Origin of the sequence: Histidinibacterium lentulum, assembly GCF_003789055.1 — a bacterium.
GTDB classification, from domain to species: Bacteria; Pseudomonadota; Alphaproteobacteria; order Rhodobacterales; family Rhodobacteraceae; genus Oceanicola; species Oceanicola lentulus.
Genome location: NZ_ML119087.1, coordinates 1 through 53754, shown reverse-complemented (window position 1 = coordinate 53754; position 53754 = coordinate 1). Strand labels below are relative to the sequence as shown.

At 66.9% G+C, this 53754-nt stretch carries 54 protein-coding genes, 1 tRNA gene and 2 pseudogenes (1 of these 57 only partly in view); 18 read left to right on the top strand and 39 right to left on the bottom strand.

The features are described 5' to 3' along the window. Positions 1-240 carry the beginning of a YiaD family glycine zipper/OmpA-like lipoprotein gene (locus EAT49_RS14245; RefSeq protein WP_123642969.1) on the bottom strand. Its footprint begins 420 nt before the window's first position, so only the first 240 of its 660 coding nucleotides appear in the window; its start codon is at positions 238-240; its stop codon lies beyond the left edge, outside the window. Positions 241-475: 235 nt separating this feature from the next. Further along, positions 476-1321, bottom strand: a complete 846-nt coding sequence (locus EAT49_RS14240; protein WP_123642968.1) for a methylated-DNA--[protein]-cysteine S-methyltransferase — start codon at positions 1319-1321, stop codon at positions 476-478. Between the two features lie 137 nt (positions 1322-1458). On the opposite strand from EAT49_RS14240, the gene nth reads away from it, so the two are divergent. The 3 genes from nth to EAT49_RS14225 all read left to right on the top strand — a co-directional run bounded on the left by nth (position 1459) and on the right by EAT49_RS14225 (position 4760). After that, a complete protein-coding gene (gene nth / locus EAT49_RS14235) occupies positions 1459-2106 on the top strand; it encodes an endonuclease III (protein ID WP_123642967.1) in 648 nt (215 codons plus the stop codon). Next, positions 2103-3092 (top strand): adenosine kinase, encoded by a 990-nt coding sequence (locus EAT49_RS14230; RefSeq protein ID WP_123642966.1) that lies wholly within the window; start codon positions 2103-2105, stop codon positions 3090-3092. The genes nth and EAT49_RS14230 overlap by 4 nt, the downstream gene beginning before the upstream one ends. A 300-nt stretch (positions 3093-3392) precedes the next feature. Then, positions 3393-4760, top strand: a complete 1368-nt coding sequence (locus tag EAT49_RS14225) for a metallophosphoesterase (protein WP_123642965.1) — start codon at positions 3393-3395, stop codon at positions 4758-4760. A 1-nt stretch (position 4761) separates the two neighbouring features. On the opposite strand, the gene EAT49_RS14220 is transcribed toward EAT49_RS14225, so the two are convergent. Both EAT49_RS14220 and EAT49_RS14215 read right to left on the bottom strand, forming a co-directional pair. Further along, entirely contained in the window at positions 4762-5499 is a 738-nt protein-coding gene (locus tag EAT49_RS14220) for a hypothetical protein (protein ID WP_123642964.1), read from the bottom strand. A 106-nt stretch (positions 5500-5605) separates the two neighbouring features. Next, a complete protein-coding gene (locus EAT49_RS14215; RefSeq protein ID WP_123642963.1) occupies positions 5606-6421 on the bottom strand; it encodes a sulfotransferase family protein in 816 nt (271 codons plus the stop codon). Positions 6422-6587: 166 nt separating this feature from the next. Here EAT49_RS14215 and EAT49_RS14210 point away from each other — a divergent pair, with 166 nt between their 5' ends. The 3 genes from EAT49_RS14210 (at position 6588) to EAT49_RS14200 (ending at position 10107) form a co-directional block, all read left to right on the top strand. Then, complete coding sequence (locus EAT49_RS14210) at positions 6588-8165, top strand: DUF5928 domain-containing protein (protein ID WP_123643100.1); 1578 nt, start codon at positions 6588-6590, stop codon at positions 8163-8165. A 10-nt stretch (positions 8166-8175) separates the two neighbouring features. Further along, positions 8176-8541 carry an HIT domain-containing protein gene (locus EAT49_RS14205; protein WP_123642962.1) on the top strand — a complete coding sequence of 122 codons (366 nt, stop codon included), beginning with the start codon at positions 8176-8178 and terminating at the stop codon, positions 8539-8541. Between the two features lie 195 nt (positions 8542-8736). Further along, positions 8737-10107 carry a glutamate--cysteine ligase gene (locus tag EAT49_RS14200; RefSeq protein ID WP_123642961.1) on the top strand — a complete coding sequence of 457 codons (1371 nt, stop codon included), beginning with the start codon at positions 8737-8739 and terminating at the stop codon, positions 10105-10107. 153 nt (positions 10108-10260) lie between these two features. Here EAT49_RS14200 and EAT49_RS14195 read toward each other — a convergent pair whose 3' ends face one another. Then, the gene (locus EAT49_RS14195; protein WP_123642960.1) at positions 10261-11262 is read right to left on the bottom strand and encodes a hypothetical protein; all 1002 of its coding nucleotides are present in this window, start codon (positions 11260-11262) and stop codon (positions 10261-10263) included. Between the two features lie 31 nt (positions 11263-11293). After that, positions 11294-11764, bottom strand: a complete 471-nt coding sequence (gene greA, locus EAT49_RS14190) for a transcription elongation factor GreA (RefSeq protein WP_123642959.1) — start codon at positions 11762-11764, stop codon at positions 11294-11296. A gap of 273 nt (positions 11765-12037) precedes the next feature. Between greA and EAT49_RS14185 the strand changes: the two genes are divergently transcribed. The 3 genes from EAT49_RS14185 (at position 12038) to EAT49_RS14175 (ending at position 16196) form a co-directional block, all read left to right on the top strand. Continuing rightward, positions 12038-13687 (top strand): electron transfer flavoprotein-ubiquinone oxidoreductase, encoded by a 1650-nt coding sequence (locus tag EAT49_RS14185; protein WP_123642958.1) that lies wholly within the window; start codon positions 12038-12040, stop codon positions 13685-13687. Between the two features lie 141 nt (positions 13688-13828). Continuing rightward, positions 13829-15325, top strand: a complete 1497-nt coding sequence (locus EAT49_RS14180; RefSeq protein WP_123642957.1) for a tetratricopeptide repeat protein — start codon at positions 13829-13831, stop codon at positions 15323-15325. Continuing rightward, complete coding sequence (locus tag EAT49_RS14175) at positions 15300-16196, top strand: 4-(cytidine 5'-diphospho)-2-C-methyl-D-erythritol kinase (RefSeq protein ID WP_123642956.1); 897 nt, start codon at positions 15300-15302, stop codon at positions 16194-16196. Before EAT49_RS14180 ends, EAT49_RS14175 begins: the two co-directional genes overlap by 26 nt. 3 nt (positions 16197-16199) lie before the next feature. Here the strand turns inward: EAT49_RS14175 and EAT49_RS14170 are convergent, their stop codons facing one another. Beyond that, positions 16200-17198, bottom strand: a complete 999-nt coding sequence (locus EAT49_RS14170) for a polyprenyl synthetase family protein (protein WP_123642955.1) — start codon at positions 17196-17198, stop codon at positions 16200-16202. 66 nt (positions 17199-17264) lie between these two features. Here EAT49_RS14170 and EAT49_RS14165 point away from each other — a divergent pair, with 66 nt between their 5' ends. The 3 genes from EAT49_RS14165 (at position 17265) to EAT49_RS14155 (ending at position 18506) form a co-directional block, all read left to right on the top strand. After that, the gene (locus EAT49_RS14165) at positions 17265-17480 is read left to right on the top strand and encodes a putative signal transducing protein (RefSeq protein ID WP_123642954.1); all 216 of its coding nucleotides are present in this window, start codon (positions 17265-17267) and stop codon (positions 17478-17480) included. Further along, positions 17458-18225, top strand: a complete 768-nt coding sequence (locus tag EAT49_RS14160) for a tRNA1(Val) (adenine(37)-N6)-methyltransferase (protein ID WP_123642953.1) — start codon at positions 17458-17460, stop codon at positions 18223-18225. The genes EAT49_RS14165 and EAT49_RS14160 overlap by 23 nt, the downstream gene beginning before the upstream one ends. A 113-nt stretch (positions 18226-18338) precedes the next feature. Further along, positions 18339-18506, top strand: coding sequence for a YdcH family protein (locus EAT49_RS14155; RefSeq protein WP_123642952.1), 168 nt, complete (start codon positions 18339-18341; stop codon positions 18504-18506). A 165-nt stretch (positions 18507-18671) separates the two neighbouring features. Here the strand turns inward: EAT49_RS14155 and phbB are convergent, their stop codons facing one another. The 4 genes from phbB to EAT49_RS14135 form a co-directional block, all read right to left on the bottom strand. Further along, complete coding sequence (phbB, locus tag EAT49_RS14150) at positions 18672-19397, bottom strand: acetoacetyl-CoA reductase (protein ID WP_123642951.1); 726 nt, start codon at positions 19395-19397, stop codon at positions 18672-18674. 19 nt (positions 19398-19416) lie between these two features. Further along, positions 19417-20247 carry a patatin-like phospholipase family protein gene (locus EAT49_RS14145; protein ID WP_123642950.1) on the bottom strand — a complete coding sequence of 277 codons (831 nt, stop codon included), beginning with the start codon at positions 20245-20247 and terminating at the stop codon, positions 19417-19419. 33 nt (positions 20248-20280) lie between these two features. Continuing rightward, complete coding sequence (locus EAT49_RS14140) at positions 20281-21453, bottom strand: acetyl-CoA C-acetyltransferase (protein WP_123642949.1); 1173 nt, start codon at positions 21451-21453, stop codon at positions 20281-20283. A gap of 164 nt (positions 21454-21617) precedes the next feature. After that, positions 21618-22409, bottom strand: coding sequence for an EAL domain-containing protein (locus EAT49_RS14135; RefSeq protein WP_123642948.1), 792 nt, complete (start codon positions 22407-22409; stop codon positions 21618-21620). 91 nt (positions 22410-22500) lie between these two features. Between EAT49_RS14135 and EAT49_RS14130 the strand changes: the two genes are divergently transcribed. Beyond that, positions 22501-23079, top strand: a complete 579-nt coding sequence (locus EAT49_RS14130; RefSeq protein WP_123642947.1) for a DNA-3-methyladenine glycosylase I — start codon at positions 22501-22503, stop codon at positions 23077-23079. A gap of 67 nt (positions 23080-23146) precedes the next feature. Here EAT49_RS14130 and EAT49_RS14125 read toward each other — a convergent pair whose 3' ends face one another. From EAT49_RS14125 to EAT49_RS14080, 11 genes are all read right to left on the bottom strand, one after another. Further along, positions 23147-23587 (bottom strand): molybdenum cofactor biosynthesis protein MoaE, encoded by a 441-nt coding sequence (locus EAT49_RS14125; protein ID WP_123642946.1) that lies wholly within the window; start codon positions 23585-23587, stop codon positions 23147-23149. Positions 23588-23593: 6 nt separating this feature from the next. Further along, the gene (moaD, locus tag EAT49_RS14120; RefSeq protein WP_185020765.1) at positions 23594-23842 is read right to left on the bottom strand and encodes a molybdopterin converting factor subunit 1; all 249 of its coding nucleotides are present in this window, start codon (positions 23840-23842) and stop codon (positions 23594-23596) included. Then, positions 23839-24462, bottom strand: a complete 624-nt coding sequence (pgsA, locus tag EAT49_RS14115) for a CDP-diacylglycerol--glycerol-3-phosphate 3-phosphatidyltransferase (RefSeq protein WP_123642945.1) — start codon at positions 24460-24462, stop codon at positions 23839-23841. Before pgsA ends, moaD begins: the two co-directional genes overlap by 4 nt. Positions 24463-24656: 194 nt before the next feature. Then, on the bottom strand, positions 24657-26540 hold the full coding sequence (gene uvrC, locus EAT49_RS14110; RefSeq protein ID WP_123642944.1) for an excinuclease ABC subunit UvrC: 1884 nt from the start codon (positions 26538-26540) through the stop codon (positions 24657-24659). 298 nt (positions 26541-26838) lie between these two features. After that, a complete protein-coding gene (locus EAT49_RS14105; protein ID WP_123642943.1) occupies positions 26839-27630 on the bottom strand; it encodes an SDR family oxidoreductase in 792 nt (263 codons plus the stop codon). Then, the gene (locus tag EAT49_RS14100) at positions 27627-28595 is read right to left on the bottom strand and encodes a calcium/sodium antiporter (protein WP_123643098.1); all 969 of its coding nucleotides are present in this window, start codon (positions 28593-28595) and stop codon (positions 27627-27629) included. Before EAT49_RS14100 ends, EAT49_RS14105 begins: the two co-directional genes overlap by 4 nt. Next, the gene (locus tag EAT49_RS21250; protein WP_185020764.1) at positions 28595-28756 is read right to left on the bottom strand and encodes a hypothetical protein; all 162 of its coding nucleotides are present in this window, start codon (positions 28754-28756) and stop codon (positions 28595-28597) included. The genes EAT49_RS14100 and EAT49_RS21250 overlap by 1 nt, the downstream gene beginning before the upstream one ends. Next, complete coding sequence (locus tag EAT49_RS14095) at positions 28753-29547, bottom strand: S49 family peptidase (RefSeq protein ID WP_123642942.1); 795 nt, start codon at positions 29545-29547, stop codon at positions 28753-28755. Before EAT49_RS14095 ends, EAT49_RS21250 begins: the two co-directional genes overlap by 4 nt. 73 nt (positions 29548-29620) lie before the next feature. Next, on the bottom strand, positions 29621-30382 hold the full coding sequence (locus EAT49_RS14090; RefSeq protein WP_123642941.1) for an ABC transporter permease: 762 nt from the start codon (positions 30380-30382) through the stop codon (positions 29621-29623). Then, entirely contained in the window at positions 30379-31329 is a 951-nt protein-coding gene (locus EAT49_RS14085; protein WP_123642940.1) for an ABC transporter ATP-binding protein, read from the bottom strand. Before EAT49_RS14085 ends, EAT49_RS14090 begins: the two co-directional genes overlap by 4 nt. A 67-nt stretch (positions 31330-31396) precedes the next feature. Further along, entirely contained in the window at positions 31397-32164 is a 768-nt protein-coding gene (locus tag EAT49_RS14080; RefSeq protein WP_123642939.1) for an SDR family oxidoreductase, read from the bottom strand. 509 nt (positions 32165-32673) lie between these two features. On the opposite strand from EAT49_RS14080, the gene EAT49_RS14075 reads away from it, so the two are divergent. Beyond that, a tRNA-Met gene (locus tag EAT49_RS14075) sits at positions 32674-32750 on the top strand. 250 nt (positions 32751-33000) lie between these two features. Next, positions 33001-33258, top strand: a complete 258-nt coding sequence (locus EAT49_RS14070) for a hypothetical protein (protein ID WP_123642938.1) — start codon at positions 33001-33003, stop codon at positions 33256-33258. Here the strand turns inward: EAT49_RS14070 and EAT49_RS14065 are convergent. From EAT49_RS14065 to EAT49_RS14000, 14 genes are all read right to left on the bottom strand, one after another. Next, positions 33210-34493, bottom strand: a complete 1284-nt coding sequence (locus EAT49_RS14065; protein WP_123642937.1) for a competence protein CoiA family protein — start codon at positions 34491-34493, stop codon at positions 33210-33212. The genes EAT49_RS14070 and EAT49_RS14065 overlap by 49 nt on opposite strands. A gap of 52 nt (positions 34494-34545) precedes the next feature. Continuing rightward, positions 34546-34890, bottom strand: a complete 345-nt coding sequence (locus tag EAT49_RS14060) for a DUF2190 family protein (protein ID WP_123642936.1) — start codon at positions 34888-34890, stop codon at positions 34546-34548. Position 34891: 1 nt separating this feature from the next. Continuing rightward, positions 34892-35107, bottom strand: a complete 216-nt coding sequence (locus EAT49_RS14055; protein ID WP_425459530.1) for a phage head-tail joining protein — start codon at positions 35105-35107, stop codon at positions 34892-34894. Beyond that, positions 35104-36912 (bottom strand): prohead protease/major capsid protein fusion protein, encoded by a 1809-nt coding sequence (locus EAT49_RS14050; protein WP_123642935.1) that lies wholly within the window; start codon positions 36910-36912, stop codon positions 35104-35106. Before EAT49_RS14050 ends, EAT49_RS14055 begins: the two co-directional genes overlap by 4 nt. Beyond that, positions 36905-38317, bottom strand: coding sequence for a phage portal protein (locus EAT49_RS14045; protein WP_123642934.1), 1413 nt, complete (start codon positions 38315-38317; stop codon positions 36905-36907). Before EAT49_RS14045 ends, EAT49_RS14050 begins: the two co-directional genes overlap by 8 nt. Positions 38318-38418: 101 nt before the next feature. After that, positions 38419-39861 (bottom strand): Eco57I restriction-modification methylase domain-containing protein, encoded by a 1443-nt coding sequence (locus tag EAT49_RS14040; RefSeq protein ID WP_123642933.1) that lies wholly within the window; start codon positions 39859-39861, stop codon positions 38419-38421. Next, positions 39770-40789: an HNH endonuclease gene (locus EAT49_RS14035; RefSeq protein ID WP_123642932.1), complete on the bottom strand. Its 1020-nt coding sequence runs from the start codon at positions 40787-40789 to the stop codon at positions 39770-39772. Before EAT49_RS14035 ends, EAT49_RS14040 begins: the two co-directional genes overlap by 92 nt. Further along, a complete protein-coding gene (locus tag EAT49_RS14030; protein ID WP_221181466.1) occupies positions 40789-41820 on the bottom strand; it encodes a DNA cytosine methyltransferase in 1032 nt (343 codons plus the stop codon). Before EAT49_RS14030 ends, EAT49_RS14035 begins: the two co-directional genes overlap by 1 nt. A gap of 172 nt (positions 41821-41992) precedes the next feature. After that, positions 41993-43801 (bottom strand): phage terminase large subunit family protein, encoded by a 1809-nt coding sequence (locus tag EAT49_RS14025; RefSeq protein ID WP_246003860.1) that lies wholly within the window; start codon positions 43799-43801, stop codon positions 41993-41995. Continuing rightward, positions 43791-44300: a hypothetical protein gene (locus EAT49_RS14020; RefSeq protein WP_123642930.1), complete on the bottom strand. Its 510-nt coding sequence runs from the start codon at positions 44298-44300 to the stop codon at positions 43791-43793. The genes EAT49_RS14025 and EAT49_RS14020 overlap by 11 nt, the downstream gene beginning before the upstream one ends. A gap of 360 nt (positions 44301-44660) precedes the next feature. After that, positions 44661-47327: a PriCT-2 domain-containing protein gene (locus tag EAT49_RS14015; RefSeq protein ID WP_123642929.1), complete on the bottom strand. Its 2667-nt coding sequence runs from the start codon at positions 47325-47327 to the stop codon at positions 44661-44663. Between the two features lie 3 nt (positions 47328-47330). Beyond that, complete coding sequence (locus EAT49_RS14010; protein WP_123642928.1) at positions 47331-47660, bottom strand: hypothetical protein; 330 nt, start codon at positions 47658-47660, stop codon at positions 47331-47333. Further along, positions 47657-47902 carry a hypothetical protein gene (locus EAT49_RS14005; RefSeq protein ID WP_246003859.1) on the bottom strand — a complete coding sequence of 82 codons (246 nt, stop codon included), beginning with the start codon at positions 47900-47902 and terminating at the stop codon, positions 47657-47659. The genes EAT49_RS14010 and EAT49_RS14005 overlap by 4 nt, the downstream gene beginning before the upstream one ends. An 11-nt stretch (positions 47903-47913) precedes the next feature. After that, positions 47914-48564 (bottom strand): hypothetical protein, encoded by a 651-nt coding sequence (locus tag EAT49_RS14000; protein ID WP_123642927.1) that lies wholly within the window; start codon positions 48562-48564, stop codon positions 47914-47916. A 187-nt stretch (positions 48565-48751) separates the two neighbouring features. Between EAT49_RS14000 and EAT49_RS13995 the strand changes: the two genes are divergently transcribed. After that, the gene (locus tag EAT49_RS13995) at positions 48752-49855 is read left to right on the top strand and encodes a site-specific integrase (RefSeq protein ID WP_123642926.1); all 1104 of its coding nucleotides are present in this window, start codon (positions 48752-48754) and stop codon (positions 49853-49855) included. A gap of 97 nt (positions 49856-49952) precedes the next feature. Here EAT49_RS13995 and EAT49_RS13990 read toward each other — a convergent pair whose 3' ends face one another. After that, complete coding sequence (locus tag EAT49_RS13990; RefSeq protein ID WP_185020763.1) at positions 49953-50696, bottom strand: hypothetical protein; 744 nt, start codon at positions 50694-50696, stop codon at positions 49953-49955. Between the two features lie 124 nt (positions 50697-50820). Continuing rightward, positions 50821-51609 carry a recombinase zinc ribbon domain-containing protein gene (locus EAT49_RS13985; RefSeq protein WP_123642925.1) on the bottom strand — a complete coding sequence of 263 codons (789 nt, stop codon included), beginning with the start codon at positions 51607-51609 and terminating at the stop codon, positions 50821-50823. A gap of 38 nt (positions 51610-51647) precedes the next feature. Here EAT49_RS13985 and EAT49_RS13980 point away from each other — a divergent pair. Continuing rightward, positions 51648-51764: pseudogene (locus tag EAT49_RS13980) on the top strand (transposase); the annotation flags it as partial. Positions 51765-52000: 236 nt separating this feature from the next. Here the strand turns inward: EAT49_RS13980 and EAT49_RS13975 are convergent. After that, a complete protein-coding gene (locus EAT49_RS13975) occupies positions 52001-53017 on the bottom strand; it encodes an IS110 family RNA-guided transposase (RefSeq protein WP_123642924.1) in 1017 nt (338 codons plus the stop codon). A 65-nt stretch (positions 53018-53082) separates the two neighbouring features. Between EAT49_RS13975 and EAT49_RS13970 the strand changes: the two are divergent. Continuing rightward, positions 53083-53630 (top strand): annotated as a pseudogene (locus EAT49_RS13970) (IS3 family transposase); the annotation flags it as partial. Positions 53631-53754: the final 124 nt, after the last annotated feature.

Below are 53754 nucleotides of genomic sequence, written 5' to 3'. Positions count from 1 at the left end.
CGAATAGCCCACGGCGGCACCTGCGGCACCGCCGAGCAGGGCGCCGGTCACGGCGGCTTCGCGGCGGGTGCGCGGATCGTCGCCCGCGGTGGCGGCCCCGACGATGGCGCCCAGCGCCGCGCCGACCACGGCACCGTCCCGGGTCTGGTTGCGGTCGGGACCGGTCGGATCGGGCGGGGTGCAGCCGGCGAGCGCGAGAGCCGCGGCGGCGGTCACGATGAAAGGGGTCTTGTGGGTCATGCTGTCTCGTTCCTGGTTATCCGCTCAAGGGCCCTTTTCGGCCCCCCTGACGATTAGCCTTATGCCAGTGTGGTCGTGTTAGCCAATATCATGGACCGGCCAGCGCACCAACATGCCGGGATGGCGACGGGTCCGCGCGGCGCGGGAGGGAAAAAGGCAGGTCCGACGCGGGCCCGCCCGTCTGTCAGACCCGCGGATCGGTGGCCCTCGGGCGCTGATCAGCCCGACAGGTCGGTCAGGCCGGCTCGGGCTCCGTCGCCTCGGCGCGGGCGGATTCCCAAGCGAGGATCGCGCGCTTGACGGGCAGGCCCCAGTGATATCCGCCGAGGTCGCCGGATTTGCGCAGGGCACGGTGGCAGGGGATCAAGAGGCTGATGGGGTTGCGCCCCACCGCGGAGCCCACGGCCCGCACCGCCCGCGGCGCGCCCGCGACCCGTGCAAGGTCGCCATAGGTGGTGACATGTCCCGAGGGGACGCGCAGAAGTGCCTCCCAGACCTTGATCTGCAGGGGCCGCCCGACGAGGAGGAGCGGCACCTCCCCGGTTCCGCCGAAAGCCGACTCGACCCAGGCCCGCAGGGCCGCAGGGTCCTCGACATAATCCGCCTCCGGCCAGCGCGACCTCAGATCCGCCATGGCGGGCTCGGGCCCCGTCTCCGCCGCGAAGGCGAGACCGCAGAGGCCGAGTTCGGTGCCCATGGCGAGGGCGGGGCCGAAGGGGCTGGGGAACCAGCCCCAGCGGATCGCCCGCCCCGCCCCGCCGCGGGCGAACTCGCCCGGGCTCATCGCCTCCCACCGCAGGAAAAGGTCGTGCAGACGGCCAGGACCCGACAGTCCCACCGCCTCGGCGGTCTCGAGCGTCGTATGCCGTTCCGCCAGCAGGCGACGCGCATGGCCGAGCGCGAGATACTGCTGGTAGCGCTTGGGGCTGACGCCGACCCATTGCGAGAAGACGCGCTGGAAATGCGCCGGGCTCATGCGCATTTCCGCCGCGAGCTCGTCCAGCGACAGAGGCCGGGGGGCGGCGTCGATCAGCTCGATCGCGCGGGCGACGACGCCGTAATGATAGCTGTCCTGTTCCATGCCGCTGAGGATAGGCCCCTGCCCGCCCGCGCGCGACCCGATCCTTGCGCATAGGGGCGTCAACCGGAAGAAAATCCTCCCGATGGGGGCGCGCCTCGGCTTGCCGTGGGCGTAGGCCCCCGCCATACCGACCCGCGATGGTCAAGCAGCTGCCCTATCCCGCGATCCGGGAGATTTTCTCCCGGCTCCATGCGATCGAGCCCGAACCCAAGGGGGAGCTCGATCATGTCAACGCCTTCACGCTGGTGGTCGCGGTGGCCCTGTCGGCCCAGGCGACGGATGCGGGCGTGAACAAGGCAACGAAGCGCCTCTTCGAGATCGCCGACACGCCCGAGAAGATGCTCGCCCTCGGCGAGGAGGGCGTCATCGAGCATATCCGCACCATCGGGCTTTACCGCAACAAGGCGAAGAACGTCATCCGGCTGAGTCGCATCCTTGTCGAGGAGTACGGCGGCGAGGTGCCGAATTCCCGCGCGGCACTGATGTCGCTGCCGGGTGTGGGGCGCAAGACGGCCAACGTGGTGCTCAACATGTGGTGGAGGCAGCCGGCGCAGGCGGTGGACACCCATATCTTTCGCGTGGGCAACCGCACCGGCATCGCGCCAGGGCGCGACGTGGACGCGGTGGAGCGGGCCATCGAGGACCATGTGCCCGCGGATTTCCAGCTCCATGCGCATCACTGGCTGATCCTTCACGGCCGCTACATCTGCGTGGCGCGCAAACCGAAATGCGGGATCTGCCCGATCGCGGATCTCTGCCTCTACGAGGACAAGACCGAGACATGAAACGCTACCAGGTGACCGGCATCGGCAATGCCATCGTCGACGTGATCTCTTCGGCCGACGACAGTTTCCTCGCCCACATGGGCATCGAGAAGGGCATCATGCAGCTGGTGGAGCGCGAGCGGGCCGAGACGCTCTACGGCGCCATGGCGCACCGGACTCAGGCGCCGGGGGGATCGGTCGCCAACACGCTGGCGGGGATCGGGAACCTCGGCCTGCGGACGGCCTTCATCGGGCGGGTCAGGGACGACACGCTGGGGCGGTTCTACGCAGACGCGATGGTGGAGGACGGCACGGATTTCGTGAACCCGCCGGTCAGGGGCGCGGAGCTGCCGACCTCGCGGTCGATGATCTTTGTCTCGCCGGACGGGGAGCGGTCGATGAACACCTATCTCGGCATTTCCGCCTCGCTCTCGGCGGAGGAGGTGGACGAGGCGGTGACGGGGCACACCGAGGTCATGTTCCTCGAGGGCTATCTCTTCGACACGGATGCCTCGAAGGAGGCCTTCCTGAAGGCCGCGCGGACCTGCCGGGCCGGCGGCGGCAAGGCGGGCATCGCCATTTCCGACCCGTTCTGCGTGGAGCGTCACCGGGAGGACTTCCTGCGGTTGATCGAGAACGAACTCGACTTCGTCATCGGCAACGAGGCGGAGATCCGGTCGCTGTATCAGAACGACGATCTCGACGCGGACCTGCGGCGGGTGGGCGAGGCCTGTCCGCTGGTCGTGTGCACGCGCTCGGGCGACGGCGTGTCGATCATCCGGCAGGGCCAGCGGACGGATGTCCCGGTGGAGAAGATCGTTCCGATGGACGCGACCGGCGCGGGCGACCAGTTCGCCGCCGGGTTCCTCTACGGCTATGTGACGGGTCATGACATGGCCACCTGCGGACGCATGGGCGCGGTCGCGGCGCGGGAGGTCATCAGCCATTACGGGCCGCGGCCCGAGGCGGACCTCAAGGAGCTGTTCCGCAACCACGGGCTGATGTGACGGGCCGGGCCTGCCCGACGTCCTGCGACTTGGCAGCCGCGCTCCCGAAGGGAGTATTTTCGGCCAGATGAGGAGGGGAGGCGTGCGCCGATCCTGACGGGGGCTCTTCCCGCCACGGGGGACGATGGGCCGCTCGCCTCATGGGTGCGGCGAGTCACTGCGCGGAGCCCGCCTCGGCTCGGGGCGGTGGTCTCCGCAGGACCCGGCCCATCCCCCGCGGGCAACAGGCCGGCCTGCGGGGGTGACAAGCGGGCGTCACACGGGTTTGCTAGCCTGAGGCCTGAACGGAGGAGCTACGCCATGAAACCCATCGCAGCCGCTGTCGGGCGCCGCCTTGTCCTGAAATCCCTTGCCGCCGCCCCCGTGGCGCTGGCCGCGCCCGCCTTCGCGCAGACAGAGGCAGAGGCGGTGCTCCTGACCATCACCGATCTGCATTCGCCCTACTCCCGCTTGCCCGCCTTGCTCGAAGCGATCCGCGAGGTGGCGCGGGGGCCGGTGCCCGCGGCGCTGATCCTGAACGGCGATCTCTTCGAACGGGGCAATGTCGCGGCGCTGCGGTCGGGGGCGGCGGCGGACTTCGCCTTTCTCGAGGCGGCGGCGGCGGAACTGCCGGTGATCGTGAACCTCGGCAATCACGAGACGGCGATCCTCGACGACATGGCCTCTTTCGTGGCCCGGGCCACGGGGGCGGGGGCGACGGTGATCGGCAACCTGATTGACCGTCGCACGGGCCGCTTCTTTACCCCCGTCTCCACCCGGCTGGGTCTCGGCGGGATCGAGCTCGCGCTTCTCGGCGTGGGCACCGACAATCCCTTCGTCTACCGCGCGCCGGTACGCGACTCGCTCCTGCTGCTGGATCCTGCCGGCTTCGTGGCCGAGACCGCCTCGGCCGTCCTCGGGGACGCGGACCTGCCCGTGCTCGTCTCCCATGCCGGCGTGACGGCGGACAAGGCGATGCTGGACGGTCTCGCCCCCGGAACCGTGGTGCTCGGCGCCCATGACCACCTCGAGCTGACTCATGAGTCCGGGGGGATCCTCTACCTGCACACCGGGGCCTGGGGGCGGACGCTGGCCGTCCATGCCCTGCGCCGGGCGGAGGCCGGCGTGGAGGTCGCCACTGACCTGCGCGCCATCTCGCCGGGCAGCGGCGACACGGCGCTCGCGGCGCTGATCGACGAGGTGCTGGCCGAGCACCTGACCGATGCGGACCGCGAGGTGATCGCCATCCGAGAGACCGCTCTCGACATGCCCGCCTCGATCCTCGTGGCCGTCGAGGCGGTGCGCGCCGCGGCGGAGGCCGATGCGGCCTTTCTCGGCCATACCACCTTCGGCGCGCCGCTCGATGCGGGGCCGCTCACGCGTTACGATTTCGACGCCTTCGTGCGGTTCGACGGGGATATCCGCACGGCGGAGGTGTCGGGCGAGACGCTGACCGCCATCATGGGCCGGGCGAACCAGTGGCGGGCCGAGAGCCTGGAGGCGCGAACCGGCGACTATGTCCACACCGCCGAGATCGGGATCGACCCCGGCGCGACCTACCGGATCGCGACCAACGGATGGACCGCGATGAACCAGGAGAGCTACCTCGGGACCACCGACATCGTGTTCGAGGAGGCGCCGGGGCTGATGCTGAAGGCGGTAGTCGCCGAGGCGCTGGCGTCGGGCTAGGTCAGGACGCCACGCGCAGGTCTTCGGCTGCGGCCGGGGCCGTGATCCCTCCGGCGTCGAACCAGAGCGCGTCGAGACGGTCGATCTCGTGGGCGTCGAAGCGATCGGCCTCTTCCCAGTAGCGCCCCGAGGGCACCATGTATCCCAGCGCACGTTCTCGGGAGAGGGCGGCGTCGACCGAGGCCGGGTCGAAGACCTGCGGCCGGGCCTTGGCGACGGTTGCCGGGGTGGCGCGGGGAAAGACGAGACGGCTGGGCGAGGTCGAGAGATTCACCACGGCCGTTCCTGCCTCCGCCGCCCGGACCATGAAGCGCGTGGCCTTGGCCTCCAGCGAGCGCAGGGTGATGTCGGCACGGAGCGGATCGGCGGTGCCCCGACCGTAGAAATGCGTCGACCCGCCGCCATAGACCATGTCGCAGCCGAGATAGGCGATCACCCGGGGCTTCAGCACCTCGAGCGCCCAGTATCCCGCGGTGAAGGCCATGGTGCCGCCGGCGTAGACAAAACCGCCCCAGGCGTTCTGCGCGGGGACGAAGGCGTCGGCCTCCACGAGGCGCTGCCCGGTGGCCAGGCTCCGGGGGCGGTTGGCGACCGGAAAATCTTCGGGGAAGACGAGGTCGTCCCAGTCCGGGCGCACGCGCCAGGCATTGTTGATGGCGACGATCCGGTCGAAAGGCGCGCGCGGCCAGTCCCGCGACGCCATCACGTTGGGCGCGCTGCCCAGCATCAGAACGATCATCTCGAGTCCCCCGGCCGGTCGTGAGCCGCAGATAGGCCCCTTACCGCGGCGCTCCACCGGAAAATGCGCGACACCGCGGCACGCGTTGCCGGAATGCCGCGCGGCCTCAGTCGCCGAGCTTGGCGTGGACCTCGTCGAGGTCGATCTCGCCCAGGGGCATCTTGTTGCCCGGGTTCTCGAAATCGTACTTGAAGAGCTGGAAGTCGCGTTTGTAGATCTCGAACATCAGGTGCATCGAGAGATCGTCGAAATAGTCCTCGACGGGATGGGCGCGCCTGGGGCCATGGCCCTCGCTTTCGTTGAAGCGCGGGATCTCGCCCAACAGGATGTCGTGGCGCGTGTCGATGTTGTCGAGAACGACCTGCATTCCGTCGTTGAACTTCTCGGTCCAGAAGATGTGGTCGTAGCGGCCGCCGTTCACGATGAAGGTGGAGATATGCCCCGACATCGCGGACCAGTGGATGTCGGGCTCCATCGGGCGGCGCCAGCGGATGGTGTCGCGGGCGAAGAGCAGGAAGCGGCGGAAGCTCTTGATCTGGTCGAACTCGAAATCGGGTGCCTCGCCCACCTCGATCCCGTATTTCTGGATCAGCATCGGCACGAGGTTGCCGCGGTAGCGCTTGCCGTTGCGCTGGATGCCGCAGATCTTGTCGAAGAAGGACGACAGGATGCGGGTGTAGGGGTTGCGCACGCAGGTGAAGGCATAGCTGCGATGGCTGGTGACATTGTCCGAGATGGCGTCCTGGCTGGTCTCGAAGGCCCACTTGTGCATCCCGTCTGTCGCGTCGTGGATGTCACCCTCGAAGAAAGCGCCGTGGTCCGAATAGTACATGATCTGGCCGATGGTCGAGCAGGCGCATTTCGGCACGACGCGATAGACCACGCTTTCGCTCTCGGTCATCCATGTTCCCGGAAATCCCATCCCGCCCGTCCTTCGCTGCCCTGTCGGACCTTCTGCCGCAGGATGTGCCGATCGGGCATCCCGCGGCCGCGTCCTCGGCCTAGATCGCAAACACACCCTGTCTATTCAATCGTCCTTCACGCTAATAGGGCAGGACCGAGGCGAAGTGGGGACGGTCGACGACACCATGGCGCGGATCGCGTTCATTCTACTCTGTCACAAGAACCCCGAGGGGATCGTGCAGCAGGCGCGGCAGCTCAGTGCGGTCGGGGATTTCGTCTCGATCCATCTGGACGCGCGGGCGCCGCGACAGGCCTATCTGCAGGTCAGGGCGGAGGTCGCGGACAATCCCAACGTGACCTTCGCGCGGCGCCGCGTCCGCTGCGGCTGGGGAGAATGGAGCCTCGTGCAGGCGACGATCCTCGCGGTCGAGGCGGCGGTGGAGGCCTTTCCGCGCGCGACGCATTTCTACATGGTCTCGGGCGACTGCATGGCCATCAAGTCGGCCGCCTATGCCCACCGCTTCCTCGACGAGCGGGACGTAGACTATATCGAGAGCTTCGATTTCTTCGAAAGCGACTGGATCAAGACCGGCATCAAGGAAGAGCGGCTGATCTACCGCCACATCTTCAACGAGCGGACGCAGAAGAAGGTCTTCTACTGGATGCTCGATGCGCAGCGGCGGCTGGGCCTCAGGCGCCGTATCCCGGCGGATCTCCAGGTGATGATCGGAAGCCAGTGGTGGTGCCTGCGCCGGCGGACCGTCGAGGCGGTGCTGGCCTTCGCGAGGGCACGACCAGACGTGGTGCGGTTCTTCCGCACGAGCTGGATTCCGGACGAGACCTATTTCCAGACCCTCGTGAGGCATCTCGTGCCCGAGCAGGAAATCATCAGCCGGACGCTGACATTCCTGATGTTCTCCGACTACGGGATGCCGGTGACATTCTACAACGACCAGTACGACCTGCTGCTGAGCCAGGACGCGCTGTTCGCGCGCAAGATCAGCCCCGACGCGCAGGACCTGCGCAAGCGGCTGGGGGATCTCTATGCCTCGGACCGGCAGGATTTCGTCGTCTCGGGCGAGGGGCGCCGCCTCTTTCAGTTCCTGACCGGTCGCGGCCGGATCGGGCGGCGCTTCGCTCCCCGCTTCTGGGAGACGGAGACCTCTCTCGGGCGCGACAAGGAGCTCCTGATCGTCGCCTGCAAGAAATGGCACGTCGCCAAGCGGCTCTTGGGCTCGATCAAGCACCACACCAACATCCCGGCCATCGACTATCTGTTCAACGAGGCCGACACATGGCTGCCGGACCTCGGCGGCATCCAGTCCACGCTGGAGAAGCGGACCCGGCACAGGCGGGCGCTGATCCGGATGCTGTTCGAATATTTCGAGAGCGACAGGCTCATCATCTGCCTCGACACCGCCTCGATCGACCTTATGCACGACTTCTATTCCGACCGCTCCACCACGCGGCTGCTGGAGATCAGCTGCACCTTCGACGACGGCTACCTGATCGGCCATGCCAAGCGCGTCGGCCTTGCCGGAGCGGATGCCTCGCCGGAGGCGATCGAGCGGCTGCTGCCCACGATCCGGCATGACGTGGTCTACGAAAGCGAACGGATCCGCGACAGCAACTTTGCCCATTACAACCGCATCAGCGACCGGCAGGGCCCGGACGACAACACGGGCCCGATCGGCCGGTTCCTGTCGGTCTCCGGCGAGGTCGCCCGCGATATCGCGGAAACGCCGCATCTTTTCGTCGACTGAAGGACCTCCGATGCAACACGACTACGACCCCGAGAACATCTTCGCGAAGATCCTGCGCGGGGAGATCCCCAACAACACCGTCCTCGAGACCGAACACGCGCTGGCGTTCCGGGACATCCGGCCCCAGGCGCCGGTGCATATCCTGGTGATCCCGAAAGGCCCGTATGCGACGCTGGACCATTTCTGCACCGCCGCGAGCGATGCCGAGATCGCCGGGTTCTGGCGCGCGGTCGGGCAAGTCTGCGAGGGCGCGGGCGTGGAGCAGGGCTTTCGCCTGATCGCCAACGCGCGGGAGCACGGCCTGCAGGAAGTGCCGCATTTTCACGTTCATGTCCTCGCGGGGCGGTCGCTCGGGCCGATCCTGTCGGCAGGGTGAGACGCGCGGCGAGCGAAGGCCGGGCTCAAGCCCGGCCTACGGTTGATGCCGGACGGTCACGCCAGGGCCGGCCCGGGTAGACCGGGCTTCAGCCCGGCCAAAGCACAGGGCCGACCGCGCAAGGGCGCACATTGACACCCTGCGCGCTTCGGGACACCTCTGGCCCGCAACGAGCCGCCCGAAGGAGCCGCGTCCATGTCGATCCCACAATCGGGCGGCGGCCCGATCGAAAGCCGTGACCAGCTGGCCGCCTGGCTCGAATCGGGTTCAAAGCCCGAGGCAGACTGGCGCATCGGCACGGAGCACGAGAAGTTCGGTTTCGACCGGGAGACGCTGCTTCCCCTGCCCTACGAGGGCCGCTGCTCCGTGCTCGCGATGCTCGAGGGTCTTCGCGACCGGCATGGCTGGACTCCGGTGCTGGAGGGGGAGCACCTGATCGGGCTGAGGAAGGGCGACGCCAACGTGAGCCTGGAGCCGGGCGGGCAGCTCGAACTCTCGGGTGCGCCACTGGAGACCATCCACCAGACCTGCGACGAGGTGAACGAGCACCTGCGCGAAGTGCAGGACGTGGCCGAGAGGATCGGCGCGGGCTTCATCGGCCTCGGTGCCGCGCCGATCTGGACCCATGAGCAGATGCCGCGTATGCCCAAGGGCCGCTACCGGCTGATGACCGACTACATGGGCCGCGTCGGCACCCATGGCACGCAGATGATGTACCGGACCTGCACCGTGCAGGTGAACCTCGACTTCGGCTCCGAGGCGGACATGGTGAAGAAGATGCGCGTGGCGCTGGCGCTGCAGCCGGTGGCGACCGCGCTCTTCGCCAATTCGCCCTTCTTCGAGGGCGCACCCAACGGCCACAAGTCCTGGCGCAGCCGCATCTGGCGCGATCTCGACCCGGCGCGGACGGGGATGCTTCCCTTCGTCTTCGAGGACGGCTTCGGCTTCGAGGCCTGGGTGGATTACGCCCTCGATGTGCCGATGTATTTCGTCTACCGCGACGGGCGCTACATCGACGCGCTGGGCCAGTCGTTCCGGGACTTCCTCGACGGCCGCCTGCCCGCCCTGCCTGGCGAGGTGCCCACCCTATCGGACTGGGCAGATCATCTGACGACGATCTTCCCCGAGGCGCGTGTCAAGAAATACATCGAGATGCGCGGCGCGGACGGCGGGCCGTGGCGCAGGCTCTGCGCCCTGCCCGCCTTGTGGGTCGGGCTGACCTATGACCGCACGGCGCTGGATGCCGCCTGGGATCTGGCGAAGAGCTGGGACGCAGAGACGCGGGAAGCCTGGCGCGTGGCGGCTTCGGTCGATGGCTTGCAGGCGAACGTGGGAGGGCAGAGGATGCTCGACATCGCCCGCGACGTTGTGGGAATCGCCCGCGAGGGCCTGAAGGCCCGCGCCCGCCCCGGCCTCGGCGGCATGGTCGCGGACGAACGGCATTTCCTCCATGCGCTCGAGGATTCGATCGAGACCGGAAAGGTGCCCGCGGACGAGCTTCTCGAACAGTATCACGGGCCGTGGGGCGAGGATCTGACGCGGATCTACGGGGACTACAGCTATTGAGCGGGGGCGGGTCGGTGGGTTGAAAACCCACCCTACGGGCGAGCCCGAGGCCGACAGGGCTTCTCTCGGGTAGGGTGGGTTTCCAACCCACCATTCCCACCGGACCCGCGTAGGGTGGGTTTTCAACCCGCCATCCGGACCGAACGGCGACCCCTAATCGAACGTGCCCATCGCCCGGCCGAGGAGCATGAAGGCGCGCGCGGTGCGGGTGTCGGCCATGGCGAGGATCTCCTCGTCGGTGGCGGCCTTGTCGAACTCGACGAGCATCTGGTCGAAGCGGCGCAGGAAATGGTGCGCGGCGTCGCGGAAGATGGTGTCCTCGCGCATCCGGCTTCCCATGATCTCGAGGCTCCGCCGGTCCCGAACCCCGCCGAGCGCCGCCACCGCGCGGCCCCGTTCGCCTGCGGCGAAGCGGCGCCAGATCTCGGGCCGTGCCGGATCGGGCCGCAGGTCGTCCATGTAGATGCCGTCCTGGCTCATCAGCGTGAGCACGTCCTGGCTGGCCTGGACGAGCTGCCGCGTCCAGCGGTTCTGGAGCGCGAGGCGCAGGGCGGCGAACCCCTCGGAATCCTCGGCGGTGTCCGGAAAGTTGAGCGCGCGGATCAGGTCGGGGATCGCGATGGGCGGCGCCGTCGCCTCCTCGGGCGACACGAGCCCGAGGGCGGGCTGGGCTTCTTCGGGTGTCTCCGCCGCAGCCGCGCGCACCGCAGTCCGGGACTCTTCGGGCAGGGGCGGCCGCGCCAGCGCCGCGCCGAGGGCACGGACCTCCTGCACGAGCTCGCCCAGACGGCGCTCCAGCGCCGGATCGGGCTTGCCCGCCCCGCGCTGCTGGCGCTCCTCGACGTAGGTCTTGCGCAGGGCGTCCACGGCGGCCTGGAGCCGCGCGCTTTCCGACCGCACGATGCGGGCCGAGCGATAGGTCATGGCGCCGACCCAGATCACCGCGAGCGGCAGGGCCACCGCCAAGAGGCCCAGCACCGGGCGCAGGGGATCGCCTCCCGCCTCCGAGGGGCCGCGCAGAGCGGCAGTGCCCGCGAACAGGAGCCAGATCACGCCGAGCGCCGCGGCCCCGATCTCCACGGCGGACAGTCCGCGCCCGATGGGCCGCGAGCTGGCGGCGAGGGGACTGCGGTCCTGGGGGTCGGGCTCGGACATGGTCTGCCTCACCGCATGGGGGCGAGCCGCGTCAGACGTAGCTCACCTTGAGGATCTCGTAGGAGCGTTCGCCGCCCGGGGTCCGGACCTCGACGCTGTCGCCTTCTTCCTTGCCGATCAGGGCGCGGGCAAGGGGCGATTTGAGGTTGAGACGCCCGTTCTCGATGTCGGCCTCGTATTCGCCGACGATCTGGTAGGTCTTCTCCTCGTCGGTGTCCTCGTCGACGAGCTGCACCGTGGCGCCGAACTTGATCGGGCCGGTCATCTTCGACGGATCGATCACGTCGGCGCGGGAGATCACGCCCTCGAGCTCCTTGATCCGGCCCTCGATGAAGGACTGTTTCTCCTTCGCGGAATGGTACTCGGCATTCTCGCTGAGGTCGCCGTGCTCGCGGGCCTCGGAAATCGCCCTGATGACGGCGGGGCGCTCCACGCTCTTGAGATGCTTCAGTTCTGCGTCGAGCTTGTCGTAGCCGCTGCGGGTGAGGGGTATCTTGTCCATCGGTCTTGTCCCGTCGGTCCTAGGGAGGGCTTTGTCAAACGCAGGGCCGCCCGACAGCCGGAAGGCCGCCGGGCGGATTGGAGGACTATCAGGACCGTGCCGCTCGCGGTCAACCGCAAAGCGGCGGCGTCGGTGGCGGGCGGCCCCGAGGGCCCCAGAGCGGCGACCGAACGCCGCGTCCGGATTGCCGCCGGGGCACGCCTTGGATAGATACGGCCGAACGATGCCGCAGGTGCGAAGACGCGCGCGCGGCCGCAGCGGAAGGGGACCGACATGCCAGAGATCGAGCGCGAGACGATGGACTATGACGTGGTCATCGTGGGCGCGGGCCCCGCTGGCCTGTCGGCGGCGATCCGGCTGAAGCAGCTCGATCCGGCACGCGAGGTCGTGGTGCTGGAAAAGGGCTCGGAGGTCGGCGCGCATATCCTGTCGGGGGCGGTGCTCGATACCTCCGGTCTCGACGCGCTGCTGCCCGACTGGAAGGACCGGGGCGCCCCGGTCACCGTGCCCGTGCGCGAAGACAATTTCTACGTTCTGGGCGAGGCCGGTCGCATTCGCATCCCGAACTGGGTGATGCCACCGCTGATGGACAACCACGGCGCCTACATCGTCTCCATGGGCAATGTCTGCCGCTGGCTTGCCGAACAGGCCGAGGCGCTGGGCGTGGAAATCTTCCCCGGCATGGCCTGTTCCGACATCGTCTGGGGCGAGGACGGGCGCGTGGCGGGGGTCATCGCGGGCGAGTTCGGCAAGAACCCCGACGGCACGCCGGGACCGGGCTACGAGCCGGGGATGGAGCTTCGTGGCAAGTACGTCTTCCTCTCGGAGGGCGTGCGGGGATCGCTGTCGAAGCAGGTCATCGCGAAATACGGCCTCGACGCCGACAGCGAGCCGCAGAAATACGGCCTCGGCATGAAGGAGCTCTGGGAGATCGACCCCGAGAAGCACCGCGCCGGGACCATAACCCATACCATGGGCTGGCCGCTCGGCAAGAATGCCGGCGGCGGGTCGTTCATCTACCACCTCGACAACAACCAGGTTTACGTGGGTTTCGTCGTCCACCTGAACTACGCGAACCCGCATCTCTATCCCTACATGGAATTTCAGCGGTTCAAGCACCATCCACTGGTCGCGGAGCTGCTGAAGGGCGGCAAGCGCATCGCCTACGGCGCCCGCGCGATCAACGAGGGCGGCTGGCAGTCGGTGCCGCAGACCGCCTTTCCCGGGGGATGTCTGCTCGGCTGCTCCGCCGGGCTGGTGAACGTGCCGCGTATCAAGGGCAACCACAACGCCATGCTCTCGGGCATCCATGCCGCCGACGCCGCGCATGCCGCGATCGAGGCGGGTCGCGCGGGCGACACGCTGACGGACTACGACACCGCTCTGAAGTCGGGGCCGGTGGCGAAGGACCTCAAGCGCGTGCGCAACGTCAAGCCGCTCTGGTCGCGCTACGGGATGTTGGCCTCGCTCGGGCTCGGCGGGTTCGACATGTGGACCAACAACATCGCGGGACTGTCTGTGCTTGGCACGCTGAAGCACGGCAAGACCGATGCCGAGGCGACGGAGCCCGCGGCCGGGCACAAGCCCATCGACTATCCGAAGCCCGACGGAACGCTGTCCTTCGACCGTCTGACCAATGTCAGCTTCTCCTTCACCAATCACGAGGAGAGCCAGCCGTCGCACCTGACTCTGAAGGACAGGACCGTGCCCCTGACCGTCGACTGGGCTCAATATGCGGGACCTTCCGCGCGCTATTGCCCGGCCGGCGTCTATGAATTCGTGGGCGAGGGCGACGACCGCCGCTTCCAGATCAACTTCCAGAACTGCGTTCACTGCAAGACCTGCGACATCAAGGACCCGGCCCAGAACATCGTCTGGAAAACGCCCCAGGGCGGCGACGGACCGAATTACCCGAACATGTAGCCGTCAGCGGGTTCCGGCCGCGCCGGAGATGGCCGGATGGCGGCGATCCGCGCCCATCTGAATTTGTGATCGGCTCGCGATTGCGGCGCACCGGCTCTCTCCGATAGCGTCGCCGGACAGGGAACGGTGGGGACCGTGGGCATGTATGTATGGGGACAGCGCCTGCTGCTTGTGGGCGCTTTCGGGATGGCGGCTGCAGCCGCCTTTGCGGATGGAACCGCGGGGGCCTACCTCGCAGGCCGGTCCGCGGCGCAGAACGGAGACCTCGGGGAGGCGGCCGTGCAGTTTCAGAGGGCGAGCGAGGGCGATCCGCGGCACAGGGCGATCCTGAACACCGCGATCACCATGCAGGTGGCCGTAGGCGACGTGGCCGGGGCAGAGGCGCTCGCCGCGCCGGCGCTGGCGTCGGGGCATGATAGCCGGGCCGCGGCGCTCGTGGCCATCGCGGCGGCAGCGCGCCATGAGCGGTGGACCGACCTGCTGGCGCTGCTCGATGCGGGGCATTCGGGCGGGCCGCTTCTCGACGGGCTGGCCCGGGGCTGGGCGCTGACGGCGCTGGGTCGCGAGGACGCGGCGCGGGCCATGTTCGACGAACTGGCGGAGCTCGAGGGTCTCGGGACCGTGGCACGGCATCACGGGGCGCTGGCCCTGGGGTCGGATGGCGAGGGCGTGACCCCGGCAGAGGGTCTTGCGAGCGCCTTTTTGACCGTGGGCAGCGCGGTGCGGGGCGAAGTGGACGACAGCTTCGCACTGATCCACTTGCGGCTCGCGCATCATGTCGACCCGGCAAGCGACCGCGCCCTCGTGAGCGCGGGGATGCTGTTGCGCGACATGGGCCGCCACGCATTGGCGGCGCAGGTGTTGTCCGGCGTGGCGGAGGACAGCCCGCTGTGGCCGGAAGCGGCGCTGGGCCGAGCCTTTGCCCTGCGGGACAGCGGGGCCGACGGCGAGGCGGCCGACCTGCTGGAACGGCTGGCGGACGGATCGCAGGATCTGGCGGTCCTCGCCGCTCTCGGCGATCTGCACCGGGACGCGGGACGGATCGCCGAGGCCAACACCGCCTTCGGCCGCGCCCTCTCGCTCGCCGCGGAGGATGACCCGCGGCGCTGGGTCCTGCATTTCGGCCGCGCCGTGACCCACGACCTGCTCGACGACTGGACAAGCGCGGAAGCGGACCTCCGCGCGGCGCTGGCCCTGGCGCCCGGGACACCGCTTCTGCTGAACTACCTCGGCTACGGGCTGGTGGAACGGCGGCAGGATCTCGACGAGGCGCTCGGCATGATCCGGGCGGCCGTGGCTCAGGAGCCGGAGGACGGGGCCTTTGCCGACAGTCTCGGATGGGCGCTCTTCGTGACCGGCGACCATGCCGGGGCGGTGCGGGAACTCGAGCGCGCGGTGGAACTGTCGCCGTCCGATCCGGTGATCGTGGATCACCTGGGCGATGTCTACTGGGCCGTCGGTCGCCGCATCGAGGCGCGGTACCAATGGCGCCGCGCCCTCGGACTGACCCCTCCGCCACCATTGACGGCCCGGCTGGAGGGCAAGCTCGACCGGGGCATCGTGGCGGCGGCAGCGGCGCCGCAGGAAGAAACTCACATCGTGACGGTGGCGAATGGCGATCATCCCCAGACCCGGTGACGCGCTGCGCCTGACCGCGCCGGCGAAGATCAACCTGACGCTGCACGTCACCGGGCAGCGCGCGGGCGGCTATCACGACCTCGACAGCCTCGTGGTCTTCGCGGGCCTCGGGGACCTCCTGACCGCGCGACCGTCGACGGATCTGAGCCTGCAGGTGACGGGACCCTTCGCCATGGGCGTGCCGAACGATGGGCGGAATCTCGTGCTGCAGGCCGCTGCCGCGCTTCAGGAGAAGCACGGCGTGCGCGTCGGCGCGGCGCTGAACCTCGACAAGGCCCTGCCCCATGCCGCGGGTCTCGGTTCGGGCTCCTCGGATGCCGCGACGGCGCTGCGCCTGCTCGCGAAGCTCTGGGACGTGCCAGCTCCGGACCCGCACGACCCGATCCTCGCCTCTCTCGGGGCGGATGTGCCAGCCTGCTATGCCGGCCCTCTGCCGATCCGCATGCAGGGCATCGGCGAGCGGATCACGCCAATGGAGGGCCTGCCCGATTTCGCCATGGTGCTGGTCAACCCCAAGGTGGAGGTGCCCACGGGCCGCGTCTTCGAGACCATGGCCGCGCGCAACAACCCGCCCATGGAGGACGTGCCGGAGGGGCTCGACTTCGAGGGTTTCTGCGACTGGCTCTCGCGCCAGCGCAACGACATGACCGCCGCCGCGCAGACCATCGCGCCGGAGATCGGACGGGCGCTGGAGACTCTGCGGCGTCAGCCCCTCGTCAAATGCGTGACCATGTCGGGATCGGGCGCCACCTGCGTGGGGCTGGTCAAGGACATGGACCACGCCCGGCGCGCGGCGCGGGCGGTGCAGGTGTCGGAAATGGGCTGGTGGGTCGCGCCCGCGCCCCGGGTCAAGCCCGGGATGCCGCTCTGACCCTCAGCGCAGACGCGCGACGACGTAATCGGCCAGATCGGAGAGGGTATCGCGGATCTCATGCTCAGGCAGCGCGCCGAGGGCGGCTCGGGCCTTCTCGGCCCAGGCCTGCGCCTCGGTCTTGGTGGCCTCGAGCGCGCCGTGCCGCCCGATGATCCGGAGCGCCTCCCCGAGATCGCCCTCATCCTGGCGGCCCTTCTCGACCGTGCGGACCCAGAAGGCGCGTTCCGCCTCGTCGGCGGCGGCCACGGCGAGGATCACCGGCAGCGTCAGCTTGCGCTCGCGGAAATCGTCGCCGACGGCCTTGCCCGTGGCCTCCGAGCCCGCGAAATCGAGATAGTCGTCGACCATCTGGAAAGCGATCCCGAGGGCATCGCCATAGGCGGCCAGCGCCCGCACCTCGCTCTCGGGCCGCCCCGCGATGACCGCACCGACCTCGGTCGCGGCGGAAAAGAGCGCGGCCGTCTTGCCGCGGATCACCTTCAGATAGACGTCCGGCCCCGTGGCGAGATTGCGCGCGGCGGTCAGTTGCAGCACCTCGCCCTCGGCGATGGTGGCGGCGGCGTTCGACAGGATGTCGAGCACCCGCAGGTTGCCGGTCTCGACCATCAGCTGGAACGACCGCGCAAAGAGGTAATCGCCCACCAGCACCGAGGACTGGTTGTCCCACAGAAGATTCGCCGTGGGCCGCCCGCGCCGCTGGGCGCTTTCGTCCACCACGTCGTCGTGCAGCAGCGTGGCCGTATGGATGAACTCCACAGTCGCGGCAAGGTGGATGTGGTGCGGCCCGCCGTAGCCGCACATCTTCGCGCTGGCGAGCGTCAGCATGGGACGCAGGCGCTTGCCCCCCGCCTCGACGAGATGGGCCGTCACCTCGGGAATCCGCGGCGCGTGTTCGGAGGCCATCCGCGCGCGGATCAGCGCGCTGACCTCGGCCATCTCGGGGGCGACGATCTCCGCCAGACGTTCGTGCGGCTTGGTGGCGGCGGTGTCGAGACCCATGACCTGTCCGTGTGTTCCTGATCCCATGCGATGGACAAGGCCGCCGTTGCCGCTTTACCTGCCCCCATGAGGGAACTCCTGCGCAGCAACGATCCGACCGTGATCGCCTTCGCCAAGGCGCTACTTGGCGGCGAGGGTATAGACTGCTTCGAGTTGGACGTAAACATGAGCGTCCTCGAAGGCTCCATTGGCATTCTGCCGCGGCGGCTGATGGTCCGGGCGAAGGATCTGTGGCGGGCGGAGATCGTGCTCCGGGACAATGACATCGACCTCGGACGCTGAGCTGACTCGGGACGCCTTTCTCGGCGGACGGCTGCACCTGTGGCAGCCGCGCCGGGGCTTTCGCGCAGGCGTGGACGCGATCCTGCTGGCGGCAGCGGTGCCCGCCCGGGCCGGGGAGTGCGTGCTGGAGCTGGGCTGCGGTGCGGGGGCGGCGGTGCTGGCCCTTCTGGCGCGTGTTCCGGGGGCGGTGGCTACGGGCGTCGAGGTGCAGCCCGACTATGCGGCGCTTGCGCGGCGCAATGCCCTCGAGGCCCGGCTGCCGCTGGACGTGGTGGAGGCGGATCTGGCGCGGCTGCCGCCGGCGGTGCGCGGGCGAAGCTTCGATCACGTCATGATGAACCCGCCCTATTTCGCGGCCGAAACCGGGACCGGGTCCGCCGATCCCGGACGTGATACCGCCCTGCGCGGCGATACGCCGCTACCCGTCTGGATCGACGCGGGTCTCAGGCGGCTCAGACCCGGGGGGCGGCTGACGGCGATCCAGCGGATCGAGAGGCTGCCCGAGATGCTTTCTGCGCTCGATGCGCGGATCGGGTCGGTGGCGGTGGCGCCGCTCCAGCCCCGCGCCGGGCGCCCGCCGCAACTGTTTCTCTTGTCGGGCAAGAAAGGAGGACGCGCGCCGTTTCGGATGACACCACCGACGGTCCTGCACGAGGGCGCGCGGCACGAGACGGATGCAGAGGACTACGCCCCCGCGGTCGCCGCGGCGCTGCGCGACGGCGCGGCACTGGCGCTCTGGGATTAATCACTTCGAAAGGGTTGCGCGGTCTGATGCCCGGATGCTGCCCTGCAGCGTGACAGGACGATGAAACTGTGATGCGCTGAGGGTGCGAACCCAGACCTGCAAGGAGGCATCGGATGAGCCTGACTTCCCACCTGGAAGAACTGAGGAAGAAGCACAAGCACCTCTCTGACGTCGTCGAACAGGCTCAGAGGAGCCCGGCGACCGACGACCTCGAAATCGCTCGTCTGAAGAAGCAGAAGCTGCAGATCAAGGAAGAGATCCACCGCCTCGGCGGTGCCTGACCCTGCGACGCCGGACCGGGAGGTCCGGCCCTGGCGGTGCGCCCCCGGGCGCGTCGCGGGCGGGTTGTGGCCTGACGTGGCCGCCCCGCCTTTACCCCGGCGGTCGGGGGTCGGCGCCAGATGCGCCGCCCCCCCTTTCGGCCGGGCCTGCCGGCCCGGAACAGTTCAGACGAAGAACTGCGCCCCGTTGGCCGAGATCGTGGACCCGTTGATGAAGCCCGCGTCGTCGGAGACGAGGAAGGTCACGCAGCGCGCGATCTCCTCGGGCTCGCCCAGCCGGCCCGCGGGAATCTGCGGAATGATCTTCGAATTGAGCACATCCTCGGGGATGGCCCGCACCATCTCGGTGCCGATGTAGCCCGGGCAGACGGCATTGGCCGTAATGCCCGCGCGCGCGCCTTCCTGGGCGAGAGATTTCACGATCCCGAGGTCTCCTGCCTTGGTCGCGGCATAGTTGACCTGCCCGGCCTGGCCCTTCTGACCGTTGATCGAGGAGATCACCACGATACGGCCGAACTTGCGGTCGCGCATCCCCGGCCAGACAGGGTGGATCGTGTTGAAGACACCGGTGAGGTTGGTGTCGATCACCTCTTTCCACTGCTCGGGCGTCATGCGGTGGAACATCGCGTCTCGCGTGATGCCGGCGTTGGCCACGACGATCTCGATGGGACCCAGATCCGCCTCGACCTGCGCGATGCCGGCCTTCGATTCGTCGTAATCGGCGACGTTCCACTTATAGGTCCGGATGCCGGTCTCCGCAGTGAAGGCCTCGGCCTTCTCGGTATTGCCGGCGTAGGTCGCGGCGACCTCGTAGCCTTCGGCCTTCAGCGCCTTCGAGATGGCGGCGCCGATGCCGCGGCTGCCTCCGGTGACCAGTGCTGTGCGTCCCATGTTCGTCCCTCCTCGGATGCTACGGGGTGTGGTTCAGCCACCGCCGCCCGTCCGCCACGCCCATGTCCCAGGTCCGGCGCAGCATCTCGGGGTCGGTGAAATCTATCTTGTCGACGGGCACTTCCTCGCCCGGGGCGAGGTAGGTCCGTCGCGGCGCATCGGGAATGCTCCGGTAGCGCCGGGTCAGGGCGATCAGCGTCCGGCCTTCGTCCGGTTCGGGCACAGGCGCCTGATCGACCATGCCGCCGTCGATCACCGGCTTGCCGTCCCAGAGCGGAGGCTCGAACACCGGCGGGATCGTCGCGGCGGCACAGATCAGGTCCGTCAGCCGGTTCTCGCGCGCGGCGGCCCGGCCATCGACGAAGCTCGAGGTGACGCCGAGCGCCTCGGCCCAGGAGAAGTGCGGCGAGCCGACGATGTGCAGTTCCGCCTCATAGGCCATCGAAGCCGCCGCGCCGGAGCCGCTCGGCATGCCGTGCAGCGGCGGATGGGCGATCAGCACCTGCCAGGGCGGCCCGTCTGCGATGATCCGGCGGGCATCGGCGTCGATGATCTCCTCGACCACCTCGCGGTAGATGCGCTGGTGCGGAGTCATGCCGTCCCGCTCCACCGTGTTCCAGGCGATGTTGCTGTCGTTCCGGGCAAAGCGCGCGGCCATTGCCTCGAGGATGTCCCGGCCCCGGCGGCAGATGAATCCCGCCGCCGAGAGCGTGCCGCCGGAGACGGAGGCGATTCGCGCGGGCGCAAGCCCGATCTGGTCGCGGACCGCGTCCATGAAGCCGCCCTGCCAGAAACAGCGCAACCCGCCCCCGGAGAGGACAAGCTGGTCATATGGCGAGGCACGTTCCATGGGCGGAGACCGGGCTTCGGCCCGGTCCGGCCTTTACCGTTCGACGCAGAGTGCCACGCCCATGCCGCCGCCGATGCAGAGCGTGGCGAGACCCTTCTTCGCGCCGCGACGCTTCATCTCGAAAAGGAGCGTGTTCAGCACCCGCGCGCCGGAGGCGCCGATGGGATGGCCGATGGCGATGGCGCCGCCGTTCACGTTCACCTTGTCGGGGTCCCAGCCCATGTCCTTGTTCACGGCGCAGGCCTGGGCGGCGAAAGCCTCGTTCGCCTCGATCAGGTCGAGGTCGTCCACGGTCCATCCGGCCTTCTGCAGGGCCTTGCGGCTGGCGTGGATGGGTCCCACGCCCATGATCGACGGATCGAGACCCGCGGTGGCGTAGGAGGCGATGCGCGCGAGCGGCTCGATCCCCCGGCGTTCGGCCTCCGCGGCGGACATCAGCAGGACGCCCGCGGCGCCGTCGTTGAGGCCGCTCGCGTTCGCGGCTGTGACGGAGCCGTCCTTGGTGAAGGCCGGGCGCAGTTTCTGCATGCCTTCGATCGTCGCGCCGTGGCGGATGTATTCGTCCTTGTCCATCACGGTCTCGCCCTTGCGGGTGCGGATCGTGAAAGGGATCACCTCGTCGTCGAACTTGCCGGCCTTCTGCGCGGCCTCGGCCTTGTTCTGGCTCGCCAGCGCGAATTCGTCCTGCTGTTCGCGGGTGATCTGCCACTGCTGGGCCACGTTCTCGGCGGTCTGGCCCATGTGGTAGCCGTTGAAGGCGTCCCAGAGCCCGTCGCGGATCATCGTGTCGATATACTGGACGTCGCCCATCTTGTGGCCCTGGCGCAGGTTCTGGGCGTGGGGGGACATCGACATGTTCTCCTGCCCGCCGGCGCAGACGATGTCGGCATCGCCGAGCAGGATGTGCTGCGCGCCCAGCGCGACGGCGCGCAGGCCCGACCCGCAGACCTGGTTGATGCCCCAGGCCGCGCTCTCTTTCGGCAGACCCGCATTGATATGGGCCTGGCGCGCAGGGTTCTGGCCCTGAGCGGCGGTCAGGACCTGGCCGAGGATCGTCTCGCTCACCTCGCCCTTCTCGACCCCGGCGCGGGCGACCACGGCTTCGAGGACGGCGGCGCCCAGGTCATGGGCGGGAGTGTTGGCGAAGCTGCCGCCGAAAGACCCCACGGCGGTGCGGGCGGCGGAGGCGATTACGACGTCGGTCATGGGCTGTTCCTTCCTCGGTCCTGTCATGCAAGACGGGGCGCGGCGGTCAGGAGCGGGCCCCGCCCGGTCGCGTCCCGTCTAGCCTTGCGGGTTCTCGCGTCCATGTGACAGACGCCCGCAGGCCCGGGCAAGACCCTGCGGAAACGTGGAGGGCCGACCTCGCGTCAGAGGCGGGTCCGGGGCGCGCCGAGGTGATAGCCCTGCAGGCAATCGACCCCCGCGCCGGTCAGCCAGTCCGCATCCGCAGCCCGTTCGACGCCCGGAGCGACGGCGAACATGTCGAACTGATGGGCGACGGCGAGCAGGGCGGAGATGAGCGCCTGGTTGTCGGGGCTGTCGGCCACGGCTTCGGTGAAGCTTTGGTCGAACTTGACGAGGTCGAAGAAGAAGCTGCGCAGATGACGGAAGGAGGTGAAGCCGCCTCCGAAATCGTCGAGCGCGAAAGCGATGCCGACCGGCTGCATCTCGGCCATGAAGCGGGCGACCACCTCGGGGAGCAGCATGGCAGAGCGCTCGGTGATTTCGAGGATCAGCCGCTCCGGCGCAAGGGGACTTGCGGCGAGACTGTCGGACAGGGCCTTGCGCCAGGCGCTGTCGGCCAGCGACCGGGCCGAGACGTTGATCGAGAGCCGGACGCCCGGATTTCGGCGCAACAGATCGAAGCCGAGCGAGAGCGCGGCCGCGTCGATGTCGCGGCCCAGCGCCGTCTCCTCCACGAGAGGATGGAAGACGCGCGCGGGCAGCAGCCGACCTCCGGAGTCGGTGATCCGGATCAGACCCTCATAGAAGCCGATTCCTCCGCCGGCCAGCATCACGGGCTGGACCGCGAGACTGCAACGACCGGCGGCCAGAGCCTCCCGCACCATCTCGGGCGTATCGTGATCGCGGGCGGCGAGCACGTAGGCGAAGGGATCCTGTGCATCATGGGCCGCGCGGGTCTGGTCGAATGCGGTCATGGCGGCGGTCCGGGCTGAGGGCGCTTCTTCTGGCACCCTGCACCAAAGCCCCCTAACCTGCGGTGAACACGGAAAATGCGAGGGACATTCCATGGCGCGTTGCCCCTGGGCGGGAACCGATCCGGTCTACATCCGCTACCATGACGAAGAGTGGGGGGTGCCGGAGCATGACGGACGCGCGCTGTGGGAGAAGCTGGTTCTCGACGGGTTCCAGGCCGGGCTCGCCTGGATCACGATCCTTCGAAAGCGCGAGGCGTTCCGCGCGGCTTTCGCCGGGTTCGAGCCCGAGGTGATCGCGGGTTGGGGAGAGCCCGAGGTGACGCGGCTCCTCGCGGATCCGGCGATCGTTCGGCACCGCGGCAAGATCGAGGCCACGATCGGCAATGCTCGGGCCTATCTGGACATGGGAGGGTCTGAGGCCTTCGCGACGTTCTGCTGGGACAGGGTCGATGGCGCACCGCTGCAGAATCGTTGGCCCGACATGGCCGCGGTGCCCGCCGCGACGCCACTGTCGACGCGCTTCTCGAAGGACCTGAAGGCACGGGGGTTCCGGTTCTGCGGGCCGACCATCGTCTATGCCTGGATGCAGGCCTGCGGGCTGGTGAACGACCACATCGCCACCTGCCCGCGTCACGGCGAGGTCGCGCGGCTGGGCCGGCTGGGCGATTGAACGTCGCGGGGGGCCGATGAGCGGTGACTGAATTGAGTATTTCCGGCCAGATGAGACAGGGGCCGCGTCACCAGCGGCGGAGGGCGTCCTCGTCCTCGTCGCGGGCAGCGACCCAGGTCTCCGTCTCTCCGGTCACCTCCTTCTTCCAGAAGGGCGCGCGGGACTTGAGGTAGTCCATCAGGAAGTCCGCCCCGGCAAAGGCATCGGCCCGGTGGGGCGCCGCGGTCAGCACCATCATGATCGTCTCGCCCGGCGAGAGCCTGCCGAAGCGGTGGATGATCCATGCGCCCGTCAGCCCGAAGCGGGACACGGCCCTGGTCCGGATCTCCTCCAGCGCGCGTTCGGTCATGGCGGGGTAATGCTCGATTTCCATGTGGTCGAGCCCGCCCGAAAGGTCGCGCACGATCCCGGTGAAGCTGACCACGGCGCCCGCGCCCTCCGCTGCGGCGGTGAAGGCCGAGAGCTGCGCGCCGGGGTCGAAGGGCGCCTCCTGAACCGTGACCTCCATCCCGGCTCAGCCTCCGGTCATGGGCGGGAAGAAGGCCACTTCACGCGCACCTGCCAGCGGCGCGTCGAAGCCGGCGAGGGTCTGGTCCACCGCGACCCGGAGCGCGGTCGTGTCGGCAAAGGCGGCGGCGTAGCGATCCTCTCGAGCCTTCAGTTCCTCCACGAGGTCGGCCACGGTCGCGGCATCGGTGGCCACCTGTTCCTTCGGCAGGCCGATGCGCTCTCGGACCCAGGCGAAATAGAGGACGTCGATCATGTGGGCTCCTTCAGGAAGGGCATCGACTTGCGGAAATAGTCCCACCCCGTGACCAGCGTCAGCACCGCCGCGATCCAGAGCAGCGCTGCGCCGAGGCGGCCGGACCAGAGATAGCCCTGTTCCAGCGTCCGGAGGCCGGCCTCGCCGAGCTCGCCCGCGTCGACCCGGAGATGGTGCAGGAAGATGCCCTGGGCGAAGAGGACGGCGATGGCGACCATCTGCACCGTGGTCTTCCACTTGGCGAGCCAGGTGACCTTGAGCGTGGCCTTGCCGGGACCGACGTATTCCCTGAGGCCCGAGACGAAGACCTCGCGGAAGATGATCAGCGTCGCGGGCAGCACGATCCAGGGGCTCATGTCGGAATAGCCGAGGATCACCGCGAGGGCGACCAGGACCATGGCCTTGTCGGCGATCGGGTCCATCGCCGCGCCGAAGCGGGTCTCCATGTTCCAGGCGCGGGCAAGGCGGCCGTCGATCCAGTCGGTCGCCGCGACCGAGGCGAAGAGGATCAGAGCCACCCAGTCCGCGAAGGGGCGGTGGAAATAGAGGAAGATCACCGCGACGCCGGGGGCGGCGAAGAGGCGCAGGATCGTCAGGATGTTGGGCAGGGTCCACCGCATGACAGCACAACTACCCGGTCGGGGGGCGCTGTTCCACTGCGATCCCGCGAGGCGGGCCGCCGCGCGCCGGCGCCGCCCCGGGCGCGGCGCGGGCAGCGCCGGGCGTCCACACGTGGACGCCCGCACAAGCTACTGGAAAAACGACATTTTCGGCGTGGACGCCCTGCGGCGTTAACCTTTGGCCGGGGGCCATGTCAGCCCTGCTCGTGGAAATGGGCGTAGATCTTCTCCGCCAGCCCCTCGGAAATGCCGTCCACCGCCCGGAGGTCGGCGAGGTTCGCGCGGCTGACGGCCTTGGCGGAGCCGAAATGCGCCAGCAGCGCCCGCTTGCGGGTGGCGCCGACGCCGGCGATGTCGTCGAGCGGATTGGCGCTCACGGCCTTGGCGCGTTTCGCCCGATGGGTGCCGATGGCGAAGCGGTGGGCCTCGTCGCGCAGGCGCTGGATGAAATAGAGCACCGGGTCGCCGCGCCGCAGCGCCATGGGCCGCTTGCCGGTTCGGTGAAACTCCTCCTTGCCAAGGTCGCGGTCCACGCCCTTCGCCACACCGATCATCGGGATGTCCTCCACCCCCAGCTCGGCCATGATCGAGCGCACCGCCGACACCTGCCCCTGCCCCCCGTCGATCAGCAGAAGGTCGGGCCATGTGCCCGAGCGGCGGTCGGGGTCCTCCTTCAGGAGGCGCTTGAAGCGGCGGGTCAGCACCTCCTTCATCATGCCGAAATCGTCGCCGGGGGTCATCTCTTCGCCCTTGATGTTGAACTTGCGGTATTGGTTCCTCTCCAGCCCCTCGGGCCCCGCCACGATCATCGCACCCACGGCATAGGCGCCCTGGATGTGGCTGTTGTCGTAGACCTCGACCCGCTGGGGCGTCACCGGCAGATCGAAGGCTTCGGCGAGACCCTTGAGCAGCTTTCCCTGCGTCGCCGTCTCGGCCATCTTGCGGGCGAGGCTTTCGCGGGCGTTCCGCAGCGCGGAGGACACGAGTTCCGCCTTCTCGCCGCGCTGGGGCACGGCGATCTCCACCTTGCCGCCGCGCTTTTCGGACAGCGCCCCGGCCATCAGCTCCGGATCGTCGAGCCCGTGGGACAGCAGCACCAGTCGGGGCGGCTCGCGGTTCTGGTAGAACTGGCCGGCGAAGGCCTCCATGATTTCCGCAGGATCCTCCACCCCGCCGACGCGGGGGTAGAAGTCGTGGTTGCCCCAGTTCTGGTTCGACCGGATGAAGAAGACCTGAACGCAGGCCTGCCCTCCGTCCATGTGCAGCGCGATCACATCGGCTTCGGCGGTGGTCTGGGGGTTGATCCCCTGGGCCGACTGCACCTGCGTCAGCGCACGGATGCGGTCGCGCAGGGCGGCGGCGCGCTCGAACTCCATCGCCTCGGAGGCCGCCTGCATCTGCCGCGCGAGGTCTTCCTGAACCCTGGTGGTCGATCCTTTCAGGAAGCGTTCGGCATCGGCCACCAGGCCCCGGTAATCCGCCTCGGAGATATGGCCGACGCAGGGCGCGGAACAGCGCTTGATCTGGTAGAGCAGGCAGGGCCGGGTGCGGCTCTCGAAGGTGCTGTCGGAGCAGTTCCGGAGCAGGAACACCTTCTGCAGCTGGTTCAGTGTCCGATTGACCGCGCCGGCGCTGGCGAAGGGGCCGTAATAGGCGCCCTTCTCGGTCTTGGCGCCGCGATGCTTCTTGATCTGCGGATAGGCGTGATCCTTGGCCACGAGGATGTTCGGAAAGGATTTGTCGTCACGCAGCAGCACGTTGTAGCGCGGCTTCAGCTGCTTGATCAGGTTCTGTTCCAGAAGCAGCGCCTCGGTTTCCGTGCGCGTCGTGAGGAACATCATCTGCGCCGTCTCGGAAATCATCCGGGCGATGCGCGGGGAATGCTGGGCCGAAGGGCGGGAATAGGAGGAGACGCGCGCCTTGAGGTTGCGCGCCTTGCCGACGTAGAGCACCCGCGCCTGCGCATCGAGCATCCGGTAGACGCCGGGGCTCGAGTCCAGCGTCCTCAGGTAGGACTGGATGCAGGCATGGCCCGTGGGGCCTTCCTTCTGCGGGGTTTCTGCGTCGTTGTCGGTCATCGGTCGGACATCGCGATTCTCTGGGGGTGCTGCCTCAGCCGGACCGGCGGAGCAACCGGTAACCTGTCCACGGAATCTGGGGACAACTCTGTGGGCGAGATAGGGGCACGGCCAGATTTCCCTTGTTTCTTCATTGTTTCGTTACATTGCCTAAAAATTCGGCGCTCTGGCAAATGCCTGAAAACCAATGACATTATTTTTGAGCTCCCGCTCAAGCCACATCTGGCTGCCCAAAGAACAATCTGCGGTTGCCGAGTCTCGCCGCCTTGCCGGCCGGTGCACAACTCGGACCGCAGGGTCAGCCGGGCTCGCCCACACCCATTTCGTCCGGTGTCTGCCAGATCAGGTGCTGCCCCGCGTCGATGCACAGCAATTGCCCGGTCACGGCGGGTGCATCCAGAAGGAACCCGAGGGCCGCGCAGATGTCCGAGGGGTTCGATCCCCGGCCGAGGATCGTGGAGGACCGCTGCGCCGCGAAATGCGAGTCGGGCTGTCGCGCGCCCTGCAGCGTCGGGCCGGGGCCGATGGCGTTCACCCGCACCCCCTGCGGGCCGAGCGCCTGGGCGGCGGTCCGGGTGAAGGCCCAGAGCCCCATCTTTGCGATGGTATAGCTCATGTGTTCGGGCGACAGCTTGCGGACCTTCTGGTCGATCATGTTGACGACGAGGGCCTGCGCCACCGGCTCTCCCATCTCGTCCGGCACCGGCGCGGGCGCCTGGGCAGCGAAGGCCCGGGTCAGGACGACGGGCGCGCGGAGGTTGCTCTCCAGATGGCGGTCCCAGCTTTCCCGCGTTGCGCTGGCGAGGGTGTCGTACTCGAAGATCGAGGCGTTGTTCACGAGGCAGGTCAGCGGGCCCCCCATGGCCTCGGCGGCGCGGGGCACGAGGGCCTGCATCTCGGCTTCCACCGTCAGATCCGCCTGCAGCGTCGCGGCCCGGCGACCCCTGGCGCGGATCTCGGCGGCCACCTCCTCGGCTGCGTCAGCGGAGCCTGCGTAATGCACCACGACATCCAGCCCACGATCCGCGAGATAGAGCGCCATGGCGCGGCCCAGCCTTTTCGCGGCTCCGGTGACGAGGGCGCGGGTCATCCGAGCACCAGCACGAGGTAGGCGACATAGGCGCCGGTGAAGATCACGCCCCAGAGGCGCGTGATGTCCCGTTTCAGGAACACGAAGGGCACCAGCAGCAGCGAGGCGGCGAGCATGATCCAGAGGTCCTGCTCGAGGAACGTCGGTTCGACCGGGATCGGGCCCACGAGGGCGGCGACGCCGATGATTCCCAGAAGGTTGAACATGTTCGAGCCGATGACATTGCCCAGTGCCACGTCGGCCTTCTGCCGGATGGCGGCGACGAACGTCGTCGCCAGTTCGGGCAGCGAGGTCCCGACCGCGACCAGGGTCAGGCCGATGACCGTTTCCGTCACGCCATAGGCGCGCGCGATGTTGACGGCGCCGTCCACCAGCAGGTCCGCCCCGATGGGCAGACCCACGAGGCCCAGGGCGAGATAAAGCAGGATGCGCGGCCAGCCGAGGCTCGGATCGGCGCCCTCCAGGTCCTCCTCCTCGAGATCGACAGGCTCCACGACCGCGCCGTCGCCCGCGCGGCGGTGGGCGCGCGCCGCGCTCGCCGCATGGACCAGCATCGCGGTGAGGGCCACGAGCAGGATCAGCCCGTCGATCCACGTGAACGGGCCGAAGAAGGCCAGCGCAATGAACAGGACCGAGGCCGCGAGCATCTGCATGTAGCTGTCGCGGGTGTCGTGACCCGAGGTGTGCATCGTCGCGATCAGGGCCGGGATGCCCAGCACGAGCAGGATGTTGGCGGTGTTGGAGCCGACCACGTTGCCGAGAGCGATGCCCGGCGAGCCCGCGAGGATTGCCTGGACGGAGATCAGCAGCTCCGGCGCGGAGGTGCCGAAGGCGACGATGGTGAGCGACACGATCAGCGCGGGGATGCCGAGCCGCAGGGCGAGGTTCACTGCCCCCTTCACGAGGCTGTCGCCCGCGAGCAGCAGGATCACGAGGCCGAGCCCCACATGGACCCAGTCCATCATCATGTGCGGTCCTTTCCGCAGGGGCACGGCCCGCTGCCGATCCTCGGGCGACCGCAGCTGCGGCAGGTCTTCGACTGGCCGATGCGCGGCATCCTCAGCTTGCCGAACATCGCGAGCACGCCCATCGCGACGAGAAAGAGGGTGACGATCTTGATGATCACCAGAGGTCGTACCTTGCGCCGATCGTCCGGGTCTCGATCTCGCCCAAGGCGCCCTCTGCGGCCTGCGCGCCCAGCCGCTGGAACAGCGAGCGGCGCGGGCCGAAACGGCGGAACTGGACCTTCTGGCCGTAAAGCTGCTGCATCTTCGGGACGAGATGGCCCACGCCATCGGCGAGGCCCTCGTCTACCGCCTTGCGACCGATGCGGATCTCGCCGGTGAAGAGATCCGGGTTGTCGGCCAGCCGCGCGCCGCGCCGAGCCTTGACGTGGCCGATGAAGACCTCGTGCATCTCCTCCAGGATCGCGTTCAGGCGCTCCACGTCCTCGGGCTTTTCGGGGCGGAACGGGTCGAGAAAGCTCTTCGACCGGCCCGCCGTGTGGACCCGGCGTTCCACCCCGTAGCGGCCGATCAGGTCATGGAGGCCGAAACTCGCCGAGATCACGCCGATGGACCCGACGATGGAGCCCGGATCGACATGGATGTCGTCCGCCGCGCAGGCGATCCAGTAGCCGCCCGAGGCCGCCACATCCTCGACGAAGGCATGGACCGGCAGCTTCTTCTCGTCGGCCAGCCGCCTAATGCGCGCCCCGATGAGGGAACTTTGCACCGGCGATCCGCCAGGGGAGCTGATCTGGAGGGCGACGGCCTTGGGCTTGCCGCGAAAGGCCTTCTCGATCACCGGCGCCATGGACGGATCGTCGAGCCCGCGCCCGCCCAGCCCGATGGGCCCCTGGAGCCGGACGACATGAACCCGCGGAGGCGAGGGGACGAAAGGATTGAACCGGCTCATGGCGTGCACATAGGCCTCGGGCACAGGCCCAGCAAGGGCGCAGCGCACCCTGCCCGCCCGCGTGTCGCCGGGCTCACTGGCGCAGCCTCCAGCCGGTGCGGAAAATCCAGTAGATCGTGTACATGCACAGCAGGGTGAACCCCGCGATGGCCAGCAGACTGAGGCCCACGGGCACGTCCGACATGCCGAAGAACGACCACCGGAACCCGGAGATGAGGTAGATCACCGGGTTGAAGAGCGTGATCGTCTGCCACACGGGCGGCAGCATCGAGACCGAGTAGAACGAGCCCCCGAGGAACACGAGGGGTGTGATCACGAGGAGCGGGATGAGCTGCAACTGCTCGAAATTCGACGCCCAGATGCCGATGATGAACCCGAGCAGCGAGAAGCTGATGCAGGTCAGCACCATGAACGCCATCATCGCGGGCCAGTTCTGGATCTGCAGGTCCACGAAGAGCGCCGCCGTCAGCAGGATCACCACCCCGATGAACAGCGCCTTGGTGGCCGCCGCCCCGACATAGCCCAGCGTGATCTCGAGAAAATTGACCGGCGCGGAGAGCTGTTCATAGATCGTGCCGATGAATTTCGGAAAGTAGATCGCGAAGCTGGCATTGGTGGTGGCCTGGGTCATGATCGACAGCATGATGAGGCCCGGCACGATGAAGGCGCCGTAGGTCACGCCATCCACCTCCTCGATCCGGCTGCCGATGGCGGCGCCGAACACCACGAAGTAGAGCGAGGTGGAGATGACCGGCGATATGAAGCTTTGCAGCAGGGTGCGCCCGAAACGGGCCATCTCGTAGCGGTAGATCGCCTTCACGGCATTGAGGTTCATTCCGCGGCCTTTCCGCTGGCACCGGGGGTGACGAGGCCGACGAAGATCTCCTCGAGCGACGACTGCCGCGTCTGCAGGTCGGACATGTGCAGCCCCGCGGCCTGAATGTCGTTCAGAAGTCGCGTGATCCCGGTTCGCTCTCCCGTGCTCTCGTAGCGGTAGAGCAGCGCGCGCCCGTCGGGCGCCCGGTCCAGCCCGTACGGCGCGAGGCTCTCGGGGATCGCGTCGACGGGCTCCGCCAGTTCGATCCGCAGTTCCTTCTGGCCCATGCGGGTCATCAGCGCGGTCTTGTCCTCGACCAGCAGGATCTCCCCTTTGTTGATCACCGCGATGCGGTCGGCGATGGCCTCGGCCTCCTCGATGTAATGGGTGGTCAGGATGATCGTGGTCCCCGCCGCGCGCAGGCGGGCGACGATCTCCCACATGTCCTTTCTCAGCTCGACGTCGACGCCCGCCGTCGGCTCGTCGAGGAACAGCACCTGCGGTTCGTGGCTGAGCGCCTTGGCGATGAGCACGCGCCGTTTCATCCCGCCGGACAGGGTGACCACCTTTTGATCGCGCTTGTCGTGAAGCGAGAGTTGCCGGAGCAGGTCGTCCAGATAGGCGTCATCTGGCGGCAGGCCGAAGAGACCGCGCGAAAATCGGACAGTGTTCACGACCTTCTCGAAAGGCTCGAGGCTGATCTCCTGCGGCACGAGGCCGATCAGCGACCGAGCCGCGCGATAGTCCTGCCGCGTGTCGTGCCCGCCCACGGTGACGCTGCCCGAGGTCTGTACCGCGATGCCGCAAATGGTGGAAATCAGCGTGGTCTTGCCCGCGCCGTTGGGCCCGAGGAGCGCGATGATCTCGCCTTTCCGGATGTCGAGGCTCACACCGTTGAGGGCCATGAACCCGGTCTTGTAGGTCTTCACGAGATCGCGGACCCGAACGATCGGCTCTTCGGTCATGGGCGCCCTCCCCGGCTGAGCGGACCCTAGCGGGGTGCGGCGCGATGTCCAGCGCGCCCGCGCCGCGTCAGCGCACGAGCCAGCCGCCGTCCACGGGGATCACCGTGCCGGTGACGTAGTCCGATCCGGGCGCCGCGAGGAACTGCACCGCGGTGGCGAGGTCTTCGGGCACGCCCCAGCGCCCGACCGGGATGCGGCCGAGGATCTCCGCCGCGCGGTTCCCGTCTGCGCGCAGGGCCTCGGTGTTGTCCGTCTCCATGTAGCCCGGCGCGATCGCGTTCACCGTGATGCCGCGCGGCGCAAGCTCCGTCGCCAGCGCCCGGGTCAGGCCGACGATCCCGTGTTTCGACGTGGTATAGGACACCACGCGAATGCCGCCCTGGAAGGAAAGGACCGAGGCCACGTTGATGATCCGCCCGCCCGGTTCCATGCCCGCCGCGGCGGCCTGCGACAGGCGGAAGGCGGAGCGGAGGTTGACGTCCATCACGCCGTCCCAGTCCGCGAGGGGGAAATCCGAGAGGTCGTGGCGGCGGATGATGCCCGCGTTGTTGACGAGGATCGACACCGGACCCAGCGCCTCCGCGACCTCGGCCAGCACCGCGCCGGCGTCGAACTCCCCGCCGAGGTCGACCTTAAGACCGTGAAAGCGCCGCCCCATGGCGCGGATCCGGGCGTCCGTCTCCGGCATGGGCGAGGACCCGAGGCCCGCGATGTCGGCGCCGGCCCCGGCCAGGGCCATCGCAAGCCCCTGCCCCAGTCCCGTGCGCGCCCCGGTCACGAGGGCCGTGCGCCCCGTCAGGTCGAATGCGCTCCACGGTGCTGCAGTCTGTGTCATGGCGGCCTCCAGGGGTTGTCCGTCAGCGCAGAAGACCGCGCCTGAGGCTGCGCCGCAACCCGCCGCTCCATGATGCCCGAGCGGTCCGGGGGAGGAGGCTTTCAGGCCGCCGACCATGTCCGGTTAGCTCGAAGGCCTGACATGAGTGTCCACCAATCCGGGGCAGCATCAGGCGACGCGTCCGCCATGGGCCTCGGACCGATGGCCGCACCATGGCGAACCGCTCGAGACCAACGACGAACGGACCGTTGCGAGAAGATTCAAGAGCTTTGAAACGCGCGCGCGTCACAGACAGTCCAGACATCAGGCTGCCTGCCGCGGCCACATGATCAGGCTCGGACCTCCGAAGGTCGGCGCTCCTGTCCCACGCACCGCAGCACTATGGGAGCTTGCCTCCGACCATTCCCTGGTGCCGCGAGAAAGCAGGAGAGGGCGTCACGAAAGTTTCGTATTCTCTCCGCCGGACCCCTTGCATCGCCCCCACATCCCGAATAGGTCACCGGTGTTGGCGCGGGGTGGAGCAGCCCGGTAGCTCGTCAGGCTCATAACCTGAAGGTCGTAGGTTCAAATCCTACCCCCGCAACCAAACTTTCCTCCAAGATATCAAACGTTTACGCCGCCCTCCGGGCGGCTTTTGCGTGTCGCGCCGTGTTGCAAGCCCGTCCCGACCGCTCCCCAAAGATTCCAAAGGCTTACGATCAGCCCCGATTCCTCCGTGCAACACGGATGCGACACGGGACGGGCCAATGTTCGCGGGGTGTTCGCGGCCTATGGTGCTTGCCATCCGCTCCAACCGGAGCCGTCATGATCCCCGACATCATGTCGGAGACCGCCCCATGCCCAAAACCAACGACGCCGCACTCGCTGCCTTCATCGCGCGCAAGGCCGAGATTGACGCGGCCCTCGACCGGATACGAGTCGCCAGCGACGACCACTTCTTCGTCAGCCCCGAGAGCGTGAACTGGGGCCACGTCACCGCCCTCGCTGATCACGCTGCGCTGCTGAAGCGGATCACGGACAGCATCTTCCACGAAGGCGAACACGCTCAGTCTTCGGTGACGGGCCGAGCCCAATCGGGCAAGGCATCGAGATAAATCAGTTCCTCACGTAGTACCGGATCGAGCGCCTCAGGGAGCAATTGGCGCAATAACTGCCATTCCTCCGACTCCTCATCCGCCTGCGCGCCGTCCCGGTGGCGTCGCAGATGGTCACCCACCTTCGTTCTGAGCAGGTCACTGCTCGCCGTGTTTCTGATCAGTCGGGTCAATAGGTCTGCGTAACGGGCAAACGTGCCCGAGTGCAGATACGTATTGAGCATTGCTCGAATGTTGGGATGGCCGCTCGCGTAGTTGCGTTCCTTTCCGTTCGCCGTCGCCACGATGGAGAAGGCCGCTGCGACGAGTAGACCCTGTGCCCGATCAAGGCCGTTGAGGAGGTCGACGCGATCCCAGTCGGCCAGCTCTCGGAACCAGGGGAGGCGACGTTGCTCGATGTCCCGGAGGCGCGGAGCGACGAGCCGGTCTTCGTGATAGGGGAGCTTCGAGCGCGGGACGGTGAGTTCGTCGAAGCGAACGAGCCGCGGTCCATCGAAGCCATCGCCGTCGGCCAGGTAACACGACAGGACCAAGGTCTTCTGCTCTCGCGAAGCGATAAGCGCTGCCGGATCTAGGACGAATGCGTTTCCTCTGTGGCGACGGATGACGTCTCGAAAGCTCTGCGGCACAGTGCGCGCTGTGTCGATACCGAAGAGGACCCACAGCAAAGGAATGCCTTCGCGCTCGTAGTGCTTGCACCGAGCTGAAATCTCCGTCTGAAACGTGCCCGACATCTGGAACTCTACCGCGAACGGCCCGAAGCCCTCCCACTCCACATAGACATCTGGGAAGCGACCGTGCCCGTTCTCGGTCGGTGGGAGATACTCCGCGATCGTATGCCTGATGTATCGCTCATCCAGCGCAACCAGTTGGCCGACCTGCTCACACATCAGGCGATGGAAATCCGACTCTTGCCGACCTTGGTATTGAGTTGCGCGCGCGTCGTCGGGGGTAGTGTTGCGTCCTTGATACCAAGGGCAACTCGGGTCGCTCCCAGCGTAATGAGCAAACAGTGGACGGCTGACGCCACGAATCCGAGACGTCCGGATAAAAACTTCGCCGTCGCAAGCCATGCAGCGCGCAGCAAGGCCATCTTTTCCGTTGCGCCTGTCAGTGATCCGGTCGCGGATCATTCCCCAGCTGTCGCCTGGCATGGCGAGCAGATCGTGCGCAGTGATGGCACCGATCCGCTCGACAATCGCCGCTTCTACAATGCGTTGGGGTTTCCTCGCCATTTCACCAGTGTATCCGCAGTCCGGAACACAGCAAGAACCTGAGCTCCGATGGTTACGCCGCCGCCGTCGCGATCCCATCCAGCCGCACAGCGACGCTGGTGACGCCGCTCCCCGCGGCCTCCACTGCCACGCCGACGGGGAAGCGCCCCGCAGCGGGCGTGTTCACCTGCTTCGCCGTGTTGTCCCAAGCCACGCGCGCGCCGACCGTCAGCACCGCGGCGCTGGCCTTCGGCAGCTGGAACACGCCTGTGGTGGAGAGCTCGACCGGGTCGCCCTCGGCCGAGGAATAGGCGGCGATGCCGAAGATGTTGCCCACGATCAGCGCGTCGCCCGAGGCGATGCCGCCCGCGGGCGTCGTGACGCGGACGATGTGGCCGTTCTGGAGGTAGTTCTTCATCTCAGAGCCCTTTCGAGGATTGGATGCGGACGACCGAGATGCGGTCGGTCGCCCCTGCGATCTGCCGGTTGAGGTCTGCGAGCGCGGCGGCCATCTCGCCGTCGCTCGCGTAGGTGATGCGCTTGCCGTCGTATTCGACGGTGCGAACGCCCTGATAGCGCGCGGCCATCAGGGCGTCCCGCCAGGCGGTGAGCTGGGCGAGGTCGGCCATGCTCATGCCCCGGCGTTCATGAACCAGCCCCGATGGTCGATGAAGCCCGCGCCGAAGTCCAGGATCACCCGGATCTCCACCCCGTCCACGTCCCAGCCCGAACGGCTCTCGACCTGCGGGCCTTCGGCGCCCGAGAGGTAGGCGAACTCCAGCCCGTCGATCTCGCCGGGATCGGCGGTGACATACCAGCGGGTGGCCGACGACAGCCGCGGCTCGACCACCAGCGACAGCGAGCCCGAGAACGGGTTTACATCCGCCGCCGTCGCCGGCGCGATGCTGGCCAGCCATTTCTCGGCGGTGGTCTCCAGCGAGGGCGGGACCAGCAGGTTGCGCGGCGTCACGCGGATCGTGCGATCCTCGATGCCCTTCTGGGTGCGCAGCGCCAGCCGCGCGGCCGACAGCGTCGTGTCGGAGATCGCCGCGCCGGTGCCCGCCTTGTTGCCGTGATCGGCGTGGAACAGCGTCTTGCCGTCCGACATCGTGGGCCCGTTGCCGCTGCCCGCCTCGAGGAGGGTGACGAGGATGCGCGCCTCGGTCTCGGCGGCGGCCTGGCCCATGCGGCGGGCGAGGTCCGCGAAGGCGCCGAGGTCGTCGTTCACCAGCACCTGCCGGGTGACGCCGATCTTCCGCGCCCAGGTCTCGACCTTGTAGGCCTCCCTCGCCTCAGCCATCGTCCCGGCCTTGATCTCGCCGTGCTCGTTCAGCTTTTCCAGCAGCGGCGCTTCGCCCAGCATGATCTTGTTCACCGCGCGGAAGTCCCGCGCCGTGGTCTGGCGACCGAGGCGGCGGATGCCCGAGGGCGCGGCCTGGTAGGCGTCGCGCAGCACGCGGCCCACCGTGTCCCCGAGGATGATCGGGAAGTCGGAGGTGGTGTGCAGCGCGCGGGTGACGAGGCTGGCGGGCGAAAGCGCCATGGTGGTCTCGCCGCGCAGCGTCAGCAGTTCCTTCGCCATGTCCACGGGCGTGGAATAAGCGTAGCGCCGGGCCGGTTCGCTCAGCTCGTGGCGCGGATTGATCCTGGCGTAGAGGGCTTCGCCCATCTGGCGCGCGCGGAGCGCGGGGTCGTCCTGGCTCTCGCTCATCTCGACGCGAACCTGTTCGGTGCGGATGGCAGGCGCGCTGCGCTTCGCCAGCGCCTCGAAGGCCGCGCGGCGGGCCGTGTCGGGATCGGCGCCTCCGTCGATCTGGCCGTCGATCCAGGACTGGTCGAGCCCGGCGATGCGGGCGATGGAACGGATCTCGGCGTTCGCCTCGGCGCGGGTCTCCTTCTGCCCCTCGGGCGGGGCCGGGTTGGTGGTCGTCTCGGTCATCTCTGTCTCCATGCGAATGTGGGCGCCGGGATCGGCGGGCGTCGGCACCAGGGAAATCTCGTGAGGGGTCCAGCGCACGGCGGTCAGCACGCGCGCGCCGTTCTCGGTGGTCTCGACCCACTCCTCGACGGAGTAGCCGACCGAGACGTGCCGAAGGATGCCGGCGAGCACGTCCTGCCAGACCGGCTCCACCTCGGGCCGGGCCGAGAACTGGATGAGCGCCGTGCCGCGCTTGCCGTCCACGGCGGCGCTGCGGACGGAGCCCAGCACGTCGCGGACGGCGGTCTGGCGGTGCGCATCCAGCACGCTGGCACCTCCCAGGCGCGACAGGTCCACTGCCTCGGGTTCGAGGCTGAGCCGCTCGATGTATTGCCCGGCCATGTCGCGGCGGCGCACGGGTGCGCCGGTGGACCAGACCACCTCGACGGTGCGGGCCTCGGGATCGGCCGTCGCGGGAGCCAGCGTTGCGCGGCGAGTGAGAAGTTCCATGGTCTCAGCCATCGGCGGCCTCCTTCTGCTGCAGTGACGCCGCTTGGCCGAAGGAGAGACCCAGCCCGTCGGCGCGCTCGCGGTCGGCGGCGATCTCGGCATCCACCTGCTCGGCGTCGTAGCCGCGCTCGGAGATCGCCTGGGACCGGCTCTTGAGCCCCGCGCCGATCGCCATGATCTCGGCCTGCACGTCCTTCATCGGATCGACGTAGTCGAACTTCGGCGGCAGCCATTCGCACCCCAGGTAGGCGTTCGGGTTACGGTCGAAGTCCCGCGCGGGGAGATCGCCCGTCAGGACGGCGAGGCGCACGAACCGCTCCCACACCGGTCGGCAGAACAGATGGACCACCACATTGTGCTGAAGCTGCTCGACCCGGCGGCGGAACTCGATCAGCCCGGCTCTGATCGAGGAATAGGTGACGCCCTCCAGATCGCCCGAGACCAGCTCGTAGGGCAGGCCCAGCCCGGCCGCGACCGCGCGCAGGTGGTTCTTCACGAAGGGCGCGTAGGCGTCGTGCTCGGTCGGGTTCGAAAACCGGATGTCCGTGCCGGGCGGCAGCGGAATCAGGCTGCCCGGCTCCATGCCCACGGTCAGCGCGCCGCCGGTATTGGTGCCCGAGAGCCCACCCGCCGTGCCGTCGGGATCGGTGATGAAGCCAGTGAAGAGCGCCGCGACCTTGGCCTTCACCAGCGCGGCGTCCTCGAACTGGTCGAGCTCGTGCAGCCGCAGCAGCACGGGCGCGAGCCAGGTGATCCCGCGCAGCTGGCCCGCGGCGAGCGGCTTGAACAGGTGCAGACAATCGGCGGCGGGGACGCGGAGCGGGTCCATGCGGAGAGACCCCAGCGGATCGCCCGGGCGGGAGGACAAAACCCGGTAGGCGACCCGGCGACCGGCGGCATCGAACTCGATGCCCGCGCGGATCCGCGCCCCGCCGCCGATCTCGCGGTGCAGGTCCATGGGAACCTGCTCGCGATCCAGAAGCTCGAGGTGGAGGGGAATGCCGGCGGCGTCGCTGGCCACCCGCAGCCGGGCGAAACTCTCGCCGCTCTCGACCATCGCGCGCACGGCCATGGCCTGCAGCCCGTAGAAATCGGCCAGCCCGTCGGGGGCGGCATGATCGGTCCAGCGCAGCCAGAGCGCCTGCAGCCGCTCGCGCACCGCGCGGTCGGGATGGGTGGATTGCGGCTTGATCCCCGCGCCCACGACATTGCCGACGAGGCTGTCCACCGCCGTCGCGACCCACGGGTTGTTCCGCGCATACCACCCGGCCCGTCGCGCCGCCGTGGTCGCCCCCGCCAGGATCGTTGCGTTCAGCCCGTCGACCGTCCGCGCCCCCTCCCAACGCCGCCCGCCACCCGCAGCGTCGAAGCCGCGAGCCCGCGCGAGGCCGAGAAGGCGATGGAGGATGGTCCGCATGGGCGAGAGAATCGCCCGAAGCGAAGCCTCAAGCTATTGGGAATGTTTGGGAAATGTGCAGCCCATCGGGGGAGCGGAGAAGGCGGAGACCACGCGCGAGATTAGCGCCCATTCACATAAAGGCTAGGCGCTACCGCCGAAAAGTCAAATGACCTAGTTTGCCGGCCGTTATTCAATTTCGCTTTCTCAAAGTTATTACGATTCCTCCACATCTTACGAACCTCAGGCTGCAGTCGCTGCAGCTCTTCTTCAACGTACTGAGCCAGTGGGAAATTGAGAATCGTCGACTTGGTCAGATGAAAACCGTCACCCACCGTCAGCCAGTAATCGAAAAACAGACGGGAAGAGAGAACCCCTAGAGCAGTGAGGAAGTCTTTCTCGCTACCGAAGCCTAGGACATTGCTGCTCCCATCAAGTTCGTCGCGAAAGCCAATATAGTTCCGCGCGACTGATCCAATTGCGAGGCGGTACCGTGACGCGCTACAAATTAGCGATCCAAGCCGCTTCTCTTCGATACTCGCCCGGAGATAATCAGCTATCAATTGATTGGCGGGTCGCGGAATTTGATCATCAAGGCGATAGTCAGTGACATCATAGAACGTTGGAATGGAGCAGAGAAGGCTCGTTCGCTCCCCCTTACTCCATCTCTGAAGTGCCGAAGCATAAACTCTCGGTGTTCTCGCAGGGGCAACGCTAAGAATTGAGCATCGTTGGCTATTCGCCTTGTTCGTATTTGTATGCTTGGGCTTGCCGGACTTGAACAAAGTATCTGGGATGTTGTCATAATTTGATATCGATATCTCCGATTTGAGCCTCTGCATGCGTGACCGCAGCGCGCTGTAGTCTCGACTGAAAGCTATCGATAGGGGGACAATGAAGTGTAGATGAGCGGGTTTGCGCGACAGCTCCAAGGAGCGCTCAATAAAATCCGCATAGAGATTCTTCCATTTAGACGAACCTTTCTGATTCGCCACGAAGGGCGGATTTCCAAAAAACACACCAGGCCGATCTGTGGCAGGAAACTCATAGGACCGAAAATCCCCATGGATTAGCCTTACTCGATCGAACTTTATGTCCCAGCGCTGCTCCAGAGTCTCAATTTTATCTCGAATAAATTCGAGTGCTTGTTGGTTTATGTCTACTAGGTCTGCGTTAATCAAGCGAACGATTTGCGGCGATAGTCCTTGATTAATCAGCCCCTTGATTAGCGAGAAGAACAGCGCTCCCGCGCCAGCGGATGGCTCAACGAAGTGGGCGCCTTCGATAAGGTTCTGCGCTGAAAGAGAACTTGTGATGTTTCGGCGGTCGAAGAAAATCTGCCAGAAATGATCGGCAACATCGGCGGGAGTGTAGTATGCTCCAGCCAGCTTTCGTTTGCTCTCGGACTTACATTCCGACGAGTATGAGAGTTCAGCTTCCGCTGTCTCGGCGGCCGAGACAGCCACTTGAGCGTCAAGCGCCCATACGGATGTCGAGCCCACGCTGCAGGTAGTCGTTTCGTGGACGTCGTGCCGGATCGGTCGGGACGGCGAAAGGTCGTTCATGTAAGTTCCTTATCTCCCCGATGCCTTTGTCTTGGTTCGTCTGGCGTAGGTATTCTGCTCGGTCAGTGTTGAAGACAAGGCGATACCCCGGGCCAGGCAACAGAAGCGCATCATCATAAAGCCGATGGTGCTCAATACACAGTGCGAGCCCATTTGTTACATGATTTGGCGAGCCCTCAACTGAGTGAGGAATGATGTGCGCTGCCTGGACGATCGCCAGCTGGCGATCACAGACACAACATGTTTGCCCGTACGCTTCAAGAACCCACTTCTTGAACCTCGGATCCCTCGGATATGCGGTGCGCTCAAACGTGAATTTCTCGCGTTCCCCGGCTTCATCGACTTCAATTTCACCGCTTGCACCTAAGCCGGCATCAGCGAAGGTTTCCGTATGCCGTCCGACGAGATTGACGATCGCATGTTCACTGCGCAGAGCATGAAAGTGCTCGACATTCTCAAGATAGAATCCCAGTGCCGATGCGGGCAGCGCGATTGCAAAACTCTGTTCGCCAAGCTGCCGTGCCATGAATTGATGCACCGCTGCTTGTTGCGTTGATACCGACACTCTCTGGGATTGCCGCGCGTAGACCGACACGACAGTCCTTGCTTGTAGGGAGAATACGTGTCGCGGATCCCATGCCACAAATGTGTCGCCAGTATCGAAGAAACCGATAAAGGCAACGCGGTCTCCTCGCGCTTGCCTCGCCCTTTGCTCCTCAATGATCCCACGCCCTAGCTGAATTCGTACCTCATCATCATTGTCACGAGCGTTTCCCGAGTCATGAACGTAAGAAACGTGTGCGGAATAACGAGCCCCATTGAGCGTCATTTGCACCGGATTCTGTCGGTCAATAATGCGGAAATTCTCTGAGTAGGGCGCGAGCGCGTCCCTTACAAAGTAAAAGAGGAGATTGCGGTCAAGCGCCATTACAAATACTCAATCAGGTGCGCCACCATCTTCTCGCCCAGCAAACACGGTACGGCGTTGCCGATCTGCTTCTGGACCGACCTGCGGTTCCCAAAGAACTTGTAGCCCTCTGGAAATGTTTGAATGGCTGCGACTTCAGGAACGCGAAGGCGGCGGTTATCCCAGTGAAATGGGCCCACCCAAGGACCCGGCTGGGCTGCGATGGTTATAGAGGGCTCTTCCGGATGTAGCTTATGGAGAAAATTCCAGAAGCGTCCACCAGTTCGGAATTTTCGACCATCATAGCCCTTCAGTTTTGAGAGCGCGATATAGTTTTTGCCTGGTGGCACATGAGTAAGTTCATAGAAGTAGTTTCCGTTAGAGGCGTCCTCTTGGGGCTCACGGAAATCGTCAGAGGCGTATTTCGAGATGAAGGCGCCGACCCCAGTATATGGCTGGAAGCCATTCATTAGTTCGGGCTTGGCGGGGTCGCCATGAGTTGGGTGCGGTTGAGGGATCGGGCTTCTAGCCTTCCGTACGCCAAATACAAATACGCGCTTTCGCTTTTGCGGAACGCCAAAGTCGGCCGAGTTCGCTCTGTAGACGGTGCATGCGTATCCAAGAGCTCTAGCCTCGGCAAGAAATCTCTCGAACGTAGCAATATTCGTTGGATGCAGAATGCTTTCGACGTTCTCAAAAATGAAGCCCGATGGCTGTAGTTCAGAGACGGCGCGAAGAAACTGCCCGATCATGTTCCGTGGATCTTCGTCGATGAGCCGGTTGTCGTTCTTCACCCAGTAACCGTTCTTCGAAAAAGGCTGACACGGTGGCCCCCCGATCAGGATCGTTGGTTCGTCTGTTCTCAGCTGGGTGAAGTCGACACCCTGTATGTCAACTGCGAAAATTTCAGGATTGTCGATACTGGTGCGGTTCAGGCGCAGCGTCTCTGCAGCATCGGGGTCATTCTCGACACATGCCATAATCTTGGCGCCAGCATTCTTGGCTCCAACGTCGAGACCTCCTGCTCCAGAAAAGATGCTGACACACTTCACCAATGGCTGCTCCCTCGGTAACTTTGCGACACCGCCTGGCACGAGACTGCGCAGATTGTCGCAAATGTTCTTTAATTGTTCGTGACCCGAGTCTGCGTGCTCGAGCCTTCGGTATCCCCTATTTGGTATCCGAAGCCAGTCTGCGTTTCAACATCTTGCGTCACCGAAGACACTATCGCATCCACGCGGACCGGATCACCCCCGCTGCCGCCGCAGCCTTACGCGTCTGTGCCGGACTCACCCGTTCCACCTCCTCGTTCAGCCTGAGCCCCATGCTGATGAGGCCGTGCAGGGCGGCGTGGGCGTAGACGAAGGTGTCGAGGGCCTCGTTGCGTTCGCCGTCACGCTTGGGCTGCCAGGAGCGGATGGGACGGCCGCGCTCGAAGCGGGTGACGACGCGCTCGGCGGTCAGCTGGCGGAAGTAGTCGGCGTCGAGACGGCGGGGGAAATGGATCGCGCCGGGGCCAGGTTCGGTCAGGCGCAGGCGGGCGTAGACCGCGTCCTTCACGGCATCCACGCCGACGATGAAGAGCGGAATCTTGCCCTTGTTGGTGCGCGTCGGGCGGCGCGGCCAGACAGGGATGCCGGGCCCGCCGCGGCCCTTGATCGCCCAGATGCGGCGGGCGAGTCGGGTGCGGCAGAACTCGTAGGCCATCTTCGTGTGGTGGCCGCCGGTGTCGATGGCGGCGGCGCGCACGGGCAGGTCGAGCCCGGCGGGATGCGGGAAGGTCGCCTGCAGCACCATGTCGAGATCGGCCCACAGCCGCGGGCCTGACGGGTCGCCCCAGAGCACACGGTAGTCGATAACCCACGCCTCCTCGTCGCGGCCCCAGCCGAGGATCTGTACCTCGATCCGGTCGCCCTGCACATCGACGCCTGCGGTGAGCACGGCGACGGCGGCGGGCAGCGCCTCGCCCCAGTCCTCGCGCCGCGCCATCAGCGGATCGGCGGGAACGGTGTCGCCCGCCTGGTCCTCCCAGGACTCGCCCAGCTTGGTGTTGACCCAGACCTGAAGGCGCGCGGGATCCTTGCGGACGCGGCCGTGCTCGGCGGCGATCTCGGCCCATGTCTCCCACGGGGAATAGAGCGCGGAGAGATGGAACCCCGCGGTGCGGCCGTCGCCCTCGGCCGTCGCGCGCCACTCGCCGGCGGCCAGCAGGCGGGGCTTCTCGTGCTCGTGGTGGATGCCGCCACAGGCCTCGCAGACCAGATAGGCTGCGTCGCGCTTCCCCTCGGGCCAGCGTATGCGGGCCCAGGTGATCGGGGCCATGTCGCCGCAATGCAGGCAGGGGACGTGGTAGAAGCGCCGGTCGCTGTGCTCGAAGGCGGCCTCGATGCGGGAATGGCCCTTCAGCGTCGGCGTGGACACCATGTAGATCTTGCGCCGCCCGCGGAAGGTGGCGGTGCGCTGGATCGCCAGATCGACCGGATCGCCCTCGCCATCGGCGTCGCCGGGATAGCCGTCCACCTCGTCGAGGAACAGGTAGCGTACGGGCGTGGAGCGGAGGCCGACCGCGCTGTTCGCCCCGGTCATCACCAGCTGGCCGCCGGGGAAGGACTTCCGGAACAGGCTGTTCCCGGCGTCGCGGGAGCGGGGCGCGGCGACCAGGTCGCGCAGCGCGGGCGTCGCCTCGATCAGCGGGTCGATGCGCACGGTGGTGTTCCGGCGCACCATGTCGAGCGAGGGCATGACCAGCATGGCGATGCCGGGCGCGTTCTGGATGATGTAGCCGAGCCAGTTCAGCCCGGCCTCCGAGCCGCCGGTCTGCGCGCCTTTCATCAGCACGACCCGCTCGTAGGGGCTGGCGGTGGACAGCGCGTCCATCACCGCGCGCAGGTAGGGCGTGCGGTCGGTGCGCCAGCGCCCCGGCTCGGCCGAGGTGGGCGGCAGGATGCGATGCCGGTCGGCCCAGTCCGAGACCGGGATCGGCGGTTCCGGGCGGATGCCGCGCCGCCAGGCGAGGTCGATGTCAGGCACCATCACTGAGGCTCCCGAGCGGCAGGTCGGCCAGGTGTTCGAGATGCTCGCGCATCATCCGGTCGAGGGCGGCGAAGGTGGCGCGGGGATCGGCGCCGAGCTCGGCAGCCAGCAGGGGCGCCGTGCGCTGGACCCACGCGAGGTGCGCATCGCGTTCGGCACGGGCGCGCGCGAAGACCGTGCGCCGCGCCTCGTCCGCGTCGATCAGCTTGTCCTGCTCCCGCTCGAAGGCCAGCCGGGCGCGCTGGACCTTCACGATCTCATGCAGCCGCTTCGCCTCGGCCAGCGTGGCGGTGCGGCCGGTGGCAGAGGGCGCGCCGCCCTTGTAGCGCCGGGCCGGGTCGAGGTTCGTCTCGATCCAGGCCAGCCCCTCGGCCACGTCGATCCGCCCGTCCGCGCGCACCGGCAGCCCCTCGGCCACCAGCTGCGAAATGCGCCCCTTGGTCAGCCCGACCCGGGCGGCGAAGGCGGTCTTGGTCTCGTGGCTGTCGAGTTTAGTCATTTCCGCCCCCTGACGCTGGCGGGCTTATGCGCTGCGCGTCCCCACATACGAATGTGCCCAGGAGGAACCGCCTGGCGGCCCGCGATCCGGCGTTTCCGATGGCTAACGGCGATTCTGAAGGTTTCGCGGGCCGTGCCGAGCGTTGCCGTCCGTTCACGAATTGTCTGGTGGGTTTGGTGGAGATCAGGGGTTTGTTTCGGCCCGCTCCTGAAAACTGTCATGTCATGCGTCGCGGCGTGATGCATGGCGTCACGTGTCGCGACCTTCCACGTCGCTGACACTTTGGGCGACAAACACAGATATCGGCCGGGACAAATCCACCAAAGCCACCAAACCCACCAGACGGATCGGGAATGAACGTCACGCATCGGCACGGCTTCGGAGAGTTTCAGAACCGTCGTTGATCGGCACGATGCCCGGTTCCGCGTGCTCCAGCTGCCAGCGCGTGAACCCTGCCGACACGCCCGCGTTGACCAGGCGCAGCCCGCCCACGATCCGGTTCTGGTGCGATCCGATCCACTTGCCGAGCCGCCTGCCGTTGATCGCGCCGCCTTCGCCAGCGACCCGCAGCAGGGCCTCGCGGAACTCGGGATGCACGAACTCGGCGCGGCCGTAGAGCTGCGGTCGCTGCTCGGTTGCGCGCTCGATCACGTCGCGGACGTTGGCTGGTTGCAGGCCGATCACCTCGCGCCAGCCTTCCAGGACCGAGGTCAGCGCCTCGAGCTTCGGGTCGGCGCCGCGCAACTCCTCCATCGTGTCGCAGGGATCGGCCTCGCCCAGCCAGATCAGCGCGTCGCGGATCCAGCGCGACCAGTCGGTGAAGGAGCCGAGCGGCGCGCGCTGCTGCGGTCGGCCGGCGACATGGAACGCGCGCAGCACTGTCAGCCCGGCCGAGACGTAGTCGCCGCGCCGCTCGGTCACCATGGCGAGGGGATCGCGGTCGAAGGCGCGCAGCTCGGGCCGCTCCACCCCGGCGTCGAGCGTGGCGCGGAGCGCGCGGCGGGTCATGTCGCCCTCGAAGGTGAGGTTGTTCCCGGTGGCGAAGATGGCCGCGTTGCTCGGCACCTCGGCGTTCACGGACTTGCCGAGGATCCTGACCTTGAGGCTCGTCTGCGTCATGGTCTGGCAGAGAAGCTCGCCGCCCACCGGTTCCTCGCAGTTGTCGATGGCGATCAACACGTCGCCCGCGATCAGCGCCGCGCCCAGCCGTTTCTCCATTTCCTCCTCGGTCTTGCCCTGCGCGATCACGGGTGCGGGACGGGCGGTGGCGATCAGGCTCGCGAGGTCCACCAGCATGGACTTTCCTGTGCCCGCAGTCGGCGCGTTGAAGCCGTGGAGCGGCGCGGTCGGCAGAGAGCGGCGCACCAGCGCGGTCAGGATGGCAGAGAGCGCCACCGCGCGATCCCCTTCCGCCACGAAGGGAAAGGTCGAGATCAGGTCCTTGAGGTAGGCCAGCGCGCGCAGCGCCATGTCCCGGTCTGGGTCGCGCGGCAGCGTCGGGAACGTGACGTCCTGCGGATCGAACAGCAGCCCGGTCTGCGCGTCGTAGCCCGGCAGGTCCAGGATCGAGCCGTCGGCGCGCAGGGTCGGGCAGCTGATGATCCCGGTCAGCACCGGCAGGCGCCACTGGCCCTCGCGCGCCAGGAACGTCTCCGCGATCCTGTGCGGGCAGTCGGTGCTGAGCCACTCGCCCTCGCGCTTGTCGAACCGCTTCCAGTTCGCCGCGCGGGTGAATGCCTCGGCCATGTGGTGCGCCTTGACGTCGACCAGCCGGGGCGCGTCGACCGTGCGCCCATCCGAGACTGCCACCGGCACCATCGCCGGGCGCACCACCATGCTGCCTCGCTGATAGTAGCCGAGCCCCGCCTGCATAAGCGCGCCCTCGGCCATGTCGACGGCCCGGTGCAGGAAGCCAGCAAAGATGCGGATCACCGGGCGGCCGTCTCCGTCGTCATCGTCGGCACCTTGGCCGTCTGGACTACGAGCGCGCGAGGTTCGCACCCGCTCCACCCGCTCCGCGCGCCAGCCGTTCTGCCGTGCCAGCCAGAACAGCGTGCCCACGGTCACGCTGCGCACGGACGAGAAGCTGTCCCACTTCTCGGCGGTGTATTCGGGATCGTTCTTGTCGGCCCGCGCTGACCAGCTCTCCCAGAGGTCGCGACCGTCCGGTCCGAGCGCGGCGTAGAGCGCGAGTCCGACCTTGATCCAGTCGTCATAGGGGAGCTCGTCGTTGGGGATGTGGGCGACGGCCTCCTCGACCAGTTCGCGCGACGGCGCCTGGTTCCGCTTGAGCCCCGCGGCCTTGCGCCCCTCGCGCTCGATCTCGCGGCGATCGGCGGTGCTGTAGCCGCCGACCTTGCGCAGATAATTCTCGGCCGCGGCTATGAACGCCGCGCACCGCTCCTTGGAGACCGGCGGCAGCGCATGCAGCGGCACGTCGAGCGGCGAGCATTCGGGCCAGGAGTAGGGCGCCCTCGTGTCCGGGTGGATGCCGAAGGCGACGAACTGCTGTCCCGTCGCCAGGATCTCGACGCGCGCCACCGTGCCGTCGAGCATGTGGAACTCGGACGTCTGGAGCTTGTCGAAGGGCTCGTCCGTCCGGAAGGTCAGCAGGATCTTCGGCGCGCGCCCGATCCGGCAGGCGGGCGTCATGCCGAGCATCTCGGTCGCGATGCAGGTCACCCGGTGGGCGTGCTGGTGATCGAGCACGTCGATGTCGATGCCGATCAGCGTCCCGCAGAGCAGGCCCGTATTGGTGCAGTTGCGCTGCGCCTTGGTCCAGCGCGCGATCTCGGCCTCGTCGGCGCTGGCGCAGACGGTCTCCCAGCCCTTCATCATCGGCCGCTTGCCCGCGGCCTTCATGGCGACATGCGCGCCCAGCACCGGCACCGGGCGATAGCCGTGACGATGCAGCTGCAGGCGCAGTTCGGTCGGGTCCTCAAGTTCGGCGGCGGGCGCCGCAGTGGACGCATCCGCCGACGCCTCGGCATGGGCCATATCTTCGGTCGTGCGGATAGCGTCCTCCATGGTTCACTCCCCGTCCAGGACCCAGGCGGCGAAGTCGTCGTTCCAATGCTCCTCCGGCCCGTCGCCGCTGCCGACGAACCGGACGAAGCCGTAGTAGACCTTGCCGGCCAGATGCCGCGGGTCGCGCTCGTACGCCGTGGTGCCCCGCAGATCGTGCTCGAGCTCGGCGCGAAGACGGTCGAGCGCGGCGAGGGACCGGTCGGCTTCCTGATAGGTCAGGGTTCCGGGGACGGCCGAGGTCATGACGTGCATCAGCGCGTCGCGGCACTCCCGGAGGCGATTGCCGATGACAACGTGATCGTCGGTGGAAAGCGGGACGCGGAAGTCGCTCATCGCGCGGCCTCCTGCTGCTCGATCCAGCCGATCAGCTTCGATTTCCGAGCGCAGATCACGTTGCCCATGCGGAACGTGGGCATCCGCACCTTGGCCTCGCTGGCGTAGTAGTAGACCTTCCGCCGCTCCTTCGCGTCGCCGAAGACGAAGAGCGCGATGGCGTCCGCGCCTCGCAGCAGATCCTCGGCAAGCGTCGGGCAAACCTCTCCTGTGGCGGGTCCAGCCCGCAAATGCTCCTGCATGTCCTGTCCTCCTAGGTGCGGATCAGCGCGCCGAGCGCGATGATCGTTCTCTGACTGACGGCGAACGTGACCATCGCATCGCCGCCCTCGTGAAATCCGGATGCCTCCATCAGCTTTCGCAGCTGCGCCTTCGGCGGCGCGAAGCTGGCGATGATCACGGTCCGGTCGGGCAGCAGCCCGTCGCTGGACCCGGCGAGGGAGACGGACGCGGTGTGGAACCGCCGCTCGACCTCGATCTTCATGAAGGGGAGCATCACGCCGCCGAGCGCCGCGTCGAGCGCACCGTCCCGCGCCGCCGCGATCAGCCCGGCCAGCATCTCCCCGAATGTCCTGACCTGCGTCAGCGCTCGCATGGCATCGGGCAGCGGGAGCCAGGCGTCATGCTCGTCCTCGGGCATGGTGTCCTGGCTGTGCAGGTCCTCGACGGGGAAGTCCCAGAACCGCTCCGATGCCTCGACCGCGTCCTTCACCTGATCGGCAGCCATGATCGCGAGCAGCAGCCGAGCGCAGTCCTCGGGCGTCATGTCGGCCGCGCCGGGCCCGCGCCCGCCGGTGGAGATCAGTCGCTCCTTCCGCAGCGCGCGCGCGATCACCGACACCGTCTGCTCGGGCATCGGCAGAACCTGCGCGAGGGTGGGGATGAGGTCGCTGAGCTTTGCCATCGCGGCGGGGTCTCCTGAGCTTGTTTCAGACTTTAAGTTCAAAACCTCTGGCGCACAAGAGGGTTTCGGACTAAAAATCCATTAGTGGCTTCCGAGGCGGTCGGTTTCGCCTCGCTATGCCGGAAGAAGAATGGCAATGCGGAAGGCTGACGATGCTCAACACATTGTCAGGAAAAGGGAAAATCGGATGGCGACGATCCGGAAGCGAACACTGCCCTCGGGCCTGGTGCGCTGGCAGGTGGATTTCACCGACCAGGCCGGCAAACGCCGCTCGAAGCTGTTCCCGCGCCGGAAGGACGCCGACGTCTATCTTGTGAAGGTCCGCTCGCTCGTCGCCAACAACACCTATCTGGCCGACAGCGAGAGCATCACCGTGGCCGACGCCGCCAAGGCGTGGCTCGACCATTGCGAGGTGCGCTGCAAGACGGGGCGGCGGATGGAGCGGTCCACGCTCCGCGGCTATAGCGACTATGTGCGGCTGCACATTACGGTTCCCGAAATCGGGATCGGGGACAAGCTGATCGTCCAGCTGACCCGCCGCCATGTGAACGAGTTCCGCGACCGGCTGCTGCTGAACGGCCGGTCCGAGCATCTGACGCGGCGCGCGCTCTCGGTGCTGAAGCTCATCCTCGACCACGCCATCGACAACGGCCAGCTCTTCACCAACGCCGCGCAGGGCGTGCGGGTGATCAAGTCGAGCCGGATCGACTACAAGGCGCCGGTGCCGTCGAAGGAGACGATCCGCGCGCTGATCGAGGCGGCCGACGAGGACTTCAAACCGCACCTGATCGTCTCGGCGCTGACCGGCCTGCGCGCCTCGGAACTGCGCGGCCTGCGCTGGCAGGACGTCGATTTCGACAAGGGCTTCATCCACGTGCGCCAGCGCGCCGACGCCTACAACCAGATGGGCGAGCCAAAATCGCGCGCGGGCTATCGCGACATCCCCGCCGGGCCAATGGTGCTGAACGCGCTTCGCCGCTGGAAACTGCGCTGCCCGAGGAGCGACCTCGGGCTGGTCTTCCCCGCGCCTCGCGGCGGCGTCCTCCAGCACACCAACACGCAATCTCGGTTCCGAAAGCTGCAGGAGCAGGTCGGCGTGAAACTGCGCTGGCACGACCTGCGCCATTTCGCGGTGTCGCTCTGGATCGAGCAGGGCTTCTCGATCAAGGAGGTGATGACCTTCGCAGGCCATTCCTCGATCCAGATGACCATGGAGCGCTACGGCCACCTGTTCCCGTCGCCCGACCACCAGAACGCCATGGCCGAGGTCGAGGCCAAGCTGCTGGGGTGAGTGGGCCGAGCGGCGGCTGCTGGATGCTTCGCCCGGTTCACCCGTATGGCCGGGATCGGCCCTCTCCAACGCCCCTGTGGCGGGGCTTGGAGCCGCTCTACCGAAATGGCTCGGGCTCATAGGCCGCCTTTGCCACCACCTTGCTGGCATCCCCGCGGGATCGATAGCGGCCAATCATGTCGCCGCTGGCGGCGTCGTCGACCTCCTGCACCCGATAGAGCGTCAGGCTTTTGTCGCTGTTGGGCTTGAGCTGGAAGACCCGGCCGTTCTTGCGGCAATAGAAGAATTTCGAGCCCTTGATCTGGGTCCATGGGCAATCGGCGTAGGACAGGAGCCGCCGCTCCCGCTCCAGTCGCGCCTCTTCCGACCGCCGCTCGGCCTCCGCACGCTCCTCGTCGCGCAGACGCTGCCACTGCGCGCCCACGTAATCCGACAGGCGCCCGATGATAGCGGGCATTTCCGTGCCAGCCTCTTTATCGGCCTGGTAGATGGCCAGACATTCGGCCTCGAGCTTCGGTTCCGGATCTCCGAGGTATTCCTCCTCGATCATGGCCTTCATGCGCTGCTCGAGATCGGTCATCGTCAGGACCGGGCCAGGCAGGCCATTCAGGAAGGCGAGCATGTCGTCCTTCGGGATCCAGCAGTCTATCGCCGAGGCCAGGACCTTGTCCCGCGGGCCTTCCCACTTCCTCCAGACAGAGCTGTCCTGATCGAGTTTCGTGACGATTTCGAGGGCCAGTTTGGCCAGGGAGCGCTGCTCTCGCATGTGACGCAGGGAAGGGCTGCGCACATAATCGGCCAGCAGGCTGTAAACTACCAAGGTTCGCTGATTCATGAACATGCGGCTTTCCCGTTACTTCCCAATGATTTGCGTCTGCTCCGTGCGACACGACGCCGACGTCGCGAGCCAAGAATTCCTCTAAATATTTGCTATTGAAAGACTATTCCGGCCCCGTCGGGTTGCCTCATAACCTGAAGGTCGTAGGTTCAAATCCTACCCCCGCAACCAAATCCAGCGAACTTTTCGAAGATCCCAGCCCAGACCAATCATGGTTGGGCGCGGATGCCCTGAGCATCCGCGCGAGGTTTCCTTGCAGATCGAGCACATGACCGCCCTCGGGCAGCTCCTCGACCACGATCTTCTCCACCAACACCTTCATGACGTCGATGGCCTGCTGGATCAGCTTGGGGTCAGCCATCGTGGCTTTGAGATTGCGCACCAGCTCGGCATAGAGCCGATCGAGATCCGCGGGCAGCTCAGGCTCGGGAAGATCTACCCGCGCCAGTCGCTCGACGAGCTCGGCCTTCTGTTCCTCGGCCTTCTTGAGTTCGCTCAGGAGTGCAGGGCTATTGAGACCACCCAGGATCGCGGCGGTTGCATTTCCGATCTGCTTCTCCAGCTTCTTCAGGCTACGCTCGAGCCCCTGCTTCTCCGCACCAACGCCCTTTACGGCTTCCCTGAGTGCGGCCGCATAATCCTGCCGGAAGACTTCGAAAGCGGCGGGCTGCATGAGGTCCTTCTTCAATCCGGAAAGGACCACGGCCTCGGCATCGAGCTGGCGGAGCCCGGTCATTCCGACACAACGACTCGGCCCCTGTTGCTTCGCTGTCTGGCAGTAGTAGTAGCGGCGGTCGCCGGTTCCGGCGATCGTCAGCTTCCCGCCACAGCACTTACAGAACAGCAGTCCCGACAGAAGAAACTTCGAGCGGCGGGTAGCGGGGCGCGCTGACCTGCTCCCCTGAAACCTCCTCACTCTGAGGTTAGTCTGTTCCTCGACAGAGGAGACGGACGATGAAGCGCAGCAGGTTCAGCGAAGAACACATCATTGGCATTCTGAAGGAGCACCAGGCCGGGCTGAGCGCGGCGGAACTCTGCCGCAAGCACGGTGTGAGCGAGCCGACGTTCTACATCTATGGATGGCTCTCCCTTTGCAAGCGTTCCGAAGCAGTAATCGAGCGTGACGGGTGCTGACATCTATCCGGCGTCGCCGGTCGATGGTGGCGCGCCCAAATGGGTAATCCGCGAAGCATGGCCCTCAACAAATGGCCGGCCTCTTGGGCCTTTATAAAAGCCAGGTTCTCCATGCACCGGGTCCGTCCGGTCGACTCATTTCCTCTTTCGCCTGCACCTCGGACCGTCACGCATCAGGTCGCGGGACGGTATTCCTCATTTCTGGCCAGCAGCGCCCAGATGATCCGCGCATTCTTGTTGGCGACGGCGACAATGGCTCGGTTCATCCCTCGGCGTTCCCGCAGTTCATTCACCCACCGGCTGAACCGATCGGTCTTTCCGACCGCGGTTCGCACGACGGCACGGGCGCCATGGACCAGCAGGGTCCTCAGGTGCTGGTCGCCGCGCTTGCTGATCCCCATCAGGACCGTCCGATCTCCGCTGGAATGCTGACGTGGGACCAGCCCTAGCCAGGCGGCCATGTGACGCCCGTTGTCAAAATCGCGCCCGTCACCCACTGCGGCAATGACGGCGGTGGCGGTCTTGGGGCCAACGCCGCGGATCCGTCCAACGCGCTGGCAGGCCTCGTTCGCGCGGAAGACCTCATCGATGCGCCGGTCGAACTCCTGCACCCGCTTGTCGATTTCGCTCATCAGTTCCAGAAGTGAGCGCAGGATCTCACGGCAAAGCCCTGACAGATCGTTGCTTTGATCGTTGACGATCTCGGGGATCATGCGCCGGGCGCGCGTGATCGATTGTCCAAAGGCGATGCCTCGATCCAGGAGAATTCCCCGCATCTGGCTGACCAGCGCGGTCCGGTGGTTGACCATGCGCCGACGGGCCCGATGGAGGGATTGGATGTCCTGCTGGGCTACACTTTTCTTCGGCACGAAGCGCATGCGGGGCTGGATGACGGCGATGGCAATCGCCTCGGCGTCATTGCGGTCATTCTTCTGCCGCCGCCGAAAGGGTTTGACATGCTGGGGGGCGACGATCCTGACTTCGTGACCGAGGGCCTCGAACTGCCGCTGCCAGAGAAAGGCCCCGGTGCAGGCTTCGATGCCGATCACGCAGGCCGGGATCTCCCCCACGGCCCGCAGTAGCGTTTCTCGTCGCACGCGGCGGCGGAGCTGGATTTCTCCATGTTCATCCAATCCGCACAACTCGAATACGTTCTTGGCGAGATCAATCCCGATGGTCTTGATAGTCATCCTTCCCTCCTGTGTCTTCGATACCCCGATCTTGCGACCGGGGTGGGAGAGCCGTCCATCCCATCAAGTGGAAGGCCAGGTATGGCGGGCTGGAGGTCTCGGACGCTCGACGGCTGAAGGCGCTCGAGGACGAGAACGCCAAGCTGAAGAAGCTCCTTGCGGAGTCGATGCTGGATGTCTCGACGCTGCGCGAGATGCTCGGAAAAAACTTCTGAGGCCCAGTTCGAGCAGATCTGCCGTGAGCTGGGCCATCACCGAGAAAGGCTATTCCCAGAGGCGCGCCTGTGCGCTCGTCGGGATTGATCCACGTGTCTACCGGTATCGTTCGACGCGGGGCCACGACGGGGCACTGCGACGACGCCTGCGCGAGCTGTCGTCGGAACGGCGGCGGTTCGGATACCGCCGCCTCCACATCCTGCTCCGCCGCGAAGGCTGGGAGGTGAACTGGAAGAAGCTCTACCGCATCTACCGCGAAGACCGGCTCACGGTGCGCAGGCGCGGCGGCCGGAAACGTGCGCTCGGGACGCGGGCACCGATGGCGATCCCGCAGGGCCCGAACCAGCGCTGGAGCCTCGACTTCGTGTCTGATGCGCTGTCCTGCGGGCGGCGGTTCGTAACCGGCCGGTTAGGACCGCAGCTCAGGCGACGGCCTTGTCCTCCTGAGTGAGCGGCACCCAGTTCCACGGCAGCAGGTCGTCGAGGCGGTTGATCTTGTGGTCGCCGATCCGGGCGAGGAT

Excerpts from the sequence above, each read along its gene's own strand:
- EAT49_RS14240 (WP_123642968.1), bottom strand. The coding sequence starts at position 1,321 with ATGGAACAGGACAGCTATCATTACGGCGTCGTCGCCCGCGCGATCGAG.
- nth (WP_123642967.1), top strand. The coding sequence starts at position 1,459 with ATGGTCAAGCAGCTGCCCTATCCCGCGATCCGGGAGATTTTCTCCCGG.
- EAT49_RS14230 (WP_123642966.1), top strand. The coding sequence starts at position 2,103 with ATGAAACGCTACCAGGTGACCGGCATCGGCAATGCCATCGTCGACGTG.
- EAT49_RS14225 (WP_123642965.1), top strand. The coding sequence starts at position 3,393 with ATGAAACCCATCGCAGCCGCTGTCGGGCGCCGCCTTGTCCTGAAATCC.
- EAT49_RS14220 (WP_123642964.1), bottom strand. The coding sequence starts at position 5,499 with ATGATCGTTCTGATGCTGGGCAGCGCGCCCAACGTGATGGCGTCGCGG.
- EAT49_RS14215 (WP_123642963.1), bottom strand. The coding sequence starts at position 6,421 with ATGGGATTTCCGGGAACATGGATGACCGAGAGCGAAAGCGTGGTCTAT.
- EAT49_RS14210 (WP_123643100.1), top strand. The coding sequence starts at position 6,588 with ATGGCGCGGATCGCGTTCATTCTACTCTGTCACAAGAACCCCGAGGGG.
- EAT49_RS14205 (WP_123642962.1), top strand. The coding sequence starts at position 8,176 with ATGCAACACGACTACGACCCCGAGAACATCTTCGCGAAGATCCTGCGC.
- EAT49_RS14200 (WP_123642961.1), top strand. The coding sequence starts at position 8,737 with ATGTCGATCCCACAATCGGGCGGCGGCCCGATCGAAAGCCGTGACCAG.
- EAT49_RS14195 (WP_123642960.1), bottom strand. The coding sequence starts at position 11,262 with ATGTCCGAGCCCGACCCCCAGGACCGCAGTCCCCTCGCCGCCAGCTCG.
- greA (WP_123642959.1), bottom strand. The coding sequence starts at position 11,764 with ATGGACAAGATACCCCTCACCCGCAGCGGCTACGACAAGCTCGACGCA.
- EAT49_RS14185 (WP_123642958.1), top strand. The coding sequence starts at position 12,038 with ATGCCAGAGATCGAGCGCGAGACGATGGACTATGACGTGGTCATCGTG.
- EAT49_RS14180 (WP_123642957.1), top strand. The coding sequence starts at position 13,829 with ATGTATGTATGGGGACAGCGCCTGCTGCTTGTGGGCGCTTTCGGGATG.
- EAT49_RS14175 (WP_123642956.1), top strand. The coding sequence starts at position 15,300 with ATGGCGATCATCCCCAGACCCGGTGACGCGCTGCGCCTGACCGCGCCG.
- EAT49_RS14170 (WP_123642955.1), bottom strand. The coding sequence starts at position 17,198 with ATGGGTCTCGACACCGCCGCCACCAAGCCGCACGAACGTCTGGCGGAG.
- EAT49_RS14165 (WP_123642954.1), top strand. The coding sequence starts at position 17,265 with ATGAGGGAACTCCTGCGCAGCAACGATCCGACCGTGATCGCCTTCGCC.
- EAT49_RS14160 (WP_123642953.1), top strand. The coding sequence starts at position 17,458 with ATGACATCGACCTCGGACGCTGAGCTGACTCGGGACGCCTTTCTCGGC.
- EAT49_RS14155 (WP_123642952.1), top strand. The coding sequence starts at position 18,339 with ATGAGCCTGACTTCCCACCTGGAAGAACTGAGGAAGAAGCACAAGCAC.
- phbB (WP_123642951.1), bottom strand. The coding sequence starts at position 19,397 with ATGGGACGCACAGCACTGGTCACCGGAGGCAGCCGCGGCATCGGCGCC.
- EAT49_RS14145 (WP_123642950.1), bottom strand. The coding sequence starts at position 20,247 with ATGGAACGTGCCTCGCCATATGACCAGCTTGTCCTCTCCGGGGGCGGG.
- EAT49_RS14140 (WP_123642949.1), bottom strand. The coding sequence starts at position 21,453 with ATGACCGACGTCGTAATCGCCTCCGCCGCCCGCACCGCCGTGGGGTCT.
- EAT49_RS14135 (WP_123642948.1), bottom strand. The coding sequence starts at position 22,409 with ATGACCGCATTCGACCAGACCCGCGCGGCCCATGATGCACAGGATCCC.
- EAT49_RS14130 (WP_123642947.1), top strand. The coding sequence starts at position 22,501 with ATGGCGCGTTGCCCCTGGGCGGGAACCGATCCGGTCTACATCCGCTAC.
- EAT49_RS14125 (WP_123642946.1), bottom strand. The coding sequence starts at position 23,587 with ATGGAGGTCACGGTTCAGGAGGCGCCCTTCGACCCCGGCGCGCAGCTC.
- moaD (WP_185020765.1), bottom strand. The coding sequence starts at position 23,842 with ATGATCGACGTCCTCTATTTCGCCTGGGTCCGAGAGCGCATCGGCCTG.
- pgsA (WP_123642945.1), bottom strand. The coding sequence starts at position 24,462 with ATGCGGTGGACCCTGCCCAACATCCTGACGATCCTGCGCCTCTTCGCC.
- uvrC (WP_123642944.1), bottom strand. The coding sequence starts at position 26,540 with ATGACCGACAACGACGCAGAAACCCCGCAGAAGGAAGGCCCCACGGGC.
- EAT49_RS14105 (WP_123642943.1), bottom strand. The coding sequence starts at position 27,630 with ATGACCCGCGCCCTCGTCACCGGAGCCGCGAAAAGGCTGGGCCGCGCC.
- EAT49_RS14100 (WP_123643098.1), bottom strand. The coding sequence starts at position 28,595 with ATGATGGACTGGGTCCATGTGGGGCTCGGCCTCGTGATCCTGCTGCTC.
- EAT49_RS14095 (WP_123642942.1), bottom strand. The coding sequence starts at position 29,547 with ATGAGCCGGTTCAATCCTTTCGTCCCCTCGCCTCCGCGGGTTCATGTC.
- EAT49_RS14090 (WP_123642941.1), bottom strand. The coding sequence starts at position 30,382 with ATGAACCTCAATGCCGTGAAGGCGATCTACCGCTACGAGATGGCCCGT.
- EAT49_RS14085 (WP_123642940.1), bottom strand. The coding sequence starts at position 31,329 with ATGACCGAAGAGCCGATCGTTCGGGTCCGCGATCTCGTGAAGACCTAC.
- EAT49_RS14080 (WP_123642939.1), bottom strand. The coding sequence starts at position 32,164 with ATGACACAGACTGCAGCACCGTGGAGCGCATTCGACCTGACGGGGCGC.
- EAT49_RS14070 (WP_123642938.1), top strand. The coding sequence starts at position 33,001 with ATGCCCAAAACCAACGACGCCGCACTCGCTGCCTTCATCGCGCGCAAG.
- EAT49_RS14065 (WP_123642937.1), bottom strand. The coding sequence starts at position 34,493 with ATGGCGAGGAAACCCCAACGCATTGTAGAAGCGGCGATTGTCGAGCGG.
- EAT49_RS14060 (WP_123642936.1), bottom strand. The coding sequence starts at position 34,890 with ATGAAGAACTACCTCCAGAACGGCCACATCGTCCGCGTCACGACGCCC.
- EAT49_RS14055 (WP_425459530.1), bottom strand. The coding sequence starts at position 35,107 with ATGAGCATGGCCGACCTCGCCCAGCTCACCGCCTGGCGGGACGCCCTG.
- EAT49_RS14050 (WP_123642935.1), bottom strand. The coding sequence starts at position 36,912 with ATGGCTGAGACCATGGAACTTCTCACTCGCCGCGCAACGCTGGCTCCC.
- EAT49_RS14045 (WP_123642934.1), bottom strand. The coding sequence starts at position 38,317 with ATGCGGACCATCCTCCATCGCCTTCTCGGCCTCGCGCGGGCTCGCGGC.
- EAT49_RS14040 (WP_123642933.1), bottom strand. The coding sequence starts at position 39,861 with ATGAACGACCTTTCGCCGTCCCGACCGATCCGGCACGACGTCCACGAA.
- EAT49_RS14035 (WP_123642932.1), bottom strand. The coding sequence starts at position 40,789 with ATGGCGCTTGACCGCAATCTCCTCTTTTACTTTGTAAGGGACGCGCTC.
- EAT49_RS14025 (WP_246003860.1), bottom strand. The coding sequence starts at position 43,801 with ATGGTGCCTGACATCGACCTCGCCTGGCGGCGCGGCATCCGCCCGGAA.
- EAT49_RS14020 (WP_123642930.1), bottom strand. The coding sequence starts at position 44,300 with ATGACTAAACTCGACAGCCACGAGACCAAGACCGCCTTCGCCGCCCGG.
- EAT49_RS14015 (WP_123642929.1), bottom strand. The coding sequence starts at position 47,327 with ATGGAGGACGCTATCCGCACGACCGAAGATATGGCCCATGCCGAGGCG.
- EAT49_RS14010 (WP_123642928.1), bottom strand. The coding sequence starts at position 47,660 with ATGAGCGACTTCCGCGTCCCGCTTTCCACCGACGATCACGTTGTCATC.
- EAT49_RS14005 (WP_246003859.1), bottom strand. The coding sequence starts at position 47,902 with ATGCAGGAGCATTTGCGGGCTGGACCCGCCACAGGAGAGGTTTGCCCG.
- EAT49_RS14000 (WP_123642927.1), bottom strand. The coding sequence starts at position 48,564 with ATGGCAAAGCTCAGCGACCTCATCCCCACCCTCGCGCAGGTTCTGCCG.
- EAT49_RS13995 (WP_123642926.1), top strand. The coding sequence starts at position 48,752 with ATGGCGACGATCCGGAAGCGAACACTGCCCTCGGGCCTGGTGCGCTGG.
- EAT49_RS13990 (WP_185020763.1), bottom strand. The coding sequence starts at position 50,696 with ATGTTCATGAATCAGCGAACCTTGGTAGTTTACAGCCTGCTGGCCGAT.
- EAT49_RS13975 (WP_123642924.1), bottom strand. The coding sequence starts at position 53,017 with ATGACTATCAAGACCATCGGGATTGATCTCGCCAAGAACGTATTCGAG.